This window comes from Ignavibacteriota bacterium (assembly GCA_013285405.1).
Classification (GTDB): domain Bacteria; phylum Bacteroidota; class Ignavibacteria; order Ignavibacteriales; family Ignavibacteriaceae; genus IGN2.
The window spans coordinates 1,499,456-1,557,126 of record CP053446.1; the positions used below are offsets into that span (position 1 = coordinate 1,499,456).

Genomic DNA, 57,671 nt, shown 5'->3' on the forward strand with positions numbered 1-57,671 from the left:
TAGTATTAGTCCCAATCCAGATTAAACCGGATTTATCCTCGTAAAAGTTGGTAATATTAGGTGCATAAATTCCCAGAGGATCCAACGGATCGATATTTAAATGATCAATCTTTTCTAAGGCTGAATTTTTATTAGGGTTAAATACATATATTCCCAATGCGTGAGTTCCTAACCAATACTCGCCGTCTGAATCAAGTAAAATACTCATAACATTTTCAAGCGGAATACTTTTACTAAAGTCAGAGTAAGGATATTGATAAAGAAATTTTCCGGATTTGCTGTCGAACCAGACAATTCCTTTGTAATAATCATTAATCCAAAACAATCCTGAATGGATCTTATCCTCAATAATAAAATCAATTAAGTTGCTGGGAGATATTTTAGATTCCGAATAATAGCTGATAAACTCATAACCTTTTTTATCTGGTAAGAGTTTAATTAAAGCTCCTTCATAAGTACTAAGCCATATCACTCCGGATTTATCTTCAAAAACATCAAACACACTATTATTTATAATGTCAGGATTTTGCGGATCAAATTTGAAATTGATAAAATTAATTTTCTTATTTGATTTAAAAGCCGTGTTTTTTTCTATTAAAGAAAGACCTGTGCGTGTTCCAATCCAAATTCTCTTTTGATTATCCTCAAAAATTGAATTTATAAGATCTGAAGAGATACTTGAACTTATTTCCGGATTATGAATGTAATTAGTAAAAGTTTCATCTTCCCTGTTGAACAGACTCAACCCACCTCCAAAAGTACCAATCCACAATCTTCCTTCTTTATCTTCTGATAAACAGGAAATTTTATTTATTCTTAAACTAGTTGAATCACCATCAATATGTTTGTAAACTTTAAAATTATAGCCATCGAATCTGTTCAGTCCATCCCATGTAGCAATCCAGATAAACCCTTTGCTGTCCTGTAGAATATCTTTAATCATATTCTGTGAAAGTCCCTGTTCTATATCTATATGCTTAAATCGTAAGTTTGGATTTTGAGCAGAAATAAATTCACAAAAAATAATAGTGATGAATTGAATTAAATATATAGAGATCGGAAAGTTCATTTTTAAAATCAATTATTTTCTTTAGACAGTGTAATAATAAATTCTGTAAATTTACCTTCTTCTGTCTCAACTTCTAAATTTCCCTGATGTTGTTTAACAATAATATCATAACTCAACGATAAACCTAATCCTGTTCCCTCTCCGGTTGGTTTAGTGGTAAAGAATGGTTGAAAAATTTTATCCAGATGATCGGGCTGAATTCCGTTCCCATTGTCGCCAATTTTTATTTCAACCTTTCCGTTTAAGTTCTTTGTTGAAACTTTTAGAATTGGATTAAAAATATTTTCACTATTCTTTTTCTTATCATAAGCTGCATAGCAGGCATTATTAATTATATTCAAAAATACTCTGCTAATATCCTGTGGAACAACATTAATTTTCTCGAGGGATTTATCATAATCCTTTTCAATTGTAATATTGAATTCCTTGTCCTGCGCTCTCAACCCATGGTATGCAAGTGTAACATACTGATCAAGAAGATCATTAATATTTGTTAAAACTTTTTCACCTGAAGTTCCTCTTGAATGAAGAAGCATTCCCTTAACGATTGAATCAGCACGTTTTCCATGCTGATTTATCTTCTCAAGGTTTTGTTTTAAATTTTCAAGCAGTTCAATAACTTCTGTTTCATTTTTATTCTGCAATTCTGTTTTTACATCATCTATTAATTCTCTGGAAAGTTCAGAAAAATTATTTACAAAGTTCAATGGGTTTTTAATTTCGTGTGCAATGCCTGCTGTTAACACACCAAGTGATGCCATTTTTTCTGAATGAATAAGCTGTACCTGAGCCGCTTTTAATTCATCTAATGTTACTTCGATTTTATTTTTTGCATCTTCTAAATTACTGAAGTCTTCATATCGTGCATATGCCATTGAAAATGCTTCGGCTAATGTTCTTACTAAATCAAGTTTGTCTTCTGCGAGTGGTTTAACATCGCCAATGTAAAGCATTCCTTGTGCAAAAGGTACAAAATGTAAATCCAGCGATTTGGGTGGTTCTGCTGCACCTTGATATGTTTCTGCATTTGGTACCTGTCCGCTATTAATTAATGATTTAGTCCAATTTATAAAATCTTCTTTATTCCAATGTGCTATGTAAACCAACTTATTTCTCCAATGGTCAATCGTCCTACTAATAATCTCGTTCGTGTCGAAAGATAAGTTTAGCACTCCGAGTGATTTGCCATCTGGTGTTGTTAGATAAACATTCACTCTTTCTGACTTCTCGTAAATAATGTAAACGCCACATCGGAAAAAAGGCACACCAAGTGTTTTTAATTCGCGCCAGATAATCGGTGTGATCCGGTTAAGATCATCACATGTTCTCATCGAAGCAATCTCTGCACGAACACGATCAAGAGAGGCTTGTTTTATTGCTTCAACTGTACGCGCTTCTGCTTCTTTCAAATCCAGATATCGTCTATATGTAAGACTGAGTACAGAACTAAACCTTCTGAATATTTGAAGTTCATCTTCAGACAACTTGTTCTCCGTCCAAGCAAAAATAAATCCTTCTTTGAATGGAATGTTATGGCCGTATTGTACGACATCAAGCGGATAATCAGGATAAGCAATCTGAGGTTTTATTATTGAATAATATTTATTTATCTCTACTCCACGAAGTACCGGGAAATATTCTTTCTGAGTTTTCCAGTGATCAAAAATTCCATCAAGAACGGGATGACCTGTTTGTTTCAATTTTCCGGAAACTTCAATAATATCTCCATCTTTCGTAATAGATGTTGTTGTGAGATAAGTTGTACGTGTTTCCTCATCAATTCTTCCAACACCGCATCTCCATGGTAAAACATTCAGTGATTTTAATTCCTTAAAAAATAAACTAACGGTTTCGGATAAGTCTTCAGAAGTATGCATAGCCATTGCTTTTGCACGTACGCGTTCTAACGCTGCTTCAATTTTTGCTTCTCTTGCCTGAGCTTCTGCTTTTTGCAAGTCGAGGAAACGGGTATAAGTTTGCTGAAATACTTTTCCAAAACGCAAAAGTATTTTATTCTCATCATCGGTGTAAGGAATAGCGGAAAAATTTTCAATGTACAATCCAACAGTATCTAATAACACTGTGGAAACAGCAAGACCCTTGCATTGCAAATAAAATTTCTTTGCTTCTTCAGGTATCTCAAATAGTTTAAAAAGGGATAGATAGAAATCATTTTTTTCTTTGAAATTCAACAGGTCGGTGTGAAAGGGGATTTCCTTTGCTTTTGCCTCCAAAAAACTGTTCCAGGTTGGTGTATCAAAGTATGGAATGATAGCAAAGAATGGTTCAATGTTGGGGTCAGCCAGCCAGATGTGCATGTCATCGTGAACTTTATAATCAATATAAAAACCTGCGTGTTCTGCATTGATTTTGAGATGCACAAATTGTTCAAGCACCACCCGAATCACATCTTTCAGCTCGTCACTTTTATGCATTGCCAAAGACCGGCTTCTTACTCTTTCCAATGCTGCTTCAATCTGAGCTTCTCTTGCTTGAGCGATTGCCAGTTCAATATCCAGAAATCGTTGATACGCAAGTTCAAATACTTTTAGAAATCTCTTGAATAAATTAATTTCTTCTTCAGTTAAAAGATGATACGTTGAAATTCCGAGTGCAACCGGACCAAGCGAGAACCAATAATAGCTAAGCGAGGAAGCCGTCTTTAAATATTTATCAATAAAAACATTCGTAGTTTTTTGGTAGTCAATCCAGTCTTTAACTTTTTTGCCTTTTATATGGGTGATGAAAGTTTCTCCCTTACCCTTAAGCATTTGTTGAGCAAATTTTTTATGAAGTTTATTGTTGGTATAAATTGTTTCGGTGATAATTGTTTTATTATGCTTTGCATAATATTCATAGTTCATATATGTACCACGTTCTTCGTAGAAGATGGCAGTCTGAACATTGCGTATTTCTTTAACATTTAATAATTGAAGCTGAAGGAAGACTGTCTTACAAACATCGAGCATATCAGAAGGAATTTTCATTCCCATTGCAACAGCCCGCACTCTTTCAAGTGAAGCTTCAATCTTTGCTTCCCTTGTCTGTACTTCGGCAAGAGCGATATCAGTATATCTTTTGTAAGCGAGTTCAAATACGTTACGGAATTTTTTAAGTAAACTTATTTCTTCAGCACAGAGTGGATTATCATACATTGATAAACCCAATGCACCAGGTCCGATGGAATAAAAATAAAAGTGAACTGATTTGGCTTTATCTAATTTTGGATCAGCAAATTGATTATCTAATTTCCTGTAATTACGGAACACCTCCAGTGATTTCCCATTGAAACTATCATTTAGAAATGCATTTGCTGACTTTTTAATTGTCTCCGCCAGATTGCGGGCCCTGGGATGTTTATTGTATTCTGCTTCTTCAACTATACCTTTTTTATAAGCCGTGAAGTATTGATAATTGAAATAAGAATTTTTATGTTCAATGAGAATAACAGTCTGCACATTACGAAGGTTTTTCACGCCAAATGTTTTGAACTGGTCTGAAATGATCTTACAGACTTTTACCATATCTGAGGGACGTTTCATTGCAAGAGCTGAAGTCCGAACTTTTTCCAGGGCAGATTCAATTTTAAGTTCGAACTTTTTTGCCGACAATTCTTTTTCAAGCTTTGTAAGCTTACGTGTATCCTGCTGCAATTTTTTTTTCATTTAAGATTGACGGATCAGTTTAAATAGTAAAATATGAAGTAATACTTTTAATGATATAAATTCCTTTTCTTAAGTAACTTACTTCAAAAACAAAAAATCAGCAACTATTGGTGATTGGCAACACAAACCAGACATTTCTTTCAGGTGATATACCAATCCACCAACCGATTTTAGTTGAATTATGAGATTACAGATAAAATCAATTCAGATATGTGTCGCTAAACTTTTGGCGTGTACTATCTGTTGTCTTGTTGAACTGTTATTTAGTTTCAATAGTTGATTATAATAATATTCTGTTTTCTTTTTATCGCCAATTAATTCGGCTGATCTTCCAGCACCGAAAATTGAGTTGAATCGATTCGGATTTTTTTTCAACGATAACTCATATTGAATTAGTGCATCCTTTGGACGATTCAATTCCATATACAGATCTCCAAGCATTTCTCTTGCAGGCAATAAAGTTCCCGGTGTAACGGGATTTTTTTCTGTTGCATCTTCAAGATCTGCTGCAACAATCATCATTTCTAAAGATTTCTCCATTTCATTTTGTGTATATAGTTCCCACGCTTTAACAACTTTCTTTTGTATTTCTATTTGATTAATCCAGTACCTGTTTGATTCAACATCTGTGAAAGTTTTTTGAAGCTCTTCTAATTTTTGAATTGATTGTTTTGTAATTTCTAAGTTCTTGATTCTTCCGGCTCCGATTCCTCTTGCATAATAAATAAGAGCTTCATACTGTGGAAATTTTTCCCAAGGAAAGTTTAAATGTGAAAGAGATATATGTGCTGCTTCGGTCCAGTTCTGGTATTCAAGAGCCATTCTGCCAGGAATCGCAGCAAGCGAATATGCAATTTGGGGTAATGGCTGAAATGATCCATGGAGCGTATCAAGTATATCAGAGATTTCTTTTGCCTTTTCGAATTGTGATAGTTGTAAATATGCATATACTGCATAGTCGAGAGCATGGAAATAGTGATTTGATATTTGACCATTGACAGGCATTTTCCATGCAGCAGCAGCAGATCTCAAATTCAGGTCGATAGATTCCTGCCAGTAACCAAGCCTTGTAAAGATATGGGTGGGCATATGCAATGCATGAGGGACTTCCGGTGCAAGCATATAATATTCTCGTGCAACTCTGATTGCATTTAGTGCAAGCGGAGGATAGTCATACGCGTGAATCGCATAATGAAATGCAGCAGGATGATCGGGAATTATTTTCATTACTTCTTCGCAAATCGCACCAGCTTCAATTTGTTCCTTGTACGATTTATCAGTTGGATTGACTGTTGCAAGCATTGATAACACAGAAAACATTTTTGCTTCAATATCATCAGGCAATTGTTCTGATGCAGTCTTCCACCCAATTCTGAATGCTTCTAATCTTTCCGGCTCTGTTTTATTTACTCCATCTTCAAAGAATGAAGCAACAGCAGCCCCATAAAGTTTTTCCTTTTCAGTCTCTGCAAGCTTTAAAGCATTCTGACAAAGTGCAAAACCATCGTTTAAAGTTTTCTCATCGGGAATGTCCGGCCATAGAGGATGAATCAATGTCATTGCCTTCCCCCAGTATCCCCAGAAACAATCTTTATCCAGTTCTATAACTTTATTGAAAGTATATTCTGCATCGTCGTAAGTCATATGATGAATCAATGCAATTCCGAAAGCGATTAGAGTATCAAGTTTCGGACTACATCCATCAGAAAACTGAACTGTACCACACATAATATCTGGAGTCAAGTAGGTTTTTTGTGTATTGGATACTTTTTGATCTGAACAAGATATCGTGAAGAGTAATAAAAATATAACCGAGAAAATTAATTTCGTTAAGAGATTTTCCTCTGTAGTTTGTTCGGAGAGCACTCGTTTCATTTAATCCTCCTAAAATTATTGACCTACAATTCCGACAAAGATAAACTCATTATTTTTTTGATTTAAATTACTGCTGACCGGAAAGGTTCGTTTAAAGTAACGACTTAATGCAGTGACTGAAAATTAGTAATAAAAGAATTGAAGGCAAATTGCGATGATAAATTAATTTTTTACTGACTGCTTGATATCTTTTGCCCAAACAGCAAACCAAACTGTACCTATCACTCCGCAAACAGATGCAGTCATAAAATTTGTAAACGGCGAAATATTCCAAAGGAATGCACTGCTTAAAGCTGCCCCCGAAACAATTACATCTCTGAATAAATAATAAGTTCCGAATGTTTCTGCTTTCGCACCATCCGGTGCAAGATCCATTATTAATGATTTTCGTGTTGGTTCCCCAAATTCTTTCAATCCTCGTACAACGAATGCAAACACAAGGGCTGTAAATGATTCAGAAAAATAAATTATTATTGGAAAGATTGTAAAAAAGATAAAAGTTATCAGAATGAAAGGCTTCTTGAAATGTCTGTCCGCGTAATAAGCAACCGGAATGTAAATCAACATTGAAGTTATCATTTCAACAGCAGTTAAAATTCCAAACTGAAACGCACTGATGCCAAGATAATTCACGCACCAGATTACCACAAAAGCGTATGGAATTTGCTCAGCAAATCTTATGAGCATATCAGACACTAATAAATTTTTAAGTGACGGGTTAAAATATTTTAACCTGAGCAATTCTTTTATGTTACTGCTTTTAGGAGCAACAATTTCATCTTCCATTAGAAAATAGACCACAAGAAGAGATATAATTCCAAGGACAAAAGCAGCAATGAATGAAATTCTTATTCCTGATGTAGTTCCATAAATCGAAATAATAGTTCCCCCAAGCAAAGGACCAAGCGACATCGGAATTCTTTTTACAATTGAATGAACTGAAACTCCCATCGCTCTTCTGTTTGAAGGAACAGCCTTTGAAATTAAGCTCATAATTGCCGGAAGCGAAACCGCGCTCCACGAAATAAAAAAAACAGACCCGATAAAAACAGCTTGCCATGATTGAAAAATAATTACGATAAGATATCCAAGCATCGCAACTGAAGTAAACAACATCAATGCTTTTTTGTATCCTATTCTATCGCTCAAATATCCACCGGGGAATGAATACAATGCACTTAAAAGATTATCCATTGCATTTAAGAATCCAACCGCAAGGTTTGTTCCACCGATTGCAAGAATGTAAAGAGGAAGAAATCGTTCCCCCATTTTTTCTCCAAGCATAATTAGTACGACCATTATAATCATACCTGTCATGCTTTTGTTAAGCCCGAAGAAGTTAATGATACGTTTTCTTAATGAAGTTGACTGATTCATAAGTTTAAGCTGAAAATTCAGGTGTGTAAGTTCGCTATTCGTTTTCTTGTTTCAAAAAGCTGCTGATCATAATCAAGAGAAAAATTATTTTGATGCCTGAATCAAAGTTGGCTAAACTTAAAACTTTATAAGCAATATCAAAAAATATTTTAAGCAATGGACGAAAAATTAAAGGGCGGGACTTATGTAGTAATGCTCATCTCTTGAAGTGTTTTTAATTGGAGATTCATTTTCATCATTTGAAGAAGGATAACATATTATTTTTGAGACGTGTTACTTTTTTCCCGTTGTATTTGAAATTCCTTTTTTGGCATTAAAATATTATCTCTCACTCGTTGAGAGCTTTTTACGATTCTTTTGTTTTCATCAGGAGACAAAGTCATTTTTTGAATTTGTCTTGGAGGCAGTTTAACCTTTTCATGATTTATCATTACATCTGAAACGTTCCTTCCAGTTGATTGTTCGATAGTGAACTTGCTCGGTGGAACTCTGTTATTTTTTTTCGTACCGTCTAACTCATTAATTCTGGCAGGTGGATTAGATATTGCATAATCATGAATATCATCCTTTGTGAAGTCAGCAAGTTTAACAACATGCCAATGACTATGTTCACCGCTCTCCCATGGGTTTCCATAAATAATTCCCGGTGGAGGCAAAGGTGCCCAGCCAACAAAATCATCATAGGTTATCCACATTACATTTGCTGGCGCCCAATTATTGTCAGAAGGTATCCAAACCCAGCCGTAAAACGGATCGTTGTACCAATATCCATAATGATATACAATCCAGCCAAAAGGTTCATAAGAAATCCATGTCCAGTTTCCATCTGCAAAAGCCCAATGTCCATAATCAAAAGGTATCCATCCATTTACAACAAACGGCTGCCATGCTTCACCATAAGGATTTACATCTACCCATTCTCCATAGGTATTAAGATCATCAATATCATAGCTACTATGACCGGAATAATCTGAAATGTTTTCAGTTGAAGAGCAGCTCACAGCTAACAGAAACAAAAGCCCTGCCGATACCAGATGAAATATCTTCAATAAAATTTTTCTCTTATTCATTTTAATATTTTATTTATGATTTTTATGAATTGTTTATAATTTTCATTTCATTTACAACATTCTTAACTCCAATAATACGTTGGATATCTTCCTGAATATGGTTCTTTGCATACAAGTCGTTCACCGTACCATACAGATTAACGGAACCATTATTTATATCAAACATAATATTTTTCTCAAGTGGAAAATTATTATTAAGCAGGTCAATTATAATTTCAGTTAAGTTGGCATCACTTTTTGCAGCTGACGGTGACATTACGCTTATGTGATCTATTAAATCAGATACTCCATCCTGCCAGGATGCAATAGTCTGCATCATTAGTTTCTCCCTGAAATAACTTACTGTCCCTGACAAAGTTACTACTCCATTATTAACTTCAATTTTGATTTTTTCTGGTTCGAGAATAGCGTCATTTAATTTAGTTTCATTTTCTATGTTAGCTTTAATTATATCATCTGCAGTAATAACGTTTTGAACCTGTATGTTGTTATGTATTTCTTTAACGCCTTTAACTTCAGAGACCAATTCACCAATTTTTAATTTGTCAAACAGAGTATTGACTTCTCCGCTAATTGATACAATTCCGTTTTTGTCGGCTGAAATCTTAAAATTTTCTGTGTAATAATTTTCAATTTTGTTTTCAACATCGGTTACTAATTTGCCCGTGTCGATTTGTGAAACACCTCTGTTAGTTACCATCAGAGAGAGCATTGTTGAAAGAAACAGCAGACTTTTAATAGAAATTAATCTTCTTAATGCGTTCATTTTAAATTCCTTTTAAATATTATTTCATTATACAGAGGTAAATTTGTTATGGAATAATTAACAACTGGTTAACAACGAATTAAAATATTTTAATGTTTGTGAAATTGGCATTATTCACTCTAATAGAAGTCATTATCAAAAAGATCAAAATGGGTTGCTGAGGAGAAATTAGTTAGGCTTTTGTCTGGTAAATCCTGTTATTTTATTTCGAGGTGATGAAACCATCAATAAGATCAGGTTGGTAACAGACAGGAATTAGAAGAGTTTATGTCAAAAAGATGATTGAATCTATTTTTTTGTAAAGAGAATTTTCAGATAGTAGAAATTTAGTGGTTGTACTATCAGCAATTCGATATGTTTTATTTTTAATGACCAATTCTGTGAAGTTCAAACATAAATTTGATTACAGTATCACGACTTAAAATTCCCACATACGTTTCTCCCTCAGTTACTGGTAATTGTGCGATACCATTTTCATCCATTAATTTTAATGCATTTAATAATTGTGCGTCAGCATTAATTTTAATAATGTTTGTCTCGGGAATCATTAAATCTTTTATGGTTTTGAATTGTCTCTCTTCTTTGGGAACAGAATTAATCTGATTGGGTGTTATAAAACCAACAACCGAATTATTTTCTTTGACAAGTAAACATCTTCGATTGGCGCCAATAAAATGATTATCAATTATCTCCTGAATATTTGAATCTGGATACACTATACCAAAATCAGTTGACATTGCTTCACTAACAAGATGTCCGGACAGAAGTTCGTCCAAAGCCTGTCTTCTAATCTGAGATACTGCAGCATTGTCAAGAAACCAACCGATAAATGCTATCCACACACCATCTATAAAATTATTTTGGAAAATTTGGAATATGCCGATCATAATAAATAAGAAACCGAAAAACCTTCCAACATTTGCCGCGATTGTGGTGGCTTTTTTAATATTCTTTGTTATACCCCAAACAATTGCTCTAAAAACTCTTCCGCCATCCAGCGGAAAACCCGGAATTAAATTGAACACTGCTAAAATAAAATTTATATATGAAAGGTAATGAAAAGGTGCAGCAAGATATTCACTGCCTTTAAAGGCTTTGTCTAATAAATAAAAAATTCCGGCAAGTAAAAAACTTGTAATCGGACCAGCAATTGCAATCCAAAATTCGGCTGATGATTTGGGTGGTTCTTTGGTAATCTCAGCAACACCGCCAAATATAAAAAGAGTTATTCTTCTAACTCTAAGCTTATATTTTTTTGCAATAATTGAATGACCGAGTTCATGAAGCACTATACTCAAAAAGAAAATAAATGAAGTTACAAGTCCTACAAACCAGTAAGAGAATTTTGTCCAGTCTTTATATTCTTGAGGAAAATAATTTTGAGCAAGCATCCAGGTTAGCAATACCAAAATTAAAAACCATGAATAATCCAGATAAATAGGCACACCAATAATTTTTCCAATAGAAATATGATTGTCTTTCATAAAATTTTTTTCCTGCTTTACTTTTTCAGAAACATTCCGGCGGTATCTAATTTATAGAAACTTTTGAATTGTTCATATAACTCCGGATGTAAATTCTTAAGTTCCATTGGTCTTTCAAAAAAAAATTCAGTTGCCACAGCAAAGAATTCTGCAGGATTAGTAGCTCCGTAATTATCAAGTAAGTGATGTTTATGTTGAATGATTTCACTTAATAATTTATTGTATTCTTTTGTTAATACCCTTGCCCAAACAATATAAGATGAACGCTTATCAAATTCAGGAATACCCTCGGCAGCTCCTGATTCGTTATCAAGCTGGTGAGCAAATTCATGAAAAATAAGATTATGACCATCATGAATATCGTTAGTGTCTTTTAAAATCTCGTTCCAAGCTAATACAATTTGTCCACGTGACCAGGATTCACCAAGTCTTGCCTGATATCCTTCTATTACTGAACCATCTTCCATTCTCTGATTGAATGGTGCATAATAAGCATCGGGATAAACAAGAATAGTTTTTAAAGTCGGGTAGATATCATTCTGTCTTCCTAATAGTAAGAGACACGCTTGAGCAGCGATAGTTATTTTAATTTCATCTGTTATTAAAAGACCTTCACAACCTTCAAATATTTTTTCATTTAGAAAAATTTGTATTAATCCATGAAGTTCTGTTTTCAAATCATCGGAAAGGTAATTATAGAATCTGACATTTCTATTTATTATTTCTTTCCATTCTGATTTCAACTCTGTTGCACGAAGTTTTTCTCTTTTCCTTTTTCTAAATCCGAACAAATGTTGCTCTTTAATTTTATCGAATATTAATTATTTGCTGACTTCAAATTTATTACCAGTCTTTTTTAAAATATTTTTTATTCCAAGCTCTGTTTTAAAAGAATAAATTACTAATAAAGATAAATTGTGCTATTTGTTGTCTTGATTAAAAAACTTAGCGATATCATTAAAAGAAAAGCAATAAGAATAACCTGTTTTTTACAAATTTTTATTCGAAATTAATTTAAACCTCAGCAATACTCTTCAAACCGAAAATTTTAACTTTCATCTCTTTTCCCTTTAACTGGAGTTCGCCAACAAATTCAGAGCGAAGATATTCAGGAAGCTCAATATTTTGAAACATATATTCACTAATTAAAAACGTCTGATCATACTTATTACATTCTTCCTGTATTCTTGCAGTTGTGTTAATTACATCACCATGATAAACAATTTCTTTTTTTATTGTACCAATCCATGTTACAGAAACAAATCCTGCATGTAAAGCTGCTTTGAATTGTGGATGAACTCCATATTTTTTCATGTACTCGTTTTTATTCCACTCAATAGCGGTCAGAATATCAAAAAAACAATTAATACATCTGGCGTACTTCACCCCCTGATTAAAAGACCATGTTAAAATAATTTCATCACCAATGTATTGATAGATCTCCGCTTTTGACATAAGAATTGCGCCAGTCATATCATGGAAATAGTCAATCAGAAAAGAACTGTATTTTGTATTTCCAATCCTTTCGGCGATTGCTGTGGATGATTTTAAATCAATAAAAAGAAAAATTTTATTTACTTCCTCAGGAAGATGATATCTGCCGGTAACATATTTTAAAAGATCGCCAGGTCTGTGAAGTCTTCTTATCTGCAATATTGCAATAGATGCTGTTGAAATTAATGCAATGATCGAGATATCTCTTGGAAAATTTTCCCTGTTGATAGCACTATAGAGTGATTCACTGATTGGCAGATCTTTTATTAAAAAATTACTCGCTGTATTAATTAATATTTCGTGAAATACAATCACAGCCGAGTAAACTATTGTTCTGAACAGGAGTAGAAAGAAATATGGTTTTCGTCTGAATCTATCTAAAAATAAAAATTCTTCACACAAACCAATGGAGGTACCAACTAAAAATCCAATGAAAAATCCTCTGATCGTTGGTTCAGGAATATCAAGGTTATCTGTGTAATGTATCAGAAATCCGATTATAGTACCGGTTACAGTTCCGATTACGGTGTAGATTAATACATTAGATAATTTGTAATTCCTGGTTACAAACATTTCTTTCTAATTATGATGATTGAAGACAGTACAGAATTAAACTGATAGCGATGGTACAAGTTAAAGAAAAGTTTAGGATCGTTGAAAATTTTTTATGATGAACGGAATCAGAAGCAATTTCTGTGAACTACTTTTTAATTTTACCGCTTATTAGTGGTGCAGAAAGATTATTAATTAAAACTAATACCCACAATCTGCCATCTAACAAATTATAATCAGCGAAAAGTTTCTGCCAGGAATTTCCCATTACGTAATGCCCGAATAAAAACTCGAAAATTATTGTTATCACAACCCAGAATAATCCGACGCCGAGCAAAGTTTTTGTTTCCTTAACTTTCATCTTTTTTATGAAGAAGTAAATTATAATAAATTGAACAATGAGAAAGAGTATTGTTCCGATTTGATGTGCAGTCTGTTCGCCGAATTGCGGAAGTAGAACATTAACCCGGAATGTTGCAACAATAATTGCACTAATTGTAAGTATGAACCAGATGCCGAGTGATTTTATGTAAAGCAAATTATAAAAGTTTTGAATTATTTATTTCGATCTCTGGCAACAGTTGGATAAAAATCTGAAGGTCTTCCAAGTTTTGGTAACCCAAGAATTTCTCTTGTGCGATCAAGAGCATCATCAATATTCCCGTGAACATTCTCTTCCCCAATCTTTTCAATAAAATCTGCCTGAGCCAAGGCTATTAATGGTTGAGTATGAACACCTGATAAAACCAGATGAGTCCCATGTTTTTTTGTGTCTTTCAAAAGCTGTTCAAGTGCATGAATTCCTGTTGAATCAATTGCGGGTACATCGCGCATTCTGATTATTATAATCTTTGGTGGATTTTCAATAATTCTCACTGTATCTCTGAACTTTGAAACCGCACCAAAAAAGAAAGGACCATTAATTTCAAAAACTTCAACGCCATCGGGAACTTTTTTATTCTGTATCGAATTAATATCAACTACTTCATCCACATCTTTCAATTCTTTTGTGATAATTCCAACATTGGTGACCATTGCCATCCTTCTCATAAATAAAAATACCGCCAATATCATTCCTATCTGAATTGCGATTGTCAGATCGAAAATTATTGTGAGAAAAAATGTTGTCAGCAAAACAGCCAGATCACTTTTGGGGTATTTAAAGACTTCAACAAAAGATCTCCACTCACTCATATTATAAGCAACAACAATTAAAATTGCAGCAAGTGTCGCCATTGGGATAAGTTTTGCCCACGTTCCGAAGAATAACATTATTAATAAAAGAACAATTGCATGAATAATTCCAGCGACAGGTGTTCGTCCTCCGTTTTTGATATTCGTTGCAGTTCTTGCAATTGCACCAGTTGCAGGAATTCCTCCAAACAAAGGAGTTACAATATTTGCAGCACCTTGAGCAACTAATTCCATATTTGAACGATGTCTTCCACCAATCATTCCATCGGCAACTACAGCCGAAAGTAACGATTCAATTGCAGCAAGTAAAGCAATTGTAGTGGCAGGACTAATCAAATTTCTGATTACTTCAAGATCAAAGTGTGGAAGAGTTGGCGAAGGAATTGATGATGGAATTTCTCCAAACCTGCTTCCGATAGTTTCAACAGGTAGATGAAATATTTGAACAAGCAAAGTTGATATAATTATTGCAACTATTGAACCGGGAATCTTGTGAGTTATTTTTGGAAATATTAAGATTGTGATTAAGGAAATTGCACCAATCAATAGCGACCAGTAATTAATAGAAAATAAATTCTGTGAATAAATAATCCACTTCTGAAAAAATTCTGATGGGACTGTTCCTATGTTCAATCCTAAAAAATCATTTATCTGGGATGAAAAAATTATCAGTGCAATTCCACTGGTGAATCCAATAACAACAGGATGAGGGATAAATTTTATAATCGAACCAAACCTGGCAAAACCCATAATCACCAGAATTACACCAGCCATTACTGTTGCAAGTATTAATCCATTCATTCCATATTGCTGAACAATTCCATATACGATTATGATGAAAGCACCGGTTGGTCCGCCAATCTGAACTTTACTGCCTCCGAGAAAAGAAATTATGAATCCGGCAATGATTGCAGTAATTAATCCTTTTTCAGGAGTGACACCTGAAGCAATTCCAAAAGCAATAGCCAATGGTAAAGCAACAATACCTACAATAATTCCAGCGGTTAAATCGGAAGTGAATTGCTTTTTTGAGTAGCCTTTAAGAGTGGTGAATAGTTTTGGTTTAAGTATCAATAAATAAGCTAAACCTTAAATAGTTATTAATAATTGAGCAAAGATAATTTGAATTTATTTTCTCATCAATACGTTATTTATTCTTTAACGCGAATTTAGCAGTACACGTCAATTTTCTTTAAGTTCACAAAAACAAAAAAGGAAAATATTTTTTATGAAATCAGTTCTTATAATTTTATTTGCTATTGTACTTATTGCCGGATGCAGCTCTTCCAATAAAATTTCAAATAGCTGGAAAAACCCTGAAGCCACGGCAGAATCAATAAAGTTTCAAACAGTTGCTGTTTTTGCGATGGTTAAAAATCCTGATATGCGAATGCAAACAGAAGAAACAATCGCCAGTCAAATGCCAAACACTATAGCAGTTCCTGCATACAAGCTTGTTACCAATGAAGAACTTGCTGATATAAGTGAAGTAAAGAAAAAACTTAGTGAAAGAGGAATTGAGGGCGCACTTGTCCTATCGGTAAGAAATGTTGATCAAAAAACAACTTACTATTCTTCAGGTATGTATCCTTCAGCTTATTATAGTTTTGGCGGTTATTACAATTACGCCTGGAATTATATGTACGATCCGTATATGTATTCCAGTTCCAATGTTTATGTGGATATTGAAATTCTTATTTATTCATTGAAAGATGATAAGCTTGTCTGGTATGGAGAAAGCACTTCAATTAATCCTGAGAGCATCGAACAAACAATTTCGGAGCTTGCTGTTGCGGTAAAAAATCAATTGATAACGGATGGATTACTTGATTCAACTCAATAAGAAATGATTGGTCAAATTGCAAAGTGGAGAATCTAAAATGAATGATATTAAGTCTGCTGAAGATATCCGTGAATTAGCAAATGCTTTCAGGGAGAGCCGGACATTTTTAACAGCATTCGAATTAAAAATATTTACCTCCCTTGATAAACACTTGATGACTTCTGATGATGTGGCACAAAAATTAAATTCAGATCCGAGAGCAACTGACCGGCTGATGAATGCTTTGTGTGCAATGGGATTGTTGAAAAAAGTTCACGGAAAATTTTATAACTCAGATTTGTCTGCCAAATATCTTGTGGAGGGCAAACCTGATTTTATGGGGAATATTTATCACGCGAATAATCTCTGGAATGACTGGAGCAGTCTTACCGATTCAGTAATTAAAGGAAGTTCACAGCGCAGTATTATAAATAAGTCAGAAAACGATAACTGGGTTGAATCATTCATTGGGGCAATGCACTACCGTGGAGTTAATCAGGGAAAAATTCTTGCGATGATGATTGATATTTCCAATGTTAAAAATATGCTTGATGTTGGCGGTGGTTCAGCAGCTTTTTCTATGGAAATTGTGAAAAAGAATCCCTCTATCAGTGCGGTTGTGCTGGATCTTCCTTACGTTATTCCTTTAACAAAAAAATATGTGAGTGGAGCCGGTTTGTCAGATAAATTCAATTTTATTGAAGGCGATTATCTTACAACAGAACTTAAAGACAATTATGATTTGATTCTTCTTTCAGCAATAGTTCATATAAATAATTACGATCAAAATAAAATGCTTGTAAAAAAATGCGCTGATGTTTTAAACAAAAACGGTATGATTATAATAAATGATTTTGTTATGAATGAAGACAGAACTCAACCGCGACAAAGTGCGTTGTTTGCTTTAAATATGCTCGTTGGAACTGAGAATGGTGATACATATACAGAAAAAGAAATGAGAGAGTGGTTTGAATCGGCTGGTCTTTCAAAAATCGAAAGAAAAAATACTTCCTTCGGTTCTGATCTGATGATTGCAGTAAAATAAAAAGTTTCGTAAAAACTATTGGTTTCGAAGCGTTATCAAAATCAACAAATCGTTTCGCTCATATCGTTTATGATAATCATCGGCTTCTTTTTAACCAATCAGAATAAGAGTTGACTTATTACTTTTTATTATAGAAACTAACTCCTTCTTTTTTCAGTTTTTCGATCCACATATCCTCCAGAGTTAACAGCTCTTTATCTATTTCCTGTTCTGTTTCATCTTTTAATTCAAGCTTATCAATTACTTTTACTTTAAAATTTTTCTCACCGAGTCTTTTGTAATCATCAATCAACTGTTGAAACGGAAAACTTCCCATCTTTAAAGTGAATTCAAATCTTCTTAATACAGCAGGAAGATCTTTACTTGTACCAATAAACATATTATTATCAACAACATTATGAACTGCAAAAATTCCCGCAGGTTGTTTCTTCAATTTATAATCTTCTTTAATTTGTTTTTTGTTTATCATTCAGCCATCCTGTTTTTATCAATCCAATATCCCCAAAGAATTATCAGCCATTGTGCATTACCAACAATTCCAATTGCTTTAACCGAATCTGGTGGTGGACCGAAAAGGTTTGAAATATAAATCAGAATTAAAAAAACGACCAGTCCGATCAATGAATAAGTTCCTGTTTTATTTTTAGTCTTTGTGACTTTGTAATAGAGATAAATACCTATTCCGAAAATCAGTCCTTCTAAAATGATCGTTGCAGTAAAACTGTTCCACAAACCGAGTCCAACTTTTAATTCAGACCCGGGAAATATTGGCAAATCTGGAATGTGAACCAGAAAATCTAAAACCCAATGACTTACTACAAATACACCGAGAATGATTGAAGTCTTCGCATTTTTTTTAATTAAAAAATAAATTACTCCGAATATCACTCCCCAAATGATTGCAGCAGCCAGACTGTGAGTAAAAGGATAGTAATTAAAATTAAGCGGAGTAACGTTAGAAATTCCCGGTTCAATTTTAACTTTTTCAATTCCGAGCAAAAGAAGTATTGGCCATAGAAGATCAATCCATTGTGCAGCCATAAAGTAAGTTCCAAGAGAAGCAGACTTGCTGAATTTCTTTCCGGCAAATCCAGCACCGAAATGTCCAAGGAACATAATTACCTCCTTAAGTAAAAAATTATCGTCGTTTACAAGTGTAACAATTTAAAATAATCGAACTGAATTGACAATCACAAAATAAAAAACCGCAGATAAATTATTCTGCGGTTTATAAGAAACAATTGAAAATAATTTTTACTTTTTCTTTAATACTCTTTTAATTATTTCGTCCTTTGCAACTGGTTTTGTACAGAAGAACCAGTCATGGCATTTAACATCCTTATCTTTTCCCTCCATCCTGTCTTTTGCTGTTCCGCACGAACCGGCTGTAGGAACAATCACATCATCACCAGGTCTCCAATCAGCAGGAGTTGCGACACTAAACTCATCTGCTGTCTGAAGCGCCACCAAAACCCTGTAAAGTTCGTCAAAGTTTCTACCGAGACTTAAAGGATAATAGATAATTGTTCTGATAATTCCTTTAGGATCTATGAAGAAGACAGCACGTACTGCTTTAGTTGTACTTTCACCCGGTTGAAGCATTCCATAAGTTTTAGCAACATTCATTGTAATGTCTTCAATCAATGGAAAAGTTACTTCAACATTCTTCATTCCTTTATATTCAATTTTTTCTTTTATCGTTCTCAACCATGCAATGTGACTGTATAACCCATCAACTGAAAGCCCAACAAGCTGGCAGTTTGCTTCGTTGAATTGTTTTTCCATTGTTGCGAAAGTCATAAACTCAGAAGTACATACTGGCGTAAAATCTGCAGGATGACTGAAGAGAATTACCCATTTGCCTGAATAATCTGCGGGGAAGTTTATTTCGCCCTGAGTTGTTACGGCTTTAAATGCTGGTGCTTTTTCACCTATTCGTGGCATTGATATTAAGTTTTGAGTTGTTTGTTCCATTGAAATGTCTCCACTGTTAAATTAATGTTTTAAGTTACAGTAATATGATGCGTCACAGCAAATTAAGATTCCTTCCAGCAAAATATTGTTAATCAAAATTTTGCAAAACGATCGTCAGTGTCCACTGCTAATTACATCAATAAATATTCTTTGTTAATTGTTTTTTAATATCTATAATTGCACAACTTCAAACATCTGTTTATCATCATCAAAAATTATGGACCAGGAAAGACGAATTAAAGAACTTTTACTATTGCAGCGCTCTGCACAAAAGCTAAACTTAATTTTAGATCTTGAAGTTCTTCTTGAAGAAATCGCTAATGATGTGGGAGAAACTTTTGGTTATCTGCGAACCGGGATTTTATTGAAAGACAACGAATCAAATGAGCTTGAAATTGCTGCTGTTCGTGGCTGGACAAAAAATTATCATATTAAAGGAGATCGTTTTAAGATTGGCGAATATGGAATTATTGGGCAAGTTGCCGCAACAAAGAGAACTTACTATGCACCAGATGTTACAATAGATCCATACTACAAAGTGAGTGAAGAATCCACCCGTTCAGAGGTAGATATTCCTCTTATGATTAATGAGAGATTGATTGGAGTATTTAGCATTCAGCATCATGAGACTAACGCATTTGATCAGGCGAGAATTCATTTACTTGAGTCATTAGCCGCTAACATTTCGATTGCAATAGAAAATGCAAGATTGTTCCGCAGCGAGAAACTTGAACGCGAAAGAATTTCCAACGAACTGAAAGACGCCCGAAATATTCAGCTTCATCTTTTCCCTCAAAAGTCTCCCGAATTAGCCGGGTTTAATATTAACGGAATATGTCTTCCCTGTCTTGAAGCAGGAGGGGACTGGTTTGACTACATTTCTCTCGGAGATGGTAGAATCGGAATTGTACTTGCAGATGTTTCAGGAAAAGGTATGGGCGCTGCATTATTGATGTCTTCAACCAGAAGTATGCTCAGACTTGTAGCAGATAAAGAATCTTCTCCCGGCATAGTTTTGAAACTTGTAAATGAACTGCTGATTAAGGATTTCCCTACCACAAAATTTGTAACGATAATCTATGCAATTTTGAATCCAAACAATAAAACTCTTGTCATTGCAAATGCCGGACATCTTTCTCCTGTATTATCTGATGTATCCGGTACAATATTGTTGAATACGAACTCGGGGCTTCCACTTGGCATCAGTGAAAGCATATTCGGTGAGACTGAAATCAAGTTATCATCCGGAGATAAATTGCTCTTTTATTCCGATGGTGTAACGGAAGCGATGAACAAATCTGAGGAAGAATTTGGGACAGAAAGACTTATTGAACTTGTGCGGATGAAATCATTAACGGTTAATGATGTAATTAATAAAGTAAAAGAATATACAGCCGGTCATCCGCAGAGCGATGATATTACTGTGGTGATGATTGAAGCGGAATGACAATTTACTATTCCACTCTAAATTTTCTGTAAAGAATTAAATTTTAATTCCTTCTGCTAAAATAAAATTATTGTACATATTTATACTGCCATCTTTCTTCTTAAACTTTTCGATTGATATTAATACTGCCTGCTTCACTTTATCATAGGATGAATAATTGATTGCTTTCTTTGCCGGACCCGAAGAAAGTATTCCTGTCAAAGCTGTTTGGGTGTCGGGATAATATCGCTGACAAGTCACAGTTAATTTTCTGCCGAACTTAAACCCTGCATTCGAAACAGATGATTCAATTTCTCCTTCTTTTGATAAATTGAATGGAACAGTATAATTATCCGGCTGATTTGAAAATTTGTTGAAAACTTTAAAGTAAGAAAACGAATCACATTCATCCGGTTTTCCCCAAACTGAAATAAGTAAGCTCCCCATATTTTTAAGTATGCGATAAACTTTCAGAAATGTTTTATGCAAATCATCAGCATATTGAAAAGAATTATTTCCGAATACGAAATCGAAAGTATTATTAGCAAATTCAATTGTTTCCATATTGCCATTAATAAAAGTACCCTTGGGTAAACGTTCTTTTGCTGAATCAACTGCACTCTGCGATAAATCAATCCCGGTTATTTCACATCCAAACCTTGAGGCTAACATTAAAAAAATTCCAGTGCCGCAACCAATATCAATTATAGAATGTTTTGGATTTAGATTTATTTGCTCAAGAACTTTTTCATAAAGCGGAATGAAAGTATTTTCCTGAACGCTCCAATGCTGTGCTGATGAATCCCACAAATTTTTATTATCTTGATGAATTCTCACAATTTTCTGACAACTGATTCTTATGATTTTATCTTCCGGTAAATCAGATTATCAACCGAAAATTTTCCGGCTCCAGCAATTGCAAATGTTATAAAGACAGATAGAAACATAAATGCTTTCTCTTTTACAAAATATCCGTCGTCTGCATGAATGATAAATCCGGCGACTATCATTGTGATAATTAATGGAACAACAGCAAATCTTGTTGCAAATCCGAAAATCAAGAATAGAGCGCAAAAAAATTCAGCAAATGTTGCGAGGAGAAGTGATGCTGCCTGACCGATTCCAATCGGGTTAGCAAATTCAATCGGACCACCTTCAAACAACGACAGCAATTTTCCTGTTCCGTGTACAATTATAAAAACACCAATCGTTATTCGAAGAAATAATAAAGCAATATTTATTTGATGCTCGTGATTTCCGGGATTTAATAATTTCTTTGTCATTTTGCTTTACCTTTTTTTGAGTTGAAAAAACTTACATTGTAAAGATAATATTAGTAATGAGCCCGATCATTCACATAAGATAAAAAAGAGAGTTAACGTAGGTTAATAGCTTGAGAGTTTTTCCTTTATATCAAATCTATATGAGAAAGTTAGAATATTGCATTTAACAAAACTGCACTCACATATAACCCAATTCCGTACATCAGATGAGTGCCTAAACTTTTTAACCGGAGTAAGTTCGGATTTGGTAACTTGGATGATGCAATCCCAAGTCCAAATGCCGGCTGCATTATAAAAAATGGTCCGACTGCCGTCATTAGACCAATTATAATTGCAGGAAAGAAACTCGGTCTATCTAGCCAGTTGATTCCATAAACAACAATTAGTATGAAAGCGAAAGTAATACCTATCAAATAATGAACAGCCCAGCCAATTATTAACTCGTGTGGTATTGGCGGTGTGTCCTGAATTTTATTGTGCAAGAATTTTCCCTTGGAAAAATTTCCTATCCAGCGACCGACGTATCGATAGTCAAGAGATTTTATTTTAAATAATTTAAGAAATGAAACCCATAAATCGATTGCCAATGTTGCACCGATTCCAATCGCCATAATTTTCAATATTATAATTATCATCTTCCTTTCATCTTCTTTACATCTTTCATTGTAGAATGAAAGAACTTGCCAAACTTATTATCCTTCGGTTTGTCAACCTGAACTTGCCTGCCTGACGGCAAGGCAGGTTTCAGGTTCTCTAATTAATTCAAAAGCTAACAGTGAGATTCCGAAACAAACACAGATCCTGAAATAAATTCAGGATGACCTTTGGTCAGTTCGGAATGACGACAGGCTGAAAATACTATCTCTCTTTCATCTTCTTCACATCTTTCATTGTGGAATGAAAGAACTTGCCAAACTTTTTATCCTTCGGTTTGTCAACCTGAACTTGCCTGCCTGACGGCAAGGCAGGTTTCAGGTTCTCTAATTAATTCAAAAGCTAACAGTGAGATTCCGAAACAAACACAGATCCTGAAATAAATTCAGGATGACCTTTGGTCAGTTCGGAATGACGACTGACTATGTATATCATCTCCCTTTCATCTTCTTCACATCTTTCATTGTGGAATGAAAGAACTTGCCAAACTTATTATCCTTCGGTTTGTCAACCTGAACTTGCCTGCCTGACGGCAAGGCAGGTTTCAGGTTCTCTAATTAATTCAAAAGCTAACAGTGAGATTCCGAAACAAACACAGATCCTGAAATAAATTCAGGATGACCTTTGGTCAGTTCGGAATGACGACTGACTATGTATATCATCTCCCTTTCATCTTCTTCACATCTTTCATTGTTGAGTGAAAGAACTTGCCAAACTTTTTGTCCTTCTGTCTTTTTTCAACGTATGACATTTCATTATACAACGATTCTTTATAGATTTTTATGTAGTTGTTATATCGCTCTTCTGAAATTTCTTTTCGATGTAGAGCATCCAGAACTGCACAACCGATTTCAACTGTATGAGTACAGTCTTTGTATTTGCATAGAAAAGCCAGATCATCTATTTCGTTGAATGTATCGCCAAGTCCCGACTCATTTGAAATCACTCCAAGCTCGCGCATTCCCGGATTGTCAATTATTATCGCTCCGTTTTCAAGAACAATCAGCTCGCGGCGAGTGGTGGTGTGTTTCCCCCTTCCGTCTTTTTCTCTTGTTGGCTGAGTTTTGTAAAGCTCCTGGTGGATTAAATTATTCAGCAAAGTTGTTTTGCCGACACCGGATGAACCAAGCAAGCAGTAAGTTTTATAGGGCGTGAAGAACGACTTAATGTTTTCAATATCGCTGGCAGTGTTATTACTGAAAGCTTCAACATTTACATCAGGAAGGATTTTACGGATGTCATTTTTCTTCTTTTCAATTTCTTCCGGACTGATAAGATCACTTTTACTTAAAAATATTACCGGAGTAATTTTGCCTTCGTTTATCATTACGAGGTAACGCTCAAGCCGTCTTAAATTAAAATTAGAATCGAGAGACTGCATAATGATCGCAGTATCAATATTCGCAGCGATAAGCTGGTAATCAACTTTTTTGCCAGACGCTTTTCTTTTCAGTAATGATTTACGTGGAAGTATTTCGTGAATAATTGCAAGCTCATCATCATCGAAGAGTTGTGTATAAACCCAATCACCGACAGCAGGCATATCAAGCGAGTCCTCCGAGTTAAACAAAAACTTTCCTGTTAGCTCTGCATAAATTTCTTTTATTCCGTTGGAAACAACAAAGCTGTTTTTGTTTACGCTTATTACTCTTGAGATATTAAATTCGGTTTTAGATAAATCAACTTTATCTTGAAACCAATTATCGAAGCCAAATTTTTCTGTTTCATTCATATTTTACTCTGGTCTGCTAAAGTCGCTCCTTAACAGAGTTTAAAGGATACAAAAATAAATTATAATTTTGATTTAATAAGTTTGTTGACATAATCCGGAAGAAGAATTCCTGATTTAAGTTTTGGATCCGCATTTGGTTGTTCAAACTTTTTTGAAAATGGTAAAACACCAGCCCAAACCGGCAAATCATAATCTTCTTCTTCATCCTTTGGCGGACCGGATCTTATTTTTGCTGAAGCTTCGTCTATCTTAAGTGAAACAACTGAAGTTGCATTAAGTTCTTTTTCGTTTGGCTTTCTTGCATCATCCCATCTGCCCGGAATGATATGATTTGTTATTGCTTCCAGAGCATTGAGTTTTTCATTTTTATTTTCAATCAATTTGCCTTTACCAAAAATCACCACAGATCTGTAGTTCATTGAATGATGAAAAACCGATCGTGCCAGAACAAGTCCATCTAAAATTGTAACTGAGACAGCTATTTCTTCACCACTGGAAATTTGTTTAAGAAGACGGCTGGCTTTTGCTCCGTGAAAAACAAGATGTTCATTTATTCTTGCGTGAATAGTTGGAATGATAAACGGGTGTCCATCCTGAATAAAACTAATGTGGCAATACAAAGCTTCATCAATAATTTTATTGATCGTTTCAGAATCGTAAAATCCTCTTTCAGGAATGCGATTGACTTTTATTTTTTTACCTGGTTTATGCTTCAAGTATTTACTTCCTAAAAAAATTAAATCAACTTTATTGTCGAATCAATCGTTTTAAACTGAGTGATTGGATGTTGTTCATAGTATATGCTGTTGAAGACGAATAATACAAAAGTGATGTATAAAATAGGATTTGAAAGATTAGAAATGCTATATACTATAATTTGAATTTTAGCCTCTTTGAAAAAAATTTACTATGAGACTTTGTTTTTAGGATAAACTGTTTTTCATAACCAATCATTTCTTGAGCGAATTTCTTAAAAAGAAACCAATATGCACTTTCCTTATTAACAACTTTGGCAACACCACTGTTATCAGTAATATACCAAAAGTTCTCACTTTGCCAGATGCGAATTGCATGATAAGCAAACATATAAAAAACCACTTCTCTTTTAATGAGTCCGCTGTTCTTCATTAGTGCAAGTTCTTCATAAAAGCCAAGAAATTTCAATTTTTGTTTATAAGGAATGGTCTTAAGTTTCTCATCGTCATTCTCAATTAAGGTGAACAATCCCTGAAATTCTTTATTATCAATATAACGTTCTCGCATCTTTAAAAACTGCTCACTCCTTCTTTGTACTAATCCTTTCCTGTACTGTAAAATGCCAAATAATAATGTGAACAAAGCAACCAAGGCCACTATGAATGGGGCATAATCTTTAAACTCAATTGTGTTCAAATGAGTCTGAGAATTTTCGTGAACTTGTAATAATATTAATAAAAAGTTTTGCATATAATTAATTGAACCAAAGGTTTTCTATTTCAAAACTTTATTTATTGTCTGGATTAAATTTTTAAATACATCTTTCTCAGTTTGGGTTAAATCTTTTGCATCGTGATGTCTTGTCCACTTCACATAAGCCTTAGCTAAATTATATTTTGAAAATCCGGTTACCTCAGTACTAAAAATATCTACAATTGGTCTATCAGGCTGAAAATTTGCTGTTGTGGAAGTATCAACACCGTATTCCTCTTTTACTATGGAAATTAATGTCTCTCTCAATAAATCCTCTATCTCTGCTTTTGATGGATTTGAAATGAAATCTTTAGTTCTAAGTATATTTTTATTTCCTAGCGTGTGAACTAAATTTTCCTGTTGAGCAGCTTGGTCACCCGATGCATCAGCATCTAATAGAGCAGCAACCTTTAGATTATGTGCATGTAATATAGTAGCATAATACACAACTTTACCCGCAGAATTAGCAAATACAAGCGCTATGCTTTCATTTAAATTTTCAATATTGCTTGATCGTAATAACTCTGCAGTAGAATCTAAATACCAGTAATCAGTTAAACCTTCCAATACTAGATTTCTTTGCTGTGAGAATAAACTTTGTGCAAGATCATAACCAAGTGCTTCTTGTAATGGGAGTAAACCGGCAGGATCAGTAGAAGAAATTGTAGTGTGTACTTTTGTACCCTCTTTACGACTTTTCAATTCCATAACTCGAACAAGATCCAATTCATCTGGTCCAACTAAAAATGGGGAATGTGTTGTATAAATCGTCTGGTTTTTTTCTGCAAGTTTCGAAATAGTGATTCTAAAATCTCGCTGTTTAAGTCCATGAAGACTTAATCCAGGCTCATCTAAAAGTAGTATAGCATTTTTGTGTTTTCCCATTGCCTCTGTAAAAAATACAACATAAAAGGAAACCAACCATTGAAATCCTTCGGAACGTTGATCTAATTCAATTTCGACACCAAGATCATCTTCTACGACAACTTTCAAATATTGTCCATCTGCTACTATTCTTAGATTATCAGCTTCTTGTCTTTTAGGATTTGGCATCCAAACATTCTTAATTTCTTGTGATAGTTTTACACTTGCTGCGTTTAATTGATAAGTACGCTTGTCTAAGGTATCCTTATATTGTTGAACAGCGCCTGAATTATTTATATCAGGACTTCTTGTGTTACCTATATTTGCTAATTCCCTGGGAGTGAAGCCGAGAAATTTTAGTAAGCATAAGTTGCCATAATCATAATATTGATCATCCATCAAATTATGTTCGGTTCTGTGTGCTAAGTGTTCAAGATGAATAGAAGCTTTGACCTTATAATAATTATTAAAAAGTACAAATACCGGCATTCGTTTTTCCATGATTTTGAGCACGTCATTAAATTTATCATTGAACTCAATTTGTTCAATTAGTTTTGAATATCTCGTTTCTTCCTTAGAGTTACCTTCCTGAATGAGTGCAAAGTTTTTTTCAAGAAAAGTTTTTAATGCAGAAGTTTTATCTGAGGAAAGGAAATGTAAATCATTCCAAGTATTAATAATTGGTTTGAGTTGATTACTTGGGTCATTCGTTGCTTCATTCGGATTTTTAATTTTATTTTGTTCGTCTAAATGTGCTACTAATCGATTTAAATCATTTTTAATATCTTTATACTGAATTTTACGTTGACAATTTTCTAATGCATGGTATCTTTTATTATCAATATTTGTCCAAGTCTTATAAATGCATGCCTTAAATTCATCAGGTAAAAGAGTTCTATCTTCATCTTCCAAAGAAAAATAACCTGTTACAACAGTAATCTCCTTCGGATCAATTTTCTTAGTTGTAATATCATTATATAAGGATCGGGGATAATCTCTTAGTAAATCAAAACCCTGTATTTCTTCCGGCTTATTTAATTGTTGTAATGCTTGAAGGAGAACTGTTTTACCGGATTCATTTGGCCCAACCAAAATAGTTTTTAATTTTTCAATTTCGAACTCACCACTATCTATGATACTACGGTAGTTCTGAACTCTTGCTTTTATTAGTCGCATATATTTACACTATTTTTAATAGAATAATAAAATTGTAGTTAAAATATAACTAAAAATGTTGTTTTGAATCTTGTTTAAGCCCAAAAATTAGTAGCTATGGTATTATGCTTTAATTAATCACAACTTTAGAAGATTGACAAAAACTTCCCCATTCTTCCCAAAGAAAACAATAAAGGAGGTTATACAATTAACTTTCATCTACAAGCGATATAATTAAGTTGTCTTTAAATACATAAGTTGATTTTCCATTCATAATCAAAGTCTCTCTGGCTTTTAATCCAATAGGTAAATCTATAGCCAGTATCCCGCGAAAATTTATTTCAACATTTACCGCATCATTAGATTCTCTGTACGATGTGATCTTCTGTTTTCTTTCACTAAAGATATTAATTGAATTGTTTGCTAATTCACTGAATTTTTCAATGCCGTTTGTATGAGCATTTTCTACACCATTTGAAATGTTCTTAAATTCAATTTCAGGATGAAGATATGCCAGCATACTTTCAACATTAAGTGAATTATATGCTTTAATAAAGTTTTTTACTATTTCAATTTTTTTCATAGCAGTGTATATGAAAAACTTTATTCCCGTTTTCAAATAATTGTTTAACCTCATTCCCGATTTCATCAAGCGATTGAGGAATAAACTTATTTTGTTTTTTAGGTCTGGCGCCGTTCAGTGCAATTTTTATCAGCATATTTTTTTATGATTAATTATTAAGAGTAAACTTCCATATACTTTTTAGAGAAAACAACGAAGAGAAAATATATTTTTTAGCAAGGTTTTGATTTATAAAAACATTTATCTTGCAATTTTAATGTTCTCAAAAGAATCGTATCCAAATTTTGTAGTAAAATTCGTAAAAACTTATATTAAATTTGTTGAAGTTAAGTTTTAATATATAAAGGTATATGAATGGAATACACGGTAATTCTTCATTCAGCAGAAGAAGGTGGTTATTGGGCTGAAGTTCCTGCTTTGGAAGGATGCTACTCACAGGGAGAAACAGTCGAAGAAACTATCGAAAATATAAAAGAAGCAGTAGAAGCCCACATCTCGGCACTCAAGGAAGAGGGTCTGACTCTACCCAAAGATCGAATAACGATTTTAAGTCATGTTGCTGTATAATGAGCAGAGGACTTCATAATATAAAAGGTAAAGATGCAGTAAAAGCTTTTGTAAAATTTGGCGGAGTAGAGAGAAAAGCAAAGGAGATCATATCAATATCAAGATGCCGAATGGAATGATCGTAACTATTCCCGGAAGGAAAGAACTTAAAATCGGTTTAATTAAAAGTGTCATCAAAAAAGCAGGATTAACAGAAGAAGAATTTTTGAATTTGCTTTAAGCAAATAACTCGCCAGAACAGCCTCGAAACTTTTCCATTTACTTTTATAATGCAGTTTTCTACCAAAAATTATTTTCAACATAGTTACTCGTTCGGAGAGAATAATTTACTTCTTCAATCTTCCTCATTCTTCCCAAAGAAAACAACGGTTGGAACAAGAGAACCGAATAAGCTCTCTACTGCGGCTATTGGCACCTATTGTCATTAGAGGATTATCTTTTTAACTTAACTCTGTTGTAACTAAAGTAATTTCTTTGATCTTTTTAAAACTTTTATCAAATGTTAAAATTAATGCATTAAGAAATAATGCGGTTGCACAAATAATAGCATCGGGAAGTTTTATTTTATAATTCTTTCTTAAGTGAATAGTCTCTCTTTTAATTTCCGGATTCAGACCGATGACATCAACAGATTCAAGAAAGTTTTTTATTTTTTCTTCTTCAAACTTACTCAGATTAGGGTATGAAAGCAGTTCTAGTTCAGTTATAAATGAAATGAAAAACTCTCCTTTCGGCAGAGTTGCAGGATCGATTTTGCCGCCTAATAAATACAAGACAGCATTTGTATCCAAAACTATATTAGTTCCACTCACTTCTAATCTTTTTTTGGTATTTCAGTGGATCTGTGCTTAACTTAATTGAACCGACGTACTTTTTGAGTTTTTCTCTGGTTAGCTTTTTAGAAGAGGATTTCTTACCTTTCAATCTCTTTACTAAGAAATCAATGGGTACAATGGCTTTAATTCTCTCTCCTCTAGCATTTACAATGTATTCGATATTTTCAGACATTTGTAATCCTTCTGTTTCATTTCTTTTTAACACCGATTAAAATATAAAAATTAATCCTTAGGATAAAGGGAAAGTGAAAAATCGCTCATATTTCATCTGAATCAATTAAAGCAGTGAAAATCATATTCTTAAAAAACTTTCGAATTCTTTCCAAAGAAAACAACGGGAAGGAATAATTTTTAACCCACGACTTCAGTCGTGGGGAACAAACACAGAAAGAATTCCTGCGGTCTAAAGACTTAATACTTTTATCTTTCAACGAGTTCGGAATGACAATAGCTGGACAGACCTAGAGAGCCGTAACTTTCCAACCTCAAAATATTTTTTTAATTACTCAGGATCCCCTTCCAGAATTCCAGCAGGAGTTTCAGAATGAACGGGCTGCAGCGTATTAAGAAATTTATAAATAGCTTTAAGATCACTTTCGTTCATCTTGCTAAAAGCTTCCCACGGCATCGGAGAACCCTGTATAACTCTTCCTGCTTGTATTCTTCTTATGAAAACATCCTGCGTCCATAAAGCAATTCGTCCTGTTTCTTTATCTGGTGTAAGATTCGGACTAACCATATGTTTGCCGGGAATTATTTTTCCATCTTGATCGAATGCTTCAAATTGCATTTGACCTGCATAATAGGTTCCTGCATAACCACCTGTCATTAAATCTCTTTTGGTATGGCATCCTCTGCAGTTTGCAACACTTTCAGCAAGATAATGTCCATATTCAATTGTTGAATCGGGCTCAGGCGAAGGAGGAACATTTCCATCGCCGCTTGGTTTTATCATTCCAAATGCCTGAACAATTTTTCCTAAAAAGTTCCATTCGTTTTGAGGAACAGATTTGTTCACAGCTGGCTCCGTACGCAGATAAGAAATTATTGCTGTAATATCTTTATCGCTAACATCATAGAAAGGCATAAAGTCAAGTGCTGCATGACCGTTTCTTTTGATTCCATATCTGAATAATCTTGCTAATTCTCTATCACTATAAGATCCAATACCCGTGTTTTTATCAGAAGTTATATTTGGAACATAAATATTTCCAATGGGTAATGCGAAAACGTGTCCTCCACTCAACGGAACAAACTCACCAGCGACAACTTTTTCAAATTCACTTGGTGACACATGACAGTTTACACAATGTGCAGGACCATAGACTAAATATTTTCCACGCGCAATTAATGTTGAGTCCGTGCTCGCAGTAATTTCAGGATAAGGAGCTTCGAAAGTATCCTGTGATCGCAGTAGTGCATAACCAATGAAGACAACAATTACTACTACTATTGTCAGGACAATCCATTTTAAAACTTTGAAGAATTTTTTCATTCTGTAGCCTCCAGGAATAATTTATAGTTGATTTTTTTGATTACCACTCGAAGAAAAATGGCCGGGAACTATTCGGCAGGATTAAAGATATTCGCCTGGTGTAGCGGGTCTTCGTTCAGAGTTAAAGTTTTCTGAATTAACGCATTAAAAAAATAAATAAACTCGAAATGTTTTACAAAAATATTTTAGCTTTAAGAATGATTTAAAATCATAAACAGAAAAATTTTTCTTAAAAGGTTTCAGTAATAATTCACAACTTTACAAAAGAGTTTCTAATAAAAATCCCCTCCGGAGAGGGGACTCTATTGATTTATTTATGAAACTCAAGTTTTCCATCATTGCTATCAGTTACTTTTATAGTATCTCCCTCAACAAAATTTCCAGCCAGCAGTTCCTGTGAGAGTGGATTGATCAGATATTTCTGAATTACTCTTTTCAAAGGACGTGCACCATAAGTTACATCATAACCAAGCTGTGCAAGCCAGTCTTTTGCCTCATCGGAAACAAGAAGAGTAATATCTTTTTCTTTCAACATTTTTTGAACACGAACAAGTTGTATATCAACAATCTTTCTTATCTCAGTTTTTAGTAATGGTTTGAAGAGAACTATTTCATCAATTCTGTTTAAGAATTCTGGTCGGATTGTTTTTCTCAAAAGATCGTGCAATTGCTGTCGTAACTCACCCATTAATTCTTCAACATTATTCTCTTTAAATAATTCCAACTTATCCTGAATGTAATGCGAGCCGATGTTTGACGTCATTATAATTATTGTGTTCTTGAAGTTGACAGTTCGACCTTGATTATCGGTTAATCTTCCGTCATCCAAAACCTGAAGCAGAACATTGAACACATCAGGATGAGCTTTCTCTATTTCATCTAGAAGAATTACTGAGTATGGTCTCCTTCTGACTGCCTCAGTTAATTGTCCTCCTTCTTCATAACCAACATATCCGGGAGGAGCACCAATCAATCTTGAAACAGAAAACTTTTCCATATACTCGCTCATATCAATTCGTATCATTGCGTGTTCATCATCAAATAAAGTTTCTGCAAGTGCTCTTGCAAGTTCAGTCTTTCCAACTCCGGTTGTTCCAAGAAATATAAATGAACCGATTGGCCGGTTAGCATCTTGCAATCCCGAACGAGAACGACGAATAGCATTCGCAACTGCAACTACTGCCTCATCCTGTCCAACAACACGATGATGAAGTTCATCTTCGAGTCGTAATAATTTGCTTCGTTCACTTTCAAGCATTTTGCTTACGGGAATTCCCGTCCACTTGGAAACTATTTCTGCGATATCTTCTGCATCAACTTCTTCCTTCAACATCTTTTTATCTTTTTGTGCATCTGCAAGTTTTTCCGTTTCTTCTTTTAATTGCTTTTCGAGATTTGTGATTTTTCCGTAGCGAATCTCTGCGACTTTCCCAAGATTACCTTCGCGTTCAAATCTTTCGGCTTCAAGTTTCAGGTTTTCAATTTCACTTTTCATTGAACGGATCTTTTGAATTTTTTCTTTCTCAAGATCCCAATGCAATTTTAGTTTTGATCTCTCTTCATTCAGATCACCCAATTCCTGCTGCAGTTCGACCAATCTTTTTGCAGACGCTTCATCTTTTTCTCTCTTCAACGCTTCTTTTTCTATTTCAAGCTGTTTTACTTTTCGTTCCAGAGTGTCGAGTTCTTCCGGCATAGAATCAATTTCAATTCGTAATTTTGATGCAGCTTCATCTATTAAATCGATTGCTTTATCAGGAAGAAATCTATCTGTGATATATCTTTCTGAAAGCTGAGTTGCAGCAATAATGGCTCCATCAGTAATTCGCACTCCGTGATGAACTTCATAACGTTCTTTCAATCCTCTTAAAATAGAAATCGTATCTTCTTCAGATGGTTCATCAACAAGCACCGGTTGGAAACGGCGTTCAAGCGCCGCATCTTTTTCAATATATTTTTTATATTCATTAAGAGTTGTCGCACCAATTGCGTGAAGTTCACCACGAGCAAGTGCAGGTTTCAAAATATTTGCAGCATCCATTGCGCCTTGTGTTGCACCAGCACCAACAAGTGTGTGAAGCTCATCAATGAAAAGAATAATTTCTCCGCTTGCTTCTACAACTTCTTTAATAACAGCTTTCAATCTTTCTTCAAATTGACCACGAAACTGAGTTCCAGCTATCAAAGCCCCCATATCCAATGCAACTATCCTTTTTGTTTTAAGATTTTCAGGAACATCACCGGAAACAATTCTATGTGCAATCCCTTCTGCAATAGCCGTCTTCCCTACTCCCGGTTCTCCAATTAAAACCGGATTATTTTTTGTTCTTCTTGAAAGAACTTGTAAGACTCTTCTGATCTCCTCATCTCTTCCAATAACAGGATCAAGTTTGCCTTGCTTAACAAGATCATTCAAATCTCTTCCATATTTTTCAAGAGATTGATACGTGTCTTCGGGGTTTTGTGATGTAACTCTCTGTGTTCCTCTAACCGATTTGAGAGCAGAAAGAATATCATTGTAATTAATTCCATTATCATGAAGTAATTGTCCTGCTTTTCCTTTATCATTTGAAAGTGCAAGCAGAAGATGCTCGGTCGATACGTATTCATCCTTTAAATTCTTCGCTTCTTCGGATGCTTCATCAAAAAGTTCTGCAAGATTCTGGCTCATCTGCTGATTACCCAAGCTTGTTCCACTTATTTTTGGAAGCAATTCAAGTAGTTGATTTACTTTTATCTTCACTGCATTAAAATTTCCACCAGTCTTTTTAATTATTGATTCAGCAACATTTCCACTTTCCTGCACAATTGCAGCAAGCAAATGTTCGGGTTCAACTATTTGATTAGTATAGTTCTGTGCAATTTCAATTGCAGCTTGAACAATTTCCTGTGCTTTTACAGTTAACCTATTAAAATTAAACGCCATATTTAAATTTCCTTTTTCAAATTATTCATTTCTTAGTTTAGATAATTCATTGAATAATTTTATTTCCTTTGCTGATAAGTTTTTAGGTATTGAAACGTGAACTTGAACGAACAAATCATCTCTTAAGTTACCCCTTCTCAATCCTAAATTTTTTAATCGCAATACTTTTTCAGGATCTGTTCCCGCCGGAATGTTTATACTTATCTTTTTGTCGTCCAATGTTTTAATTTCTTCTTTTCCACCAAGTACTGCTGTATATAAATCGATATCCAGGTTATAGAAAAGCTCACCATCCTTTATTTCATAGAATGGATGTTGAAGGATTTGAACGTTTAAGAAAAGATCGCCTTTTGTTCCACCTTGAACTGAGGATCTTCCCATGCCTTTTAATCTGAGTTTCTGTCCCTCGAATGTTCCTGGATTAATTTTTATTTTTACTTTCTTACCATCGAGATCGAACAGTCTCTCACTTCCATTGAATGCATCTTCGAGAGATATATGAAGATCAGTTTCAATGTCAATGCCTGTTTGCTGATTTTGAAATCCTCGAGAACCAAAACCGGATTTGGTTTGTCTTTCACCTCTTCCAAAGAATGATTCGAAGAAATCAGAAAAACCTCCTCCCATTCCTCCAAACAAATCACCAATATCGCCCGAGAATGCATAAGTGGTTCCACTTCCTCTTCTCGTTCCACCAAACTGTGAGAAGAAATCTTCAAAACCACCAGTGTTGCTTGATTGATATTGATGCCAATTAGCTCCGAGAGCGTCGTACTTTTTTCTTTTTTCAGGATCTCCCAATACTTCATGGGCTTCAGTAATTTCTTTAAACTTTTCTTCTGCAATTTTGTTGTTTGGATTTTTATCAGGATGATATTTTACGGCAAGCTTTCTAAAAGCTTTACTTATCTCTTCTTTTGTTGCCGTCTTTTCAACGCCAAGTATTTTATAATAATCTTTAAATTCCATTTAGACAAAAAAAATTAAAAGTTTGCTGAAAAAATAAAAAGGGTGATGGCAAATCACCCTTTCTGTTAGCATACGTAATCAACCTCTAGTTTACCTTTATCTCAATCTCTTTTGGTTTTAATTCATCTGCTTTTGGAATCGTGATTGTTAACTGACCATCCTTGAACTCAGCTTTGATCTTATCTTCTTTTATTTCTGTTGGAAGATTGAAAGATCTGAAATACTTACCGTATGTTCTCTCTACACGATGACATTTGGTGTCTTTTGATTCTTGTTCCTGGACTCTCTCCCCGCTAATGCTTAGTTGACCATCAGTATAAGAAATCTTAACATCATCTTTCTTCATACCCGGAAGATCTGCTTTGATCATATATTTATCTTTGTCTTCAAAGATATCGGTTAAAGGCATCCAAACAGCATTTTCATAACCATTGTCAAATTCTTCTTTTGTTGGGAGACCAAATCGATCTCCAAAAGTTCTGAGCATCCTGTTGAACTCTCTTTCAACATTCAAGAGGTCACGAACTGGATTAAATCTTATAATAGCCATTTTATATCTCCTTTAGTTATTTGTGAATCGAGTTTAATTGGTTTTATACCCAGGGTTATTAAACAAGCACTATGCCGAACAAAAAAGTTTCCATAACTCATTGTAATATAAAGATATAGAGGAAATATACTTCATATAAAATGATTAAAACTTTATGTCATATGATATGGCTAATAGTTGGAAAAATGTGTCAAATAGAAAAAACAATGTGACAATTTTTCAGAGATCAATACTTTCTATTTACCTAAGAGACAGAAATTGTTAATTTTAATAATAATAACTATGTTTGCGACCGCTTTAGTTTAATCAGAAAATGAAATTTGAAATTAGTGAAGATACAATAATAGCGCTTGCAACACCTCCAGGAATAGGTGCTATTTCGATTATTAGAATTAGTGGTCCAGAGTCTATTTCAGCTATCGACAAGATCTTTTCTGGAAAAATGAAAATCAACGACGCCAAATCTCATACAATTCATTATGGAAAAATTATCTATAATAATGAAATTCTTGATGATGTTTTGGTATCAGTGTTTAGAGCGCCAAATACTTATACAGCAGAAGATTGTATTGAGATTAGTACGCACGGAAGCCCGCTAATTACGCAAAGAATAATTTCTTTGATAATTGACAACACAAGAGTTCGCCCCGCCGAACCAGGTGAGTTTACAAAAAGAGCCTTTCTTAATAATCGAATTGATCTTACCCAAGCCGAAGCAGTTGCAGATTTAATAAATTCTAGAACGGCTGTTTCTCTAAGAGGTGCTAGAAACCAGATGAACGGCTTATTGTTTTCCAAAATACGATCTTTAAGGCAGCAATTAGTTGATATATCTTCAATAATTGAACTTGAATTGGATTTTTCTGAGGAGGATATAGTCCTCTTTCAAAAAAGTGAAATGATCGGCCGAATTAAGGATATTTTAAGTGAAATCGATGTTTTATTGAACTCTTACTCGTTTGGTAAAGTTATTCGAGATGGAATACATGTGGCAATTGTAGGGGCACCCAATGTTGGAAAATCATCATTACTAAATTATTTATTAAAAGAGTCAAGGGCCATCGTGAGTGATACACCGGGAACCACTCGAGATACAATTTCGGAAATGATTTCGATTGATGGTTTCTTATTTAGATTACATGATACGGCAGGAATAAGGTTTTCAGTAGATGAAATTGAGAATGAAGGAATTGAGAGAGCACGACAAGTAATTAAAAATGCAGATATTATTTTCCTAATTGGTGATGTGATAGTTGGATTTTCAGAATTTCTTGAAGAGGAACTCCATACCTTGAATTCCACAGTAAGAGTATTAAAGATTCTTAATAAAATTGATTTAGGAGTTAATAGTAATTATTCCGAAAATTTTCGAATATCTGCTAAAACAGGTTTTGGAATTAATAATCTTCTAGCAGGATTGAAGGAAGTTGCATTGCACGGTGGAACATATACTGAGAAAGATATAATTATTTCCAATATTAGACATTTTGATTGTTTGATGAAAGTCAAGACATGTCTAATAAAGGCTTTAAACACTATTTCTGAGAATTATAGTGGCGAATTTCTGGCAAGTGATTTAAGAGCTGCAGAAATATCCTTTTCAGAAATAATCGGAGAGATAACACCTGAAGATATATTAAATAATATTTTTTCAAAATTCTGTATTGGAAAGTGATTGTTTCACGTGAAATTTGATGGACGTAGATGCAAATGTTTTGTAATAATAAAGATGAGTTTCACGTGAAAGTATTTATAGAACAATAAATTATGAATATAGACTCATTTGATGTGATAGTTATCGGAGGTGGCCATGCTGGTATTGAAGCGGCATCAACTGCTTCGCGCATGGGATGTAGCGTTGCACTACTAACGATGGATAAAAATTCACTTGGACGGATGTCTTGTAATCCAGCGATTGGAGGGACAGCCAAAGGACATCTGGTCAGAGAAATAGACGCCTTAGGCGGTGTGATGGGAAGAATAGCTGATGAAACAGGCATCCAGTTCAGAATATTGAATAAATCAAAAGGACCAGCCGTATGGTCTCCCAGATGTCAATCGGATCGTATTCTATATAGTAAAGTAGCTACAGAACTTATTTCTTCAATGACTACAATTTCAATATTGGAAGATTCAGTAACAGCGATAGTTATTGAAGATAATATTGTTGAAGGAATAGTGACGAGTAAGGGGAACATAATCTCGGCTAAGTCGGTAATTCTAGCAGCGGGTACGTTTATGAATGCAATTATGCATACTGGGCTTGACTCTACGATGGGTGGAAGATATGGTGAAAAGCAATCGATAGGTATTACTCAACAATTAGTTGAACTTGGTTTTTTCTCCGGGAGATTAAAAACAGGCACGCCTCCAAGACTGAGTAAAAATAGTATAAACTTTAATATACTGGAAGAGCAGTTTGGAGATAAGAATCCCCAGCCATTTTCACATTTTACGAAGTTGGAAAAATTTCCTGTGTTACCACAAATAAGTTGTAATATCACTTACACAGACTTGGAAGTTCATAGAATTCTTGAGAGAGGATTCGATAGGTCACCAATGTTTACAGGAAAGATAAATGGTATTGGGGCAAGATATTGTCCATCAATTGAAGATAAAATAGTTCGATTCTCTGATAAAGAGAAGCATCAGCTTTTTCTCGAACCAGAAGGTCTTGATACTAATCTAATTTACGTAAATGGATTCTCAACTTCACTTCCCGCCGAAATACAATTAGAAGCTCTACATAAGATTAGAGGACTCGAAGAAGTTGAAATGATTCGACCAGGATACGCTGTTGAATATGATTTCTTTCCTCCTCATCAAATTGATTCAACTCTCGAAACAAAATTGGTAAAAGGTCTTTACTTTGCTGGTCAGGTCAATGGGACATCTGGATATGAGGAAGCCGCTGCCCAAGGACTAATAGCTGGAATTAATGCTGCCCTGAAAATCCAAGGAAGAAAAGAATTTGTTCTTAAAAGAAGTGAAGCATATATCGGAGTTCTCATAGATGATCTTGTTACAAAATCAACTGATGAGCCTTACAGAATGTTCACATCAAGGGCAGAGCACCGATTGATTTTAAGACAGGATAATGCAGATAGAAGATTAATTAAATATGGAGAAGAACTCGGTTTGGTGAGCAGTGATGAGGCTGAGAAAGTTTATGACCGCGAGAAAAGAATATTTGCAGGAATAGCAGCTTGCAAAATTTTAAAACTGAATGCATTCAAAGCAAATAAATTTTTAGAAGAAAAAAGTTCTTCGCTAATCGATTCTACTGAGACAATTGCGAATTTATGTAGAAGACCTGAACTTTCTTTATCAGAATTGTTAACTTTAGATGGATTACAAGATTATAAAGAGATTCGGCCATTGCTAATGGATGAGGTAGTTCTACAGCAGGTTGAAATTGATTTAAAGTACGAGGGTTACCTGAAACGTCAGGAAGAAATGATTGCAAAGTTGGAAAAGTATGAAGACCAATTGATTCCTTTAACATTAAACTATTATGATATAAAAGCACTTTCAACTGAGAGTAAAGAAAAGCTTCAAAAGTTTAAACCTAGATCCATTGGACAGGCGTCCCGTTTAGCTGGGGTTACGGCTTCAGATATATCTGTTTTATTGATATATTTAAAGCGATAATTTTTATTTTTTTATGGCTGATAAACAGGACCAGTACTTAAAAGAACTAAACGTATTTTGTTGGGAAAACGGATTTAATCCAGAGCCTACCAGAACAGAGCGACTTGCCTATTTCGCTCATCTCGTCGTTGAAAAAAACAAAAAGATTAACCTGATTTCAAAACGTGATATTGATTCGATTGTAGAAAAGCACGTTTTTATTTCTGCATACATTTCAAAATATCTTCCTGAAAAAGTTACCAAGTTTTTAGATATAGGTACCGGTGGTGGATTTCCAGGTATTCCACTTGCCATAATGAGACCGGATATCAGGGGAGTGTTAGCAGATTCAACATTAAAGAAAGTCGAAGCGGTTAAGGATTTTATAGATAAATTGAAACTTAGTAATGTAATTGCTGAAAACCATCGAGTTGAAAGTGAAGAATTTATTTCCAGGCATGGTAATTCGTTTGATCTTATTGTTAGCCGGGCAACTGTTCCGCTTATTATACTTTTTAGATATGCGGTTCCACTTATTAAAGAGAAGGCATTCTTATTTGCAATGAAGGGTGGAGATTTGTCAGAAGAATTTTCAAAAGCTGAACTGAAGTATAAATCATATATAAAAAAATCAACAGTTTATGATCTGCATTATAAGCCTACTAATATCAGAAATCAAAAAGGCAAGAAACTAGTACTTCTCGAACTTCAAAAATAACATTATAATAAAAGGGCAGGATTAATTTACAACAGGGTTCAAATATTTGAGCCCTTTTTTGTTCCAATGAAATCAGAAATCATAAAGAAAATTGTTGGTATTCACGGCTTTGATGAAGTTATAAAAAAAATACTTCAATTGAATCACGACACGAATACAGTTCTCTGCTCACCACTTTACGGGGTTTGCAAATCACTATTCATCTTGCGATTGATTAAAATTGAAAATCAAATTGTTTTGCTTTTACCCAATTCAAAAATTGCTGAAGAAATATTTATCGAATTAACATTACTCGGTATCGAAGAGCAGAGCGTTCTTCTGACAGACTTCACACAGGAATCAGTGCAAGAAAAGCTGACTAAAATCTTGCAAATGAAAAAATTTGTTTTGATTTCAACTTATGAAATGCTGAAACTAAAACTTCCTCAAAAAGAGCGAGTCGAGAAAACCACAACAATCATCAGGACAGGCAATAACTTTAGCTATAATGAACTGCTTGAGTATTTTAATTTGATTAATTATCAAAGAGATAATTTTGTTGCAGCACCCGGTGAATTTTCTGTGCGTGGTTCAATAATAGACTTTTGGTCTTTCAGTGAGGCGAACCCGGTGCGACTTGAATATGACGGTGATATTCTTGAATCAATTCGCTACTTCGATCCGGAAAGTCAGAGATCAATAGAGAAAACAGAATCTGTAACTCTCGCAGAAATGGTGCAGCGAAAAGATGAGATAAATTCGGACATCTTTAACTACCTTGATAATCCTATTATACTTGCCTCGTCTTATGAACTCAAAACACAATACTTAACAAAGAAAGATAATGATGAGATTGAAAGAAATATTTTGAATGCGGGTGATAATGTTGAAGAATTCTCAGAGGTTAGCAAAACAAATTCTATTAAAGATGATTTTCAGGAAATGGAGTTCAATAATATCATAAACATTCCAGAGACTAAATGGATACTCGAAGAGGAGATTGCATCATCAGAAGATAGATTTGATTTTGGATTATCGGAATCGCCAACTATTAATTCAAATTATAATATTCTATACAGAGTTCTCAAAGATTATTCCGAAAAAAATTATGAAATTGTTCTGACGACCGAAAATGAGCTACAGACGAAACGGTTAACTGATCTGCTTTCCGAATACAATGAAGAGTTAGAAGGACTAATAGAATCAAAAAAAATAAAATTGGAAACACTTCCAATTAAAGAAGGATTTGTTAATCACAAAGAAAAAATACTTCTTCTTACAGATTACCAGATTTTTAATAAACCATATCGTTCCAGACTTACAACAAAGAAAAGATACAGCAAGTCAAAATCAAAAGCTGTTGCTTCGATATCGAAAGGGGATTTTGTTGTCCACGAAAGTTATGGAATAGGAAAATATGCCGGACTTCAAACATTGACCATTGGAGAAGTAAAACAGGAATCGATGAAACTTCTTTATAATGAGGGCGGAGTTGTTTATGTAAATCTTAACTATTTAAATCTTGTTAAAAAATATTCTTCTAACGAAAATCTCAAACCAACATTATCAACTCTTGGAACCGGAGAATGGGAAAAACGAAAATCGAAAACAAAAAAGAAAATTAAAGAAGCAGCAAGAGAGTTGATTGAACTTTATGCGAAGCGAAAAGCTACGAAAGGATTTCAATTTAGTTCTGACTCAATTTGGCAAAAAGAATTAGAAGCTTCGTTCTTTTACGAAGATACACCTGACCAGGAAAAAGTAACTAACGAGGTTAAGCAAGATATGGAAGCACAAAATCCGATGGATCGTCTTGTCTGTGGTGATGTTGGGTTTGGTAAAACTGAAATTGCTGTTCGTGCATCATTTAAAGCTGTGCAGGATGGGAAACAAGTTGCGCTGCTTGTTCCCACAACAATTCTTGCTGAACAGCATTTTAATACTTTTAAAGACAGACTTAGTCAGTTTCCTGTAAAGGTAGCTGCGCTTTCACGTTTTCAGACAAAGAAAGAACAATCCGAAATATTATCACAACTGAAACAAGGAAATGTTGATATTGTAATTGGAACTCACCGCTTACTTTCAAAAGACATTAAGTTTAAAGATCTTGGTTTACTTATGATTGATGAAGAGCATCGTTTTGGTGTTACTTCAAAAGAAAAGCTTCGTGAACTAAAAATAAATGTTGATACATTAACGCTGACTGCAACTCCAATTCCGAGAACGTTGAATCTTTCTTTACTCGGAGCGAGAGATCTTTCAATAATTGCTACACCACCGCCTAATCGTCAGCCGATTTACACAACAGTTTCAACTTTTGATGTATCCAAAATCAGAGAGTGGATTTACAGCGAATTAAAAAGAGGCGGACAGGTTTATTTTGTTCACGATCGTGTCGAATCAATTGGAAAACTTGCTGATCATCTGAAAAAACACATTCCGGACATTAAAATCGGAATAGCACACGGACAAATGAAATCATCTCAGCTTGAAGAAGTAATCCATGGATTCCTGAGCAGGAAGTATGATGTTTTATTATCAACAAAAATTATCGAATCAGGTCTAGACATTCCGAATGTTAATACCATTATCGTTAACAGAGCAGACAGATTTGGTTTGGCTGAACTACACCAATTGAGAGGAAGAGTAGGAAGATCAACCCGCCAAGCATACGCATATTTTATTGTTCCATCTTTGAGTGGAATGACAAAAAAAGCGATGAGACGACTTCAGGCGATTGAAGAATACACTGAAATCGGCGCAGGATTTAATTTATCTATGAGAGATCTTGAAATTCGTGGTGCGGGGAATTTGCTTGGCAAAGAACAATCGGGATTCATCAATGAAATCGGTTTTGATCTTTATATTAAAATGATTGATGAAGCGGTTGAAGAATTGAAGTATCAGGAATACAAAGAAATTTTCAAAACACTTCCAAAACCGGAAGACAGGACTGAACCGATACTTGATACATATTTTGAAATAGGAATTCCTGAAACATATATGCCCGAGCAAATGGACAGACTTAGTTTCTACACAGCGTTATATTCTGTAAAAAATCTGGAAGAGTTGGATGAACTGAAAGTAGAAATGGAAGACAGGTTCGGACCAAATCCTGAATTAGTAAAACGACTTTTACAGGTTGCGACACTTAAATATTACGCTTCCTTTGCTTTGTTTGAAAGAATTATTATGAATCGAAAGAATATTACTGTCATTTTACCAAAAGGAGAGAAGGAGGAATATTATAAATACAAATTTGTCGAACTGATGAGATTCATTTTAACCGAAAAGCGGGAAGTAGTTAAGTTTGAGCAGAAGAATGATACGATGAAACTGATTATAGACAACAACTTTAAATCACCGGAAAAATTACTTGAATTCCTAATTACCTTTAGCAAAAGTGTGAGCAAGTTGTTTGAAAATAATAATACTAATGAAAATTCTTCCGGTTATGCATCTTCTTAAAAATGAACTCTTGTCTCTGGAAGCATTACTTCATAAGTTTGCTTTCAATTATCATCTAATTCAGAAAAGGATAATCAATTACAAATGAGTTTTGTAAAAGAGAAACCGTATAACAAACTTCCCCTGCTTCTGCCGGATAAAAACAACTGGGAGACAATTGATGTTTATAAAAAACTTGCTGATGCCCGTGCGGCTTTAGCGGAGTTAAAGGGCAGATTACCGATTATACCTAATCCACTCATGTTAATAAACACACTGGTTCTGCAGGAAGCAAAGGACAGTTCGACAATAGAAAATATATTTACTACTAATGACGCTCTCTATAAAGCATTCTCATCAAATTTAACTAATGATATATCTACGAAAGAAGTTCTCCGTTATCGTGAGGCTTTGTGGAATGCATTTACAAAAATGAAAAAGCCTTCTGATTATTCTGAGAAACTAGCTGTTGAAATCTTCCGGACAATTACGGATAAGAAAGAAGAAATCAGAAAGGTGCAAGTGTATATAGGAAGCAAAGACCATATAGTTTATACGCCGCCATCATACGGAAATATCCTGAAGGAAAAATTAAATAATTGGTTTGATATTGCTCTTAAAGATAAAAGTGTTGACCCTCTCATTAAAATGGCGATTCTTCATTATCAATTTGAAGCCATTCATCCTTTCAGCGATGGGAACGGAAGAACGGGAAGAGTTCTGAATGTATTGTATCTCTGCAAAGAAAAGCTGATTGACCTGCCGGTAATCTATTTATCAAAGTTTATTCTCGACAATAAAAATGATTACTACAAATTATTAAGAGATGTTACTGAAAATAAAAAATGGGAAAGCTGGATTCTTTTTATGCTCGGTGGAGTAAATGAAACCGCAAAACTCACGCTGAACAAAGTGAATTCAATTTATGGAGAATATCTTTCTGTAATTGAAAAAGTAAAAGAAAAAGCGCCGGATATTTATACCCGCGAATTAATTGAAATAATTTTCAACCAGCCGTACTGTAAAATTGCAATCCTTGAAGAAAAGAAAATTGCATCGCGTAATACTGCAAGTAAGTATCTCCGAAGACTGGAAGAACTTGGCATACTTGTTTCAGAAATCGTTGGCAGGGAAACACTCTATAAAAATATTTTGCTCTTCAACATTTTATCTTCAAAATAAAAGTCCTGCGTAAAATCTAAACAAAATTGTGCACGTCAATAACTATATGCACAACGGTTGTGCAAGAGTTTCCTGATATGCACAAATAATTATCATTATTGTGCAAGTAAAACAGAAATGCACAGATTTTGTGCATATTTCTTATGATGGATTGATAATAGAGAATTAAAAAGCGGGCTGCAGAAAACCCGCTTTTACAGTGTGCAGAAATTTATTTGATTCTGGTGTACTTGATTTCCATCATTTTCATTTCGGGTCTTCCTCCTTCTTCCATATACATTGTGAACAAAGATTCATCATCATTGACATGCTGGATAATTTCCCGAACTTTATATTCACCAGTGAAACTCATTCCCGAACCGGTATAAGTAAAGGTTTTTGAGGCTTCATCGTAGCTGCCCTCGAGATTTAAGACTCCGGTTCCCATGTTATCAATCCAAACACTGAAGAATTTTTTTGTTGCATTATCGTAGCCGCTTATTGATGAACCTTCGAAAGGCATACCCATAAAGTTTGCGGTTTCGGTTGCAATGAAATATCTTCCGCCGAGCATTGACTCACATACGGATTTACCTACAGTTTCAGTTGGCGGCATATTGGGATCCATCCAGGATTTAATTTCAGTTTTCCATTCGCCAACACTCTTGGCAAGAAGTTCGTGCATAGTGCCAGGAGTCATATATTCCTGCCATGCTTTCATCATTGCAGGATCCATTCCTGCCTCTTCATCCTGTGCGAAAAGATTATTGGATGAAGCGACGAATAAGAAAACAAACAAAAGTGAAAATAATTTTTTCATAGTACCTCCATAAGTTTTTAATAATTTAATTAATTAACGCGGACTTTTATTACAAGTTTTTTTACGAATGAAATTTTTCCAGTTATTATCCCGGGCATATGAACATCCTCCGGAAAAAATATTGCGAACATACCTTCAGAAACTTTTGTGAATGATTTTTCACCTTTGAAAAATTCAACATCATTTTCTTCTTTATACGGTTCGAGAATTATCTGATTACCGAGTGGAGTATAACCAATTAATTCTTCCCCACTGATCACGTACTGAACATCAATATATTTTCTGTGGGCTTCAAGCTTTCCTTCAGATTCCGGTTTAGTTTTGTATTCGTTTATCAAAGCAAAAATATTTTCATCATCTGTCTCGTATTTACCCGGCGTAATTTTTTTCAAATCAGTATTATTAATGTATTCAAATGCTTTTTCAATTCTATTGCCCAATCCTTTGTAAAGATGTGCGTTTTCGATTTTGTCGATTATCATTTTTTTGGTTTAATATTGATATGAAAATAATGCCAGTAAAGATAAACTGACAGGAAGAATTTTAAAAGAATTATTGATGAACGGTAACTTCAGATCGAATCGCAGCAAGTAATTATTTATATTTGAGTAAAAAACCGGAGAAAATATGGCAAAAAATTCATCATTCGATATTGTATCTGAAATTGATTTCCAGGAAGTAGATAACGCAGTTAATCAGGCAATCAAAGAAATTCACCAGAGATATGACTTAAAAGATTCTGCAACAGAGATCGAGCTAAATAAAAAAGATAAGCTGATAAATATCAACACAAAAGATGACTATTCACGTAAACAATCAATTGATATTCTACAGACAAGGTTTATTAAAAGAAGTTTATCAATTAAAGTTATGAAGCTGGAAGAACCCGAACCGGCGGCAACCGGAAGACTGAAACAAAAAATTAATCTGCAAAGCGGAATTTCTAAAGACAATGCGAAGATAATTACAAAGATGATTAAGGATATGAATCTGAAAGTAAGTGCGCAGATAATGGATGAAAGAATCCGTGTACAGGGAGCTAAAAAAGATGATTTGCAGATCGTAATCTCAAAAGTAAAAGAAGCTGATCTTGATTTCCCTGTTCAGTTTGTTAATTATCAGTGAAGAATTTTAAATAGTTGAAAGCAATAGGAATACTTTTATGAAGAATAAATTAATTGTAAACACACTGCTTGTATTTTTAATATCGGCAAATCTTTTCAGCCAAGAAATAAAGGAAGATGACCCTGATTATAAACCAAGGAATTTGCAAGAGGCGATATCCCAGCTCGATATAATTTTTCCAGATTCAACTAAAGAACAAATCATTACAATGTCCGAAGATGAATTTGTGATAGACACTCATTTTTCTACAGGATTATGGATTAGGAATGAGTGGTTGTATGATAGAGTGTTGGGATACAGTATCGGGGATAGTGATTTACGAGAAGAATTACTTGAAATGGGGGTACCTTCAAATGATGATATGTCAGGATTAATTTTAAGATCCTATTATAGACATCTAACAAATCAAGATCTTAACATTGATCAACAGATAATTGAAATACAAAGATTTTATATTGAGCGGGAGAAAATTAATTGAAGTCTTGAACATTCAGAAGACGAAAAAAGATGACTTGCAGATTGTCATCCCAAAAGTAAAAGAAGCCGATCTAGATTTTCCTGTTCAGTTTGTTAATTACCAGTAGATAAATTTTAACTTGTAATATTGTGCAAAATATTGTACGTTTATCTGCACAATATTTTAGTCGGAGAATTTAATGCACAAAATACAATTAGACCAGGATATTCAACCTCTTTCCGAGTTCCGTTCCAAAGTAGCTTTTTACTTTGAAAAAGTTAAGAAGACAAAAAGACCTTTAATCATTACTCAAAACGGAAAAAGCACCGCAATATTGTTAGATGTTTCAGAGTATCAATCAATGCTTGATAAGCTGGAAGTAATTGAAGATGTTAAATTAGCAGAAGCACAACTCAGCCAGGGGAAGGAAATATCTCATAAAGAATTGAAGAAGAAGTTTGCCAGGAAAGCTTAATTATGAAAATATCCTGGTCACCACTTGCTGCTGATAGATTGGAAAATATTTATGAATACATATCAGTTGATAATAAAGCAGCAGCACAAAAAGTGGTTGAAAGAATTTTTAAAAAAGTTGAATCATTAGCAAAGAATCCTGAAAGAGGAAGAAAGGTACCCGAAACAAACAGAGAAGAAATCAGAGAATTATTTGAAAGTGATTATAGAATCAACTATCGCATTGAAACGAAAAGAGTTTCTATTTTGACAATCAGAAATTTTAAACAGATATTACCCGATAAGGATATTAAGTAAACGTGAAATTACTTTTTCAAAAATTAAAAGAAGCCGATCTTGATTTTTGTGTTTAGTTTGTGAATTACCAATGAGTTATCAAGCAAGAAAAAGTTTTGTAAAAGGATGATATATATGCACGATCTATTTTTAAATATTACGTCTATGAGAAAATTTGATTACAAATGGGGCGTAGATATGCATATGCACGTATATCTACGTTCCGAAACTAATTTTTCTGAGCAGTATAAGTAATAGATATACGTTTTATGAATAAATCATCATCAATAAAGAATTGTCCATTTTGCAAGAATCAGATTCCTATTAATTCAGAAAAGTGTCCTATTTGCAAAATGACTTTAATTGAACGAATTGAGTCTATAAAAAGGGAAGAACGTCCTTCAATAGATTCGCAGTCAAAAACTGAAAATAACGAAAAGCAATCTACTAGAAAAAATAAGTTTACCTTTGCAAGTAAAGATTATACAAACAAATTCTTTGATTTTTTAAAAAGAAAAAAAGGCTTATTAATATTTTCTTCTGTTGTAATTTTATTGATTTATTATTTTGCTCAAAGCAACAATTCCACCGAACCTGAAAAAACTTTATATAATTATGAGCTTGATAAACAAAACAATTCAAGTGAAGAAAATAATTCCAATTCGATAAATATTGAAAACAATCGAAATAATTACTCACCATCTAATATTGAGCGAGAAACATATTCTTCAACACCCGAAGAAAAACCTTTAGATAATCAAAAAGTCAAGGATTTCAGTAACATTCCCGAAAAATATATCCCCAACGGAAAAATATTTTTAAAAAATAAAAGATACTTTACGGGACTTGGAGAATTAACAATTAAAAATGGAACGAATAATGACGCAGTTGTTAAACTAGTCCCAATCACTATTAATAAATCCGCTCTGACTTTATATGTTAGAAGAAACTCTGATTTTACAATTAAAAAAATTAAAGACGGCAACTACAAATTATATTTTGTAGTCGGCAGACATTATGATGAAGATTCTTTAATTTTTCTTCAAGATTGCTCGTTTTCAGTATTTGAAAAAGGGTTACCTTTTACTACTAATGAATTTCAGTTAAAAGATAGAATAGAAAGAGAATATTCTGTTTCTGAAATCACATTACATCCTGTAATTGGTGGAACAGCCAGAACAGATGCAATAACTAAAAAAGATTTTTTATCCTTATAGAAATATTAAATTGGAGGTATTATGAACTCTATAAAATATTTTAAAAACATTGGATTTTTACTGTTTCTTTTCGGTTGCGCATCAACAAGAATGACTTCTTTCAAAGACCCAGATTATCAGAAAGCAGAATTTAAAAGAATTCTTGTTGTGGCGAATACTAATGATTTAGAAGACAGGCAAAAATTAGAATCTAAAATGGTCGAAGCCTTTTCCGATATTGGTGTTTTTGCTATGGAAAGCTTTAGATTATTTCCACCAACACGAGAATTATCCGATGAAGAAAAAGTAGACCTTTTACTAAAAAATGACATTGATGCTTTCATCTCAATTTCTGTTGGCGAAAGCGGAGTGAATGAAGTTTATGTTCCTCAAACGAGTTCAACAACAAAAACAAAAGGTAATGTAAATGTTTATGGTAATACTGCCACCTATAAAGAAAAATCAACAACAACATATCAAGGAGGTTATACATTAAACAAGCCTTGGGCTGAATTTGAAACCCAATTATATGATGTTTCAAATGGTCACATGGCTTGGATAGCAACTTCATTTACTGGAGGAAATGCTTATGCAAATAGAAATACAGTTATCAATTCATATTGTGGAAAGACGGTTGACCAATTATTAGAAGATAAACTTATCATGAAGTCATTGCAAAAATAATGGCACGAAGAAAGAAAAAAATATTTGGTAATTGTCAGATTTGTGAACAATATAAAAAACTTACAGATGACCACGTTCCACCCCAAGGTGGTATAAAAATAGACTCGGTTGAAATAAAATCAGCATTTGATTTTTTTTCAAAGCAGATGAAAAATAAATATTATTTTATTTCACAAAACGGAGTAAAGTTTACAACATTATGTGAGTGTTGTAATAGCAGACTTGGGCGTGAATACGATACAGTGTTAAACTCTTTTTCATTAGATGTTAACAAATTTCTCACTTCAAAATTATCACTCCTTAATTCATATAATATTGAAACAAAGCCAAATAGATTAATTCGAGGCGTGTTAGGACATTTGTTGGCAACAAAAGGTGAAATAGAGAAAACTCCTTTTGATGATAAAGTAAGAGAAATATTATTAGATGAAAGTAAACTAATTCCAGATGATATAAATGTTTTTTATTGGATTTATCCTTACAAGCTAACCATAATCATCAGAGATATTTTAATGCCTGCTATTCGTGGTAGGTATAATGATTTTGGATTCTTCCAAATATTCAAATACTATCCAATTGCATATTTAGTAGTTAATAAAAGTAACTATCATAACCTTCAATCACTTCGGGATTATAATTCTGCGAAGCTTGATACAGTAGCTGAAATAAATATTAGAATTAATGAGCAAAGGCATTGGAAGTGGCCTGAAATAGTTGAAGATGGAAATTTTGTTTTTTTAGGTAAAGCCGGAACTGAGGGAATTAAAGCCGAAAAACATATTAAGGGAAAAAACGTATAACATGTGCTTCCACCCGACAGCGTTTTCGCATTCGGTATTTTTATAATTTTAATGGTAGTCGTTCCGCGTCAGTTATCTTGTTCGGCTTTGTTCTACTAAACAAAATTTTTTAATCATTAATGTTTGTGCTTCTATTCAGCAATCTTATTCTGGACTGCGGCTTAGCACAACGCCGTTAATTAGCTCCAAATATTTGTCTTGCAATAAAAAAATATTTGTGAAAGATTGGAACCAATTTTTTACAAGTTAGTCTAACAGTTCAAATCAAAATTCAATTTTTCAATTGAGTAAATCAGGAGAATCAAAAAGATTATAAGCAGTTAAAAGATGTAGATTTATCCTTCCTCTTTTAGTCCTGTTCTTCTTTAAATTTTCACAGCATTTATAACCTGTTCCGTCAGCTATTTACGTCGGGATAATCCGTATTAATGACGTATAATGTCAGATATTATAACCGAATTGGATTTTTTTCAACGGTATGGAATTTGAAACTTACATCAATATTCAGGAACAAATGATGCAGCACAACAAAATATGAGAACATTTTTATTTGCTTTTATTGGAGTTTTTTCCCTCCTTTCAAATTCCATTTCTAACAGTGCCCCAGGCGAGAGAAATATAAATTCAGATGATAGTATCACTCCGGTTGTTGACAGTTATGATGTACTTCTTAAAAATCTTTATACAGAATGTAATCTCACAGATAAATTAGATTATGATATTTTTAAGCAAGCTATGGAAGGTTACACTTCAATAGACCTGGCAAATAAAAAATTAATTTCAATAATAGATTATTCAAAACCATCCAACGAAAAAAGATTTTTTATTATTGATATTGAAAACCGCAAACTGCTTTATCAAATCTTAGTTGCTCACGGAAAAAAATCCGGCTATCTGAATGCAACAAAATTTTCTAATAAATACGGATCGCACAAAAGTAGTCTTGGATTTTTCAGAACGGGCAAATCATATTTTGGAATAAGAGGGTATTCATTAAAGCTTGAAGGATTGGAAAAGGGAATAAACGATAACGCCATACAAAGAGGAATTATCATTCACGGTGCAGATTATGTTGATGAAAGAATTGCTAATGGTAACGGTGTTATCGGAAGAAGCTGGGGATGTCCATCTGTTTCTCTAAAATTATCCAAAACAATAATTAATTTGCTGAAGGGCGGCAGTATTCTTTTCATTTATGCTGATGATGAACTTTATAAAGAAAAATCTTTGATTGCAAACTTTGATCTGAACGATAATCCTAATCTGAATTAATTCATTCCTTTTCTTCACTTTAAAGTGCATTCTTTTTTGGGCTCTTCAGGATAAATCCAACCTGATTTTACCTTGCGAATTTTACAAATCAAAATTATCTTGCTAATAAATATGTACAAGGGTTTACAATGAAAAATTTATTAAATGTATTTTTAGTTTTTGTCTTGTTGTTCACGACGAGCTGTGCGCAAAGTGGCGAAGATAATGTAAGTCAAACAATTACAGAGAATAATAAAATGCAGAACTCAAAATCGAAAGATGTCTATATGGATAACAAAGAAACCAAATATCATAAACCAACCGATGAAGAATTAAAGAAGATGTTAACAGATGAACAGTATAAAGTTACTCAGTGCGAAGGAACTGAATTTGCATTCAAGAATGAGTACTGGGATAATCATCGTTCGGGAATTTATGTCGATATTGTTACCGGCGAACCACTTTTCAGTTCAAAAGATAAATTTGATTCAGGAACCGGCTGGCCAAGTTTTACTCAGCCGATTGATGCAAAATATATTGTCAAAAAAGAAGATCATTCGTACGGATGGAACAGAGTTGAAGTCCGAAGTAAAAATGGTGATTCACATCTTGGTCATGTTTTTGATGACGGACCTGGTCCAACCGGATTGCGTTACTGCATAAACTCAGCATCACTTCGCTTCATACCAAAAGAGAAAATGGAAGAAGAAGGTTACGGAGAATTTCTATCGTTAGTTGAGTAATTTATTTACCCTGAACTTGATTCAGGGTCTTTAGTATTTCAATGAAAATCAACTCTCTCATAGGGGCTGACTAATAAGTAAATTTTCTTTGTGATTCTTTGTGACTTCGCGGCCCTGCCTACCGCAGGCAGGTTAGTGTCAAATATAAATATTGAATAGCCGTTAAATTAAAAGATTAGCCACTAAGTCTCCAAGACACAAAGGCACACTATGTTACTTTTTAGTCTGCCCCATTATTGTTAGGAAAAACAAAGTTGATATTCTGCTATCTAAAAGTTAATAATAGGTCACGGTATAGAATAATCCCTTCTCTTTGAAAGCGAAGTATAGGGATGAGTTTGAATAGTACCATCCAGACAAATTCAATTGACACCCTTCTAAATTTTGATTAAATTTACAATGTGATTTTTGTCTAATGAGGTTAAAATGCTCAAAGAGTTCAATCACAGTTTCAATCCTACTAAATCCTCGTTCAGGACACACAATTCTATAACCCTTTTTGAAATTATAAATAATTTTTCAGGGAGTCATTATGAAATCAAAAAATTTTTCCTTCGTTTATTTTTTCCTGATATACTTGATTCCAGTATTATTATCTGCACAAGATATCAGTGTTCATGAATTTATTGGCAAACCAAAATCTGATGTGATAAAAACTTTTGGTAATCCCGTTCATCAGGATAACAGCAATCCTGAAATGATGTGTATGTTTTATCAAACCGCAACACTCAGGATGATTTTTGTTTCTAACAAAGAAGGAGTTTACCAGTCAGAAGCAACAGCCAATTATGACACGGAAGTTGAAGCAAGAAATGTATTTGAAAACATTTTACAAAACTCTAAAGCAAATGGGTTTGCAGTAGATTCTATTTCAGTAAACGATTATCAAATTTATAAAACCGGTATGAGAGCAGATTTGCAATTAACAGAAAATAAAATCTCTAAAAAATTTGATGTGAATATTAAAGCAAGGAAGTCAGAGAACTGATAATTAAAGTTAAAAAATAAATTTGAACAGAGGAGAAATTCTTACGTTCAATCAATGGTAAATTACGACTTTTTCATGCTAAACTCTTGAAAACACAGCGTTAAAGTAAAATTTAGATTCGCATAAAATTTGATTCGAATGAGGAATGAAAATCAAACTTTTGAAATTCTTCTTGTTACTAATTCAGATTTTATTTCTCTCATTCTCGTGTGAAGATGATCCTGTTGCGAGCAAAAACAATAACGGCTCTCCTGCAGATAGTGTTGAAGCTGAAGTTCATCGTCTTGTAAATGAACATCGAACAGGAATGGGTTTACCCGCACTCGTTTGGAATGATATAATTGCAAACGAATGCAGACAGCATAGTTTGGATATGGCGAATGCTCAAACAATAAATCACGATGGCTTTAACGAACGGATTAATAAAATCGGAGAAACTATTTCATGGAACTGGGCAGGAGAGAATGTTGCTTATAATTATAGTGCAGAAGCTGTGGTCATAGCATGGCTAAACAGTCCCGGACATAAAAGTAATATTGAAAGTAATTCAAACCTTACAGGAGTAGGAGTTGCTTACAATGGAAATACAATTTATTTCACACAGATTTTTATCAGAAACAATAATTGAAATAATTATTTTAGTTGTGTCATTCCGGTCGATCCGGCAATCGCCGGAGAAGAACCGGAATCTGTAAACGGGTAATTGTTTTAAATTCCTAGTCAAGCACCGAATGACAACTTGTTTGTTTAATTCTCCCTAAGTTTAAATATTTCATCACGTCCATAAATTTTAATTGGCTCATTATCCTCTTTATTTGCCGATGCTATCATTGCTCTTGCAACTTTTTCAGCCTCGATTGGTCTCTGATTTTTAAGAAAAGGAATTAATGGAATAACAGTCTTCAATATTCTTTCAGCAGTTTTTTCGCCAAATCTTTTTTCTTTTCTATTCCCAAGTAATAAAGAAGGACGAAATATTCTGATTTTGATATATGATAATTGCTGAACTTTCTCGTCAAGTTCACCTTTAATTCTCAGGTAAAATATTTTTGATTTTGAATTCGCTCCAACAGAAGAAACAAGAAAATAATTTTGAACTCCGTTTTCAGCAGCAGATTTCGCAATTTCATATTGATATGTTACATCAATTTTATATTGTGTTTCTTTGCTTCCTGCCTTTTTGATTGTTGTGCCCATTGCAGAAAATAATTCATCGCCAGTAATTAGTTGTTTCCATTTTCCCATCTCATCAAAATCAACAATGTATTCTTTAAGTTTCGGATGAATTATACCGGAAGATCTCCGGTTAAAAGTTTTTATTGATTGATAACGGCTGTCCTCAAGTAATTTTTTTACAAGTGTATGACCAACCAACCCAGTCGCTCCGATTATTACAGCTGTTTTCATAAAATATTTTTAATTACTTATTTGGAACTAATAATTCTTTGGTTTCATTTTCTCCGCTTGTGAATGTTCGCATATTCTCCGGAATATGTCCGTAATCACCGAACGTATCTAACTTCAGTGTTCCGTCAGCTCTTATTCGAATAATTGTCAGACTGCAATTTGTAATACTCATCTGCAGCCATGACATTGTATTAACATTTAAAATTTTTGTAACAAAATATCTGATAACATTTCCATGACAAACAATTAAATCATTTCTATCATTTTCATCTGGTGAAGGAACAAAATATTTTTTAAATGACACTTCAAGATTTTCAACACACTCAGCCAATTCGGATGAATCACTTTCTGCCATCACATCTTTCCGCCAGGTTGGTGGAGTGCATTCAGCAATTAAGCTGTCTTGCTGCAAAACAAGTTCCGGAAACTCTTTATTGATAACCATTGCGGTTTGTCTTGCGCGTGACATTGTGCTGCTTACAAGAGAATTAAAATCAACAGACATTGATTTCAACCTGTTTGCCAGCAATCTTGCCTGAGCAATTCCAAGCGGTGTCAATTCTTTACCAACGAATTCATCCCTTTCATCGTTCTCATTATAAAGTCCATGACGAATAAGATAAATTGTTCTTGTTCCTTTTTTGTCTGATCCGGAATTTTGACATAATGCTGATGATAGAAACAGGCAAAAACATAGAAGAAACAAATTCAAGAAAAGTAGTTTTGATTTATGCATATTTTATCCCGGTTTAGTTTTCGTAAATCTTACGCCGTAAGATATTTCATTTAAATTAAATAATTTAAGAATGGTTGATTATTCTTATGACTTTTAATGGCAAAATATTTGAACTCTTGAATAGATAATAATTCATTCAAATATTGTTATAAAAAAATTAGGAGAGAATAATGAAAAACCTTTTTATGCTGATCACAGCCACTTTATTTTTCATCCCTGCAAATATTCAGTCACAGGTATCGTTTCAAATTGGAGGTGGACTCGGATACATATCTCCGGTTGGAGGCTACGGTGGTTCAACAATTGACTTTTACAATGGAACCAAGTACGGAATGAGCAGCGGATTTAATTATCATGCAAAAGCAAGAGTAGGCTTGCTGGGCTTTAATTTGTTTGGTATAGTTGAATATTCAACTGTAAGCGGTGAAGGAGAAAGTGAACCAGGTCATGGTAAAGTTGAGAACTCACATGGGATATTTTCACTCAAAGCTGGTCCTGAATTTAATATTTCACCTCCGCTTTCACCAGTTGGCTTTTATCTTGATGGATTTGTATCAGTAAATACTTTTAGCGGTACAGTTAAATTTCAGGGAGTTGCAGAAGTTCCGAGCGGAGAATATAAATTTGAAAATGAAACAAGATTTGGTGCTGGCATCGGTGGCGGTGCTTTACTCGATATAATTCCGGTAGTAACATTCGATGTTGGAGTTCATTACAATCTTTACAACGTATTTGGTCAGCAGTACACAGGGACATCAACAAATCCCAAAAGACTTGATTCATATACTTCATTAAATGATGAGAAGGATCCTTTGTTCGGTACGGATGATGATATTTTTATTGTTGAAAATGCTCGTTCGATAAATGCCTGGCAGTTCACTTTAACAGCAATGATTGGAATTTAATCGAGAATTATTACCACTTCATCTTTTCTTTGAGTGAAATGATGTGAGCGAGATGGTGATTTCCGTGCCAAGCATATTGGCATACAGTTTCACTTAGTGTTTTCATTCCGGAATCGGGATGTAAAAATTTTTTTTCAAGCTCATTATCATTGAGTTGTTTTAACAATACAGTCCATCTTCTATGAAGTGAATCTATGAGCGTAAGCGAAACATTGATATCAAGTAATTTTGAATCAGGAAGTTCTGCCCAAAGTTTTTCATTATATGGTTTGATTACAGGGTTATCTTCTGTTAAGGCAAGTTTGAAACGAACATAAGCGTTCAGATGACTGTCAGCAATGTGATGAACAACCTGCTGAATAGTCCAGCCATCTGGACGATAACGAGTTCGTAGTTGTTCAGTTGATAATCCTCTTACTGCATCAGCAAGTCTTTGAGGAAGAGTTTCAATTTCTTTGATAAAACTATTGATTGCTGTTTTGTCAATATTTTCTTCCGGCTGGTATTTACCAATCGGATATTTTAATTTTTCATTGTCCATTTAACTGTTTCCGTATTTTTGCTTCTCAATGTATTAAGTTTTCTGTAAAGTTCTTTCAAAATAGAAAACCCAATCTCTGAAAAGAAATCGGGTTTGTTATTAGAATAATTTGCTATTTAACTATTTGTTCCCAGACAAAGCAGTGTTGAGATTAGGAATATTATCTGCTCCGTTCGGTACAGTTATGCTAGAACCTCTAAAGTCATCGCCAATAGGTTCAACACGTCCGCCAAGAAACAGTGATAAAAATATTTCAGTAACAGCATTGAATGACATTCTGTTTTCGGGTCTTGCAAAACCATGTCCTTCATCAGGGAATAAAACATAGGTAACAGGAATATTTTTTTCGTTCATTGCTTTTACAATTTGGTCAGATTCACTTTGTTTTACTCTAGGATCATTTGCACCCTGTCCGATTAACAATGGTTTTGTAATCTTATCAACAAAAAATAATGGC

The 57,671-nt window shown here is 34.0% G+C and carries 58 protein-coding genes and 1 pseudogene (2 of these 59 running past the window's edge); 24 read left to right on the forward strand and 35 right to left on the reverse strand.

The window, feature by feature from the left end; all coding sequences use genetic code 11:
• The 11 genes from HND39_06460 to sulP all read right to left on the reverse strand — a co-directional run.
• Positions 1 to 1,069, reverse strand: the 5' portion of a protein-coding gene (locus HND39_06460) for a GHKL domain-containing protein (GenBank protein ID QKJ95952.1). 2,885 nt of this gene lie to the left of the window's left edge; 1,069 of the gene's 3,954 nt are visible here — the first part of the coding sequence; its start codon is at positions 1,067 to 1,069; its stop codon lies off the left edge, out of view.
• An 8-nt stretch (positions 1,070 to 1,077) separates the two neighbouring features.
• Positions 1,078 to 3,840, reverse strand: a complete 2,763-nt coding sequence (locus HND39_06465) for a GHKL domain-containing protein (GenBank protein ID QKJ97908.1) — start codon at positions 3,838 to 3,840, stop codon at positions 1,078 to 1,080.
• 1,098 nt (positions 3,841 to 4,938) lie between these two features.
• Positions 4,939 to 6,609, reverse strand: coding sequence for a hypothetical protein (locus HND39_06470; GenBank protein ID QKJ95953.1), 1,671 nt, complete (start codon positions 6,607 to 6,609; stop codon positions 4,939 to 4,941).
• A gap of 162 nt (positions 6,610 to 6,771) precedes the next feature.
• Positions 6,772 to 7,986: an MFS transporter gene (locus HND39_06475; protein QKJ95954.1), complete on the reverse strand. Its 1,215-nt coding sequence runs from the start codon at positions 7,984 to 7,986 to the stop codon at positions 6,772 to 6,774.
• Positions 7,987 to 8,243: 257 nt separating this feature from the next.
• Positions 8,244 to 9,056, reverse strand: coding sequence for a hypothetical protein (locus tag HND39_06480; GenBank protein QKJ95955.1), 813 nt, complete (start codon positions 9,054 to 9,056; stop codon positions 8,244 to 8,246).
• Between the two features lie 22 nt (positions 9,057 to 9,078).
• Positions 9,079 to 9,822, reverse strand: coding sequence for a BON domain-containing protein (locus HND39_06485; GenBank protein QKJ95956.1), 744 nt, complete (start codon positions 9,820 to 9,822; stop codon positions 9,079 to 9,081).
• 365 nt (positions 9,823 to 10,187) lie between these two features.
• Positions 10,188 to 11,306: a site-2 protease family protein gene (locus tag HND39_06490; protein ID QKJ95957.1), complete on the reverse strand. Its 1,119-nt coding sequence runs from the start codon at positions 11,304 to 11,306 to the stop codon at positions 10,188 to 10,190.
• A 17-nt stretch (positions 11,307 to 11,323) separates the two neighbouring features.
• Entirely contained in the window at positions 11,324 to 12,097 is a 774-nt protein-coding gene (locus HND39_06495) for a zinc-dependent peptidase (protein QKJ95958.1), read from the reverse strand.
• Between the two features lie 223 nt (positions 12,098 to 12,320).
• Complete coding sequence (locus HND39_06500) at positions 12,321 to 13,373, reverse strand: adenylate/guanylate cyclase domain-containing protein (protein ID QKJ95959.1); 1,053 nt, start codon at positions 13,371 to 13,373, stop codon at positions 12,321 to 12,323.
• 127 nt (positions 13,374 to 13,500) lie between these two features.
• The gene (locus tag HND39_06505) at positions 13,501 to 13,890 is read right to left on the reverse strand and encodes a hypothetical protein (GenBank protein ID QKJ95960.1); all 390 of its coding nucleotides are present in this window, start codon (positions 13,888 to 13,890) and stop codon (positions 13,501 to 13,503) included.
• Positions 13,891 to 13,907: 17 nt separating this feature from the next.
• Complete coding sequence (sulP, locus tag HND39_06510) at positions 13,908 to 15,617, reverse strand: sulfate permease (protein ID QKJ97909.1); 1,710 nt, start codon at positions 15,615 to 15,617, stop codon at positions 13,908 to 13,910.
• A gap of 157 nt (positions 15,618 to 15,774) precedes the next feature.
• On the opposite strand from sulP, the gene HND39_06515 reads away from it, so the two are divergent.
• On the forward strand, positions 15,775 to 16,389 hold the full coding sequence (locus HND39_06515; GenBank protein ID QKJ95961.1) for a hypothetical protein: 615 nt from the start codon (positions 15,775 to 15,777) through the stop codon (positions 16,387 to 16,389).
• Between the two features lie 37 nt (positions 16,390 to 16,426).
• Entirely contained in the window at positions 16,427 to 17,413 is a 987-nt protein-coding gene (locus HND39_06520) for a methyltransferase domain-containing protein (GenBank protein QKJ95962.1), read from the forward strand.
• A gap of 118 nt (positions 17,414 to 17,531) precedes the next feature.
• Here the strand turns inward: HND39_06520 and HND39_06525 are convergent, their stop codons facing one another.
• The 3 genes from HND39_06525 to HND39_06535 all read right to left on the reverse strand — a co-directional run bounded on the left by HND39_06525 (position 17,532) and on the right by HND39_06535 (position 19,387).
• Positions 17,532 to 17,882, reverse strand: a complete 351-nt coding sequence (locus HND39_06525) for a GIY-YIG nuclease family protein (protein QKJ95963.1) — start codon at positions 17,880 to 17,882, stop codon at positions 17,532 to 17,534.
• On the reverse strand, positions 17,879 to 18,529 hold the full coding sequence (locus HND39_06530; protein ID QKJ95964.1) for a hypothetical protein: 651 nt from the start codon (positions 18,527 to 18,529) through the stop codon (positions 17,879 to 17,881). The genes HND39_06525 and HND39_06530 overlap by 4 nt, the downstream gene beginning before the upstream one ends.
• Positions 18,530 to 18,667: 138 nt before the next feature.
• Positions 18,668 to 19,387: a peroxiredoxin gene (locus tag HND39_06535; protein ID QKJ95965.1), complete on the reverse strand. Its 720-nt coding sequence runs from the start codon at positions 19,385 to 19,387 to the stop codon at positions 18,668 to 18,670.
• Positions 19,388 to 19,604: 217 nt separating this feature from the next.
• Here HND39_06535 and HND39_06540 point away from each other — a divergent pair, with 217 nt between their 5' ends.
• Entirely contained in the window at positions 19,605 to 20,834 is a 1,230-nt protein-coding gene (locus HND39_06540; GenBank protein QKJ95966.1) for a SpoIIE family protein phosphatase, read from the forward strand.
• Between the two features lie 36 nt (positions 20,835 to 20,870).
• Here the strand turns inward: HND39_06540 and HND39_06545 are convergent, their stop codons facing one another.
• From HND39_06545 to HND39_06555, 3 genes are all read right to left on the reverse strand, one after another.
• Complete coding sequence (locus HND39_06545; protein ID QKJ95967.1) at positions 20,871 to 21,650, reverse strand: class I SAM-dependent methyltransferase; 780 nt, start codon at positions 21,648 to 21,650, stop codon at positions 20,871 to 20,873.
• Between the two features lie 20 nt (positions 21,651 to 21,670).
• Positions 21,671 to 22,096, reverse strand: coding sequence for a DoxX family protein (locus HND39_06550; protein QKJ95968.1), 426 nt, complete (start codon positions 22,094 to 22,096; stop codon positions 21,671 to 21,673).
• Positions 22,097 to 22,245: 149 nt separating this feature from the next.
• Positions 22,246 to 22,731, reverse strand: coding sequence for a DUF2938 domain-containing protein (locus tag HND39_06555; GenBank protein QKJ95969.1), 486 nt, complete (start codon positions 22,729 to 22,731; stop codon positions 22,246 to 22,248).
• 443 nt (positions 22,732 to 23,174) lie between these two features.
• On the opposite strand from HND39_06555, the gene HND39_06560 reads away from it, so the two are divergent.
• A complete protein-coding gene (locus HND39_06560; protein QKJ95970.1) occupies positions 23,175 to 23,360 on the forward strand; it encodes a hypothetical protein in 186 nt (61 codons plus the stop codon).
• A gap of 48 nt (positions 23,361 to 23,408) precedes the next feature.
• On the opposite strand, the gene rsgA is transcribed toward HND39_06560, so the two are convergent.
• From rsgA to HND39_06590, 6 genes are all read right to left on the reverse strand, one after another.
• Positions 23,409 to 24,482 carry a ribosome small subunit-dependent GTPase A gene (rsgA, locus tag HND39_06565; protein QKJ95971.1) on the reverse strand — a complete coding sequence of 358 codons (1,074 nt, stop codon included), beginning with the start codon at positions 24,480 to 24,482 and terminating at the stop codon, positions 23,409 to 23,411.
• Positions 24,483 to 24,541: 59 nt separating this feature from the next.
• Positions 24,542 to 25,198: a pyridoxamine 5'-phosphate oxidase family protein gene (locus HND39_06570; GenBank protein ID QKJ95972.1), complete on the reverse strand. Its 657-nt coding sequence runs from the start codon at positions 25,196 to 25,198 to the stop codon at positions 24,542 to 24,544.
• Between the two features lie 154 nt (positions 25,199 to 25,352).
• Positions 25,353 to 25,928, reverse strand: a complete 576-nt coding sequence (locus HND39_06575; protein ID QKJ95973.1) for a hypothetical protein — start codon at positions 25,926 to 25,928, stop codon at positions 25,353 to 25,355.
• Positions 25,929 to 25,952: 24 nt separating this feature from the next.
• Complete coding sequence (locus HND39_06580; protein QKJ95974.1) at positions 25,953 to 27,971, reverse strand: AAA family ATPase; 2,019 nt, start codon at positions 27,969 to 27,971, stop codon at positions 25,953 to 25,955.
• A gap of 187 nt (positions 27,972 to 28,158) precedes the next feature.
• Positions 28,159 to 28,533 carry a nuclear transport factor 2 family protein gene (locus tag HND39_06585; protein ID QKJ95975.1) on the reverse strand — a complete coding sequence of 125 codons (375 nt, stop codon included), beginning with the start codon at positions 28,531 to 28,533 and terminating at the stop codon, positions 28,159 to 28,161.
• Positions 28,520 to 28,669: a hypothetical protein gene (locus HND39_06590; protein QKJ95976.1), complete on the reverse strand. Its 150-nt coding sequence runs from the start codon at positions 28,667 to 28,669 to the stop codon at positions 28,520 to 28,522. Before HND39_06590 ends, HND39_06585 begins: the two co-directional genes overlap by 14 nt.
• Before the next feature lie 218 nt (positions 28,670 to 28,887).
• Between HND39_06590 and HND39_06595 the strand changes: the two genes are divergently transcribed.
• On the forward strand, positions 28,888 to 29,100 hold the full coding sequence (locus tag HND39_06595) for a type II toxin-antitoxin system HicB family antitoxin (protein QKJ95977.1): 213 nt from the start codon (positions 28,888 to 28,890) through the stop codon (positions 29,098 to 29,100).
• A gap of 103 nt (positions 29,101 to 29,203) precedes the next feature.
• Positions 29,204 to 29,320, forward strand: coding sequence for a type II toxin-antitoxin system HicA family toxin (locus HND39_06600; protein ID QKJ95978.1), 117 nt, complete (start codon positions 29,204 to 29,206; stop codon positions 29,318 to 29,320).
• Between the two features lie 220 nt (positions 29,321 to 29,540).
• On the opposite strand, the gene HND39_06605 is transcribed toward HND39_06600, so the two are convergent.
• The 6 genes from HND39_06605 to HND39_06630 form a co-directional block, all read right to left on the reverse strand.
• Complete coding sequence (locus tag HND39_06605) at positions 29,541 to 29,912, reverse strand: type II toxin-antitoxin system VapC family toxin (GenBank protein ID QKJ95979.1); 372 nt, start codon at positions 29,910 to 29,912, stop codon at positions 29,541 to 29,543.
• On the reverse strand, positions 29,899 to 30,108 hold the full coding sequence (locus tag HND39_06610) for a hypothetical protein (protein QKJ95980.1): 210 nt from the start codon (positions 30,106 to 30,108) through the stop codon (positions 29,899 to 29,901). Before HND39_06610 ends, HND39_06605 begins: the two co-directional genes overlap by 14 nt.
• A 330-nt stretch (positions 30,109 to 30,438) precedes the next feature.
• Positions 30,439 to 31,431 carry a cytochrome C gene (locus HND39_06615; GenBank protein ID QKJ95981.1) on the reverse strand — a complete coding sequence of 331 codons (993 nt, stop codon included), beginning with the start codon at positions 31,429 to 31,431 and terminating at the stop codon, positions 30,439 to 30,441.
• Positions 31,432 to 31,741: 310 nt separating this feature from the next.
• Positions 31,742 to 34,357, reverse strand: coding sequence for an ATP-dependent chaperone ClpB (clpB, locus tag HND39_06620; GenBank protein ID QKJ95982.1), 2,616 nt, complete (start codon positions 34,355 to 34,357; stop codon positions 31,742 to 31,744).
• Between the two features lie 21 nt (positions 34,358 to 34,378).
• A complete protein-coding gene (locus HND39_06625; protein QKJ95983.1) occupies positions 34,379 to 35,326 on the reverse strand; it encodes a J domain-containing protein in 948 nt (315 codons plus the stop codon).
• Positions 35,327 to 35,411: 85 nt separating this feature from the next.
• Positions 35,412 to 35,876 (reverse strand): Hsp20/alpha crystallin family protein, encoded by a 465-nt coding sequence (locus HND39_06630; GenBank protein ID QKJ95984.1) that lies wholly within the window; start codon positions 35,874 to 35,876, stop codon positions 35,412 to 35,414.
• A 313-nt stretch (positions 35,877 to 36,189) separates the two neighbouring features.
• Between HND39_06630 and mnmE the strand changes: the two genes are divergently transcribed.
• The 5 genes from mnmE (at position 36,190) to HND39_06655 (ending at position 44,832) form a co-directional block, all read left to right on the forward strand.
• Positions 36,190 to 37,551: a tRNA uridine-5-carboxymethylaminomethyl(34) synthesis GTPase MnmE gene (mnmE, locus tag HND39_06635; GenBank protein QKJ95985.1), complete on the forward strand. Its 1,362-nt coding sequence runs from the start codon at positions 36,190 to 36,192 to the stop codon at positions 37,549 to 37,551.
• Positions 37,552 to 37,643: 92 nt separating this feature from the next.
• The gene (gene mnmG / locus HND39_06640; protein QKJ95986.1) at positions 37,644 to 39,527 is read left to right on the forward strand and encodes a tRNA uridine-5-carboxymethylaminomethyl(34) synthesis enzyme MnmG; all 1,884 of its coding nucleotides are present in this window, start codon (positions 37,644 to 37,646) and stop codon (positions 39,525 to 39,527) included.
• Between the two features lie 13 nt (positions 39,528 to 39,540).
• Positions 39,541 to 40,224, forward strand: coding sequence for a 16S rRNA (guanine(527)-N(7))-methyltransferase RsmG (gene rsmG, locus HND39_06645; protein QKJ95987.1), 684 nt, complete (start codon positions 39,541 to 39,543; stop codon positions 40,222 to 40,224).
• Positions 40,225 to 40,290: 66 nt separating this feature from the next.
• A complete protein-coding gene (gene mfd / locus HND39_06650) occupies positions 40,291 to 43,671 on the forward strand; it encodes a transcription-repair coupling factor (GenBank protein ID QKJ95988.1) in 3,381 nt (1,126 codons plus the stop codon).
• 84 nt (positions 43,672 to 43,755) lie between these two features.
• Complete coding sequence (locus HND39_06655; protein QKJ95989.1) at positions 43,756 to 44,832, forward strand: Fic family protein; 1,077 nt, start codon at positions 43,756 to 43,758, stop codon at positions 44,830 to 44,832.
• Between the two features lie 211 nt (positions 44,833 to 45,043).
• Here the strand turns inward: HND39_06655 and HND39_06660 are convergent, their stop codons facing one another.
• Together HND39_06660 and HND39_06665 are read right to left on the reverse strand one after the other, a co-directional pair.
• Positions 45,044 to 45,631 carry a DUF1579 domain-containing protein gene (locus HND39_06660; GenBank protein QKJ95990.1) on the reverse strand — a complete coding sequence of 196 codons (588 nt, stop codon included), beginning with the start codon at positions 45,629 to 45,631 and terminating at the stop codon, positions 45,044 to 45,046.
• A gap of 29 nt (positions 45,632 to 45,660) precedes the next feature.
• Entirely contained in the window at positions 45,661 to 46,113 is a 453-nt protein-coding gene (locus tag HND39_06665) for a YhcH/YjgK/YiaL family protein (GenBank protein QKJ95991.1), read from the reverse strand.
• 145 nt (positions 46,114 to 46,258) lie between these two features.
• On the opposite strand from HND39_06665, the gene HND39_06670 reads away from it, so the two are divergent.
• From HND39_06670 to HND39_06725, 12 genes and pseudogenes are all read left to right on the forward strand, one after another.
• Entirely contained in the window at positions 46,259 to 46,756 is a 498-nt protein-coding gene (locus HND39_06670; protein QKJ95992.1) for a YajQ family cyclic di-GMP-binding protein, read from the forward strand.
• A gap of 37 nt (positions 46,757 to 46,793) precedes the next feature.
• Complete coding sequence (locus HND39_06675; protein QKJ95993.1) at positions 46,794 to 47,234, forward strand: hypothetical protein; 441 nt, start codon at positions 46,794 to 46,796, stop codon at positions 47,232 to 47,234.
• Entirely contained in the window at positions 47,191 to 47,340 is a 150-nt protein-coding gene (locus HND39_06680) for a DUF520 family protein (GenBank protein QKJ95994.1), read from the forward strand. Before HND39_06675 ends, HND39_06680 begins: the two co-directional genes overlap by 44 nt.
• Positions 47,341 to 47,412: 72 nt before the next feature.
• Positions 47,413 to 47,688 carry a type II toxin-antitoxin system Phd/YefM family antitoxin gene (locus tag HND39_06685; GenBank protein QKJ95995.1) on the forward strand — a complete coding sequence of 92 codons (276 nt, stop codon included), beginning with the start codon at positions 47,413 to 47,415 and terminating at the stop codon, positions 47,686 to 47,688.
• 2 nt (positions 47,689 to 47,690) lie between these two features.
• Entirely contained in the window at positions 47,691 to 47,984 is a 294-nt protein-coding gene (locus tag HND39_06690; GenBank protein ID QKJ95996.1) for a type II toxin-antitoxin system RelE/ParE family toxin, read from the forward strand.
• A 332-nt stretch (positions 47,985 to 48,316) separates the two neighbouring features.
• A complete protein-coding gene (locus HND39_06695; protein QKJ95997.1) occupies positions 48,317 to 49,180 on the forward strand; it encodes a hypothetical protein in 864 nt (287 codons plus the stop codon).
• 21 nt (positions 49,181 to 49,201) lie between these two features.
• Entirely contained in the window at positions 49,202 to 49,843 is a 642-nt protein-coding gene (locus HND39_06700) for a hypothetical protein (GenBank protein QKJ95998.1), read from the forward strand.
• Positions 49,843 to 50,451 (forward strand): annotated as a pseudogene (locus HND39_06705) (hypothetical protein). Before HND39_06700 ends, HND39_06705 begins: the two are co-directional and overlap by 1 nt.
• Positions 50,452 to 51,177: 726 nt before the next feature.
• Complete coding sequence (locus HND39_06710; protein ID QKJ95999.1) at positions 51,178 to 51,915, forward strand: murein L,D-transpeptidase catalytic domain family protein; 738 nt, start codon at positions 51,178 to 51,180, stop codon at positions 51,913 to 51,915.
• Between the two features lie 128 nt (positions 51,916 to 52,043).
• Positions 52,044 to 52,637: a peptide-methionine (R)-S-oxide reductase MsrB gene (gene msrB, locus HND39_06715; protein QKJ96000.1), complete on the forward strand. Its 594-nt coding sequence runs from the start codon at positions 52,044 to 52,046 to the stop codon at positions 52,635 to 52,637.
• Between the two features lie 532 nt (positions 52,638 to 53,169).
• The gene (locus HND39_06720; GenBank protein ID QKJ96001.1) at positions 53,170 to 53,625 is read left to right on the forward strand and encodes a hypothetical protein; all 456 of its coding nucleotides are present in this window, start codon (positions 53,170 to 53,172) and stop codon (positions 53,623 to 53,625) included.
• Positions 53,626 to 53,770: 145 nt separating this feature from the next.
• Positions 53,771 to 54,253, forward strand: a complete 483-nt coding sequence (locus HND39_06725; GenBank protein ID QKJ96002.1) for a CAP domain-containing protein — start codon at positions 53,771 to 53,773, stop codon at positions 54,251 to 54,253.
• Between the two features lie 119 nt (positions 54,254 to 54,372).
• Here HND39_06725 and HND39_06730 read toward each other — a convergent pair whose 3' ends face one another.
• Positions 54,373 to 55,032, reverse strand: a complete 660-nt coding sequence (locus tag HND39_06730; protein ID QKJ96003.1) for an NAD(P)H-binding protein — start codon at positions 55,030 to 55,032, stop codon at positions 54,373 to 54,375.
• 13 nt (positions 55,033 to 55,045) lie between these two features.
• A complete protein-coding gene (locus HND39_06735) occupies positions 55,046 to 55,768 on the reverse strand; it encodes a hypothetical protein (protein QKJ96004.1) in 723 nt (240 codons plus the stop codon).
• A gap of 170 nt (positions 55,769 to 55,938) precedes the next feature.
• Here HND39_06735 and HND39_06740 point away from each other — a divergent pair, with 170 nt between their 5' ends.
• The gene (locus HND39_06740; protein ID QKJ96005.1) at positions 55,939 to 56,673 is read left to right on the forward strand and encodes a hypothetical protein; all 735 of its coding nucleotides are present in this window, start codon (positions 55,939 to 55,941) and stop codon (positions 56,671 to 56,673) included.
• 10 nt (positions 56,674 to 56,683) lie between these two features.
• Here the strand turns inward: HND39_06740 and HND39_06745 are convergent, their stop codons facing one another.
• Entirely contained in the window at positions 56,684 to 57,214 is a 531-nt protein-coding gene (locus HND39_06745) for a putative metal-dependent hydrolase (GenBank protein QKJ96006.1), read from the reverse strand.
• Positions 57,215 to 57,334: 120 nt separating this feature from the next.
• On the reverse strand, positions 57,335 to 57,671 hold the end of the coding sequence (locus HND39_06750) for a S9 family peptidase (protein ID QKJ96007.1). The gene runs 1,739 nt beyond the window's last position; only the last 337 of its 2,076 coding nucleotides appear in the window; its start codon lies off the right edge, out of view; its stop codon occupies positions 57,335 to 57,337.

What these genes read in the sequence shown, in the direction of transcription:
- HND39_06695 (QKJ95997.1), top strand. Translation starts at nt 48,317, where the DNA reads ATGACTTTAATTGAACGAATTGAGTCTATAAAAAGGGAAGAACGTCCT.
- HND39_06685 (QKJ95995.1), top strand. Translation starts at nt 47,413, where the DNA reads ATGCACAAAATACAATTAGACCAGGATATTCAACCTCTTTCCGAGTTC.
- HND39_06675 (QKJ95993.1), top strand. Translation starts at nt 46,794, where the DNA reads ATGAAGAATAAATTAATTGTAAACACACTGCTTGTATTTTTAATATCG.
- HND39_06725 (QKJ96002.1), top strand. Translation starts at nt 53,771, where the DNA reads ATGAAAATCAAACTTTTGAAATTCTTCTTGTTACTAATTCAGATTTTA.
- HND39_06580 (QKJ95974.1), bottom strand. Translation starts at nt 27,971, where the DNA reads ATGCGACTAATAAAAGCAAGAGTTCAGAACTACCGTAGTATCATAGAT.
- HND39_06470 (QKJ95953.1), bottom strand. Translation starts at nt 6,609, where the DNA reads ATGAAACGAGTGCTCTCCGAACAAACTACAGAGGAAAATCTCTTAACG.
- HND39_06745 (QKJ96006.1), bottom strand. Translation starts at nt 57,214, where the DNA reads ATGGACAATGAAAAATTAAAATATCCGATTGGTAAATACCAGCCGGAA.
- HND39_06535 (QKJ95965.1), bottom strand. Translation starts at nt 19,387, where the DNA reads ATGGAACAAACAACTCAAAACTTAATATCAATGCCACGAATAGGTGAA.
- HND39_06530 (QKJ95964.1), bottom strand. Translation starts at nt 18,529, where the DNA reads ATGTTCCTTGGACATTTCGGTGCTGGATTTGCCGGAAAGAAATTCAGC.
- mfd (QKJ95988.1), top strand. Translation starts at nt 40,291, where the DNA reads ATGAAATCAGAAATCATAAAGAAAATTGTTGGTATTCACGGCTTTGAT.
- HND39_06625 (QKJ95983.1), bottom strand. Translation starts at nt 35,326, where the DNA reads ATGGAATTTAAAGATTATTATAAAATACTTGGCGTTGAAAAGACGGCA.
- HND39_06485 (QKJ95956.1), bottom strand. Translation starts at nt 9,822, where the DNA reads ATGAACGCATTAAGAAGATTAATTTCTATTAAAAGTCTGCTGTTTCTT.
- HND39_06735 (QKJ96004.1), bottom strand. Translation starts at nt 55,768, where the DNA reads ATGCATAAATCAAAACTACTTTTCTTGAATTTGTTTCTTCTATGTTTT.
- HND39_06465 (QKJ97908.1), bottom strand. Translation starts at nt 3,840, where the DNA reads ATGCTTAAGGGTAAGGGAGAAACTTTCATCACCCATATAAAAGGCAAA.
- clpB (QKJ95982.1), bottom strand. Translation starts at nt 34,357, where the DNA reads ATGGCGTTTAATTTTAATAGGTTAACTGTAAAAGCACAGGAAATTGTT.
- rsgA (QKJ95971.1), bottom strand. Translation starts at nt 24,482, where the DNA reads ATGAATGAAACAGAAAAATTTGGCTTCGATAATTGGTTTCAAGATAAA.
- HND39_06600 (QKJ95978.1), top strand. Translation starts at nt 29,204, where the DNA reads ATGCCGAATGGAATGATCGTAACTATTCCCGGAAGGAAAGAACTTAAA.
- mnmE (QKJ95985.1), top strand. Translation starts at nt 36,190, where the DNA reads ATGAAATTTGAAATTAGTGAAGATACAATAATAGCGCTTGCAACACCT.
- HND39_06520 (QKJ95962.1), top strand. Translation starts at nt 16,427, where the DNA reads ATGAATGATATTAAGTCTGCTGAAGATATCCGTGAATTAGCAAATGCT.
- HND39_06660 (QKJ95990.1), bottom strand. Translation starts at nt 45,631, where the DNA reads ATGAAAAAATTATTTTCACTTTTGTTTGTTTTCTTATTCGTCGCTTCA.
- HND39_06655 (QKJ95989.1), top strand. Translation starts at nt 43,756, where the DNA reads ATGAGTTTTGTAAAAGAGAAACCGTATAACAAACTTCCCCTGCTTCTG.
- HND39_06475 (QKJ95954.1), bottom strand. Translation starts at nt 7,986, where the DNA reads ATGAATCAGTCAACTTCATTAAGAAAACGTATCATTAACTTCTTCGGG.
- HND39_06710 (QKJ95999.1), top strand. Translation starts at nt 51,178, where the DNA reads ATGAGAACATTTTTATTTGCTTTTATTGGAGTTTTTTCCCTCCTTTCA.
- mnmG (QKJ95986.1), top strand. Translation starts at nt 37,644, where the DNA reads ATGAATATAGACTCATTTGATGTGATAGTTATCGGAGGTGGCCATGCT.
- HND39_06665 (QKJ95991.1), bottom strand. Translation starts at nt 46,113, where the DNA reads ATGATAATCGACAAAATCGAAAACGCACATCTTTACAAAGGATTGGGC.
- HND39_06560 (QKJ95970.1), top strand. Translation starts at nt 23,175, where the DNA reads ATGTATATCATCTCCCTTTCATCTTCTTCACATCTTTCATTGTGGAAT.
- HND39_06515 (QKJ95961.1), top strand. Translation starts at nt 15,775, where the DNA reads ATGAAATCAGTTCTTATAATTTTATTTGCTATTGTACTTATTGCCGGA.
- HND39_06590 (QKJ95976.1), bottom strand. Translation starts at nt 28,669, where the DNA reads ATGCTGATAAAAATTGCACTGAACGGCGCCAGACCTAAAAAACAAAAT.
- HND39_06540 (QKJ95966.1), top strand. Translation starts at nt 19,605, where the DNA reads ATGGACCAGGAAAGACGAATTAAAGAACTTTTACTATTGCAGCGCTCT.
- HND39_06670 (QKJ95992.1), top strand. Translation starts at nt 46,259, where the DNA reads ATGGCAAAAAATTCATCATTCGATATTGTATCTGAAATTGATTTCCAG.
- HND39_06555 (QKJ95969.1), bottom strand. Translation starts at nt 22,731, where the DNA reads ATGATAATTATAATATTGAAAATTATGGCGATTGGAATCGGTGCAACA.
- HND39_06700 (QKJ95998.1), top strand. Translation starts at nt 49,202, where the DNA reads ATGAACTCTATAAAATATTTTAAAAACATTGGATTTTTACTGTTTCTT.
- HND39_06740 (QKJ96005.1), top strand. Translation starts at nt 55,939, where the DNA reads ATGAAAAACCTTTTTATGCTGATCACAGCCACTTTATTTTTCATCCCT.
- HND39_06585 (QKJ95975.1), bottom strand. Translation starts at nt 28,533, where the DNA reads ATGAAAAAAATTGAAATAGTAAAAAACTTTATTAAAGCATATAATTCA.
- HND39_06480 (QKJ95955.1), bottom strand. Translation starts at nt 9,056, where the DNA reads ATGAATAAGAGAAAAATTTTATTGAAGATATTTCATCTGGTATCGGCA.
- HND39_06550 (QKJ95968.1), bottom strand. Translation starts at nt 22,096, where the DNA reads ATGACAAAGAAATTATTAAATCCCGGAAATCACGAGCATCAAATAAAT.
- HND39_06490 (QKJ95957.1), bottom strand. Translation starts at nt 11,306, where the DNA reads ATGAAAGACAATCATATTTCTATTGGAAAAATTATTGGTGTGCCTATT.
- HND39_06525 (QKJ95963.1), bottom strand. Translation starts at nt 17,882, where the DNA reads ATGATAAACAAAAAACAAATTAAAGAAGATTATAAATTGAAGAAACAA.
- HND39_06690 (QKJ95996.1), top strand. Translation starts at nt 47,691, where the DNA reads ATGAAAATATCCTGGTCACCACTTGCTGCTGATAGATTGGAAAATATT.
- HND39_06575 (QKJ95973.1), bottom strand. Translation starts at nt 25,928, where the DNA reads ATGCAAAACTTTTTATTAATATTATTACAAGTTCACGAAAATTCTCAG.
- rsmG (QKJ95987.1), top strand. Translation starts at nt 39,541, where the DNA reads ATGGCTGATAAACAGGACCAGTACTTAAAAGAACTAAACGTATTTTGT.
- HND39_06500 (QKJ95959.1), bottom strand. Translation starts at nt 13,373, where the DNA reads ATGTTTGTAACCAGGAATTACAAATTATCTAATGTATTAATCTACACC.
- HND39_06730 (QKJ96003.1), bottom strand. Translation starts at nt 55,032, where the DNA reads ATGAAAACAGCTGTAATAATCGGAGCGACTGGGTTGGTTGGTCATACA.
- HND39_06720 (QKJ96001.1), top strand. Translation starts at nt 53,170, where the DNA reads ATGAAATCAAAAAATTTTTCCTTCGTTTATTTTTTCCTGATATACTTG.
- msrB (QKJ96000.1), top strand. Translation starts at nt 52,044, where the DNA reads ATGAAAAATTTATTAAATGTATTTTTAGTTTTTGTCTTGTTGTTCACG.
- HND39_06630 (QKJ95984.1), bottom strand. Translation starts at nt 35,876, where the DNA reads ATGGCTATTATAAGATTTAATCCAGTTCGTGACCTCTTGAATGTTGAA.
- HND39_06595 (QKJ95977.1), top strand. Translation starts at nt 28,888, where the DNA reads ATGGAATACACGGTAATTCTTCATTCAGCAGAAGAAGGTGGTTATTGG.
- HND39_06615 (QKJ95981.1), bottom strand. Translation starts at nt 31,431, where the DNA reads ATGAAAAAATTCTTCAAAGTTTTAAAATGGATTGTCCTGACAATAGTA.
- HND39_06610 (QKJ95980.1), bottom strand. Translation starts at nt 30,108, where the DNA reads ATGTCTGAAAATATCGAATACATTGTAAATGCTAGAGGAGAGAGAATT.